This window comes from Serratia oryzae (assembly GCF_001976145.1).
GTDB lineage: Bacteria > Pseudomonadota > Gammaproteobacteria > Enterobacterales > Enterobacteriaceae > Chania > Chania oryzae.
The window spans coordinates 1-57,671 of record NZ_MOXD01000005.1; the positions used below are offsets into that span (position 1 = coordinate 1).

The 57,671-nt window shown below is 53.6% G+C and carries 52 protein-coding genes, 1 tRNA gene and 2 pseudogenes (1 of these 55 running past the window's edge); 19 read left to right on the forward strand and 36 right to left on the reverse strand.

Annotated elements, in window-relative coordinates:
* The 9 genes from tnpA to uvrY all read right to left on the reverse strand — a co-directional run.
* Window positions 1-150: IS66 family insertion sequence element accessory protein TnpA (gene tnpA, locus BMI79_RS24575; protein WP_425272352.1), on the reverse strand; the 150-nt coding region annotated here is incomplete at its 3' end.
* Window positions 151-517: 367 nt separating this feature from the next.
* Window positions 518-2,677, reverse strand: coding sequence for a helix-hairpin-helix domain-containing protein (locus tag BMI79_RS10415; protein WP_076942083.1), 2,160 nt, complete (start codon window positions 2,675-2,677; stop codon window positions 518-520).
* A gap of 2 nt (window positions 2,678-2,679) precedes the next feature.
* Complete coding sequence (locus tag BMI79_RS10420; RefSeq protein WP_076942084.1) at window positions 2,680-3,426, reverse strand: PP2C family serine/threonine-protein phosphatase; 747 nt, start codon at window positions 3,424-3,426, stop codon at window positions 2,680-2,682.
* A 6-nt stretch (window positions 3,427-3,432) separates the two neighbouring features.
* Complete coding sequence (locus BMI79_RS10425) at window positions 3,433-4,110, reverse strand: vWA domain-containing protein (protein WP_076942085.1); 678 nt, start codon at window positions 4,108-4,110, stop codon at window positions 3,433-3,435.
* A 465-nt stretch (window positions 4,111-4,575) separates the two neighbouring features.
* On the reverse strand, window positions 4,576-5,946 hold the full coding sequence (locus BMI79_RS10430; protein WP_076942086.1) for a tyrosine-type recombinase/integrase: 1,371 nt from the start codon (window positions 5,944-5,946) through the stop codon (window positions 4,576-4,578).
* Window positions 5,947-6,216: 270 nt separating this feature from the next.
* A tRNA-Gly gene (locus tag BMI79_RS10435) sits at window positions 6,217-6,292 on the reverse strand.
* A 144-nt stretch (window positions 6,293-6,436) separates the two neighbouring features.
* Window positions 6,437-6,985: a CDP-diacylglycerol--glycerol-3-phosphate 3-phosphatidyltransferase gene (gene pgsA / locus BMI79_RS10440; protein WP_076942087.1), complete on the reverse strand. Its 549-nt coding sequence runs from the start codon at window positions 6,983-6,985 to the stop codon at window positions 6,437-6,439.
* 58 nt (window positions 6,986-7,043) lie between these two features.
* Window positions 7,044-8,876, reverse strand: a complete 1,833-nt coding sequence (gene uvrC, locus BMI79_RS10445) for an excinuclease ABC subunit UvrC (RefSeq protein ID WP_076942088.1) — start codon at window positions 8,874-8,876, stop codon at window positions 7,044-7,046.
* Entirely contained in the window at window positions 8,869-9,525 is a 657-nt protein-coding gene (gene uvrY, locus BMI79_RS10450) for a UvrY/SirA/GacA family response regulator transcription factor (RefSeq protein WP_076942089.1), read from the reverse strand. Before uvrY ends, uvrC begins: the two co-directional genes overlap by 8 nt.
* 794 nt (window positions 9,526-10,319) lie before the next feature.
* Here uvrY and BMI79_RS10455 point away from each other — a divergent pair.
* Window positions 10,320-10,544, forward strand: a complete 225-nt coding sequence (locus BMI79_RS10455; RefSeq protein WP_076942090.1) for a DUF2594 family protein — start codon at window positions 10,320-10,322, stop codon at window positions 10,542-10,544.
* A 938-nt stretch (window positions 10,545-11,482) separates the two neighbouring features.
* Here BMI79_RS10455 and BMI79_RS10460 read toward each other — a convergent pair.
* Genes BMI79_RS10460 through BMI79_RS10475 form a run of 4 tightly spaced genes read right to left on the reverse strand, consistent with a single transcriptional unit; the run spans window position 11,483 to window position 15,045 of the window.
* On the reverse strand, window positions 11,483-12,745 hold the full coding sequence (locus BMI79_RS10460) for an NAD(P)/FAD-dependent oxidoreductase (protein WP_076942091.1): 1,263 nt from the start codon (window positions 12,743-12,745) through the stop codon (window positions 11,483-11,485).
* The gene (locus tag BMI79_RS10465; protein ID WP_083704419.1) at window positions 12,738-12,986 is read right to left on the reverse strand and encodes a (2Fe-2S)-binding protein; all 249 of its coding nucleotides are present in this window, start codon (window positions 12,984-12,986) and stop codon (window positions 12,738-12,740) included. The genes BMI79_RS10460 and BMI79_RS10465 overlap by 8 nt, the downstream gene beginning before the upstream one ends.
* A complete protein-coding gene (locus BMI79_RS10470) occupies window positions 12,983-14,098 on the reverse strand; it encodes an NAD(P)/FAD-dependent oxidoreductase (RefSeq protein ID WP_076942092.1) in 1,116 nt (371 codons plus the stop codon). Before BMI79_RS10470 ends, BMI79_RS10465 begins: the two co-directional genes overlap by 4 nt.
* Window positions 14,098-15,045 carry a 4-hydroxyproline epimerase gene (locus BMI79_RS10475; protein ID WP_076942093.1) on the reverse strand — a complete coding sequence of 316 codons (948 nt, stop codon included), beginning with the start codon at window positions 15,043-15,045 and terminating at the stop codon, window positions 14,098-14,100. The genes BMI79_RS10470 and BMI79_RS10475 overlap by 1 nt, the downstream gene beginning before the upstream one ends.
* Window positions 15,046-15,427: 382 nt before the next feature.
* Here BMI79_RS10475 and BMI79_RS10480 point away from each other — a divergent pair, with 382 nt between their 5' ends.
* From BMI79_RS10480 to BMI79_RS10500, 5 genes are all read left to right on the forward strand, one after another.
* Window positions 15,428-16,273 carry an AraC family transcriptional regulator gene (locus BMI79_RS10480; protein WP_076942364.1) on the forward strand — a complete coding sequence of 282 codons (846 nt, stop codon included), beginning with the start codon at window positions 15,428-15,430 and terminating at the stop codon, window positions 16,271-16,273.
* Between the two features lie 196 nt (window positions 16,274-16,469).
* Complete coding sequence (locus tag BMI79_RS10485; protein WP_076942094.1) at window positions 16,470-17,390, forward strand: dihydrodipicolinate synthase family protein; 921 nt, start codon at window positions 16,470-16,472, stop codon at window positions 17,388-17,390.
* A gap of 59 nt (window positions 17,391-17,449) precedes the next feature.
* Window positions 17,450-19,069, forward strand: coding sequence for an aldehyde dehydrogenase (NADP(+)) (locus BMI79_RS10490; protein WP_076942095.1), 1,620 nt, complete (start codon window positions 17,450-17,452; stop codon window positions 19,067-19,069).
* Entirely contained in the window at window positions 19,053-20,618 is a 1,566-nt protein-coding gene (locus tag BMI79_RS10495) for an APC family permease (RefSeq protein ID WP_076942096.1), read from the forward strand. Before BMI79_RS10490 ends, BMI79_RS10495 begins: the two co-directional genes overlap by 17 nt.
* Window positions 20,619-20,629: 11 nt before the next feature.
* Window positions 20,630-21,643: an Ldh family oxidoreductase gene (locus BMI79_RS10500; RefSeq protein WP_076942097.1), complete on the forward strand. Its 1,014-nt coding sequence runs from the start codon at window positions 20,630-20,632 to the stop codon at window positions 21,641-21,643.
* A 36-nt stretch (window positions 21,644-21,679) separates the two neighbouring features.
* On the opposite strand, the gene BMI79_RS10505 is transcribed toward BMI79_RS10500, so the two are convergent.
* Window positions 21,680-22,108: a universal stress protein gene (locus BMI79_RS10505; RefSeq protein WP_076942098.1), complete on the reverse strand. Its 429-nt coding sequence runs from the start codon at window positions 22,106-22,108 to the stop codon at window positions 21,680-21,682.
* 749 nt (window positions 22,109-22,857) lie between these two features.
* Between BMI79_RS10505 and cycA the strand changes: the two genes are divergently transcribed.
* Window positions 22,858-24,255 (forward strand): D-serine/D-alanine/glycine transporter, encoded by a 1,398-nt coding sequence (gene cycA, locus BMI79_RS10510; RefSeq protein WP_076942099.1) that lies wholly within the window; start codon window positions 22,858-22,860, stop codon window positions 24,253-24,255.
* A gap of 61 nt (window positions 24,256-24,316) precedes the next feature.
* Here the strand turns inward: cycA and BMI79_RS10515 are convergent, their stop codons facing one another.
* Window positions 24,317-25,240, reverse strand: coding sequence for a LysR family transcriptional regulator (locus tag BMI79_RS10515; protein ID WP_076942100.1), 924 nt, complete (start codon window positions 25,238-25,240; stop codon window positions 24,317-24,319).
* Window positions 25,241-25,307: 67 nt separating this feature from the next.
* On the opposite strand from BMI79_RS10515, the gene BMI79_RS10520 reads away from it, so the two are divergent.
* Entirely contained in the window at window positions 25,308-25,925 is a 618-nt protein-coding gene (locus BMI79_RS10520; protein WP_076942101.1) for a LysE family translocator, read from the forward strand.
* 238 nt (window positions 25,926-26,163) lie between these two features.
* The gene (locus tag BMI79_RS10525) at window positions 26,164-26,475 is read left to right on the forward strand and encodes a hypothetical protein (protein ID WP_083704420.1); all 312 of its coding nucleotides are present in this window, start codon (window positions 26,164-26,166) and stop codon (window positions 26,473-26,475) included.
* A gap of 78 nt (window positions 26,476-26,553) precedes the next feature.
* On the opposite strand, the gene BMI79_RS10530 is transcribed toward BMI79_RS10525, so the two are convergent.
* Window positions 26,554-26,790, reverse strand: coding sequence for a hypothetical protein (locus tag BMI79_RS10530; RefSeq protein WP_076942103.1), 237 nt, complete (start codon window positions 26,788-26,790; stop codon window positions 26,554-26,556).
* 325 nt (window positions 26,791-27,115) lie between these two features.
* Here BMI79_RS10530 and BMI79_RS10535 point away from each other — a divergent pair.
* Window positions 27,116-27,442, forward strand: a pseudogene (locus tag BMI79_RS10535) (cytosine permease); the annotation flags it as partial.
* A gap of 92 nt (window positions 27,443-27,534) precedes the next feature.
* Here BMI79_RS10535 and cobS read toward each other — a convergent pair.
* From cobS to hybO, 18 genes and pseudogenes are all read right to left on the reverse strand, one after another.
* On the reverse strand, window positions 27,535-28,281 hold the full coding sequence (gene cobS / locus BMI79_RS10540; RefSeq protein ID WP_076942104.1) for an adenosylcobinamide-GDP ribazoletransferase: 747 nt from the start codon (window positions 28,279-28,281) through the stop codon (window positions 27,535-27,537).
* A pseudogene (locus tag BMI79_RS10545) lies at window positions 28,278-28,454 on the reverse strand (bifunctional adenosylcobinamide kinase/adenosylcobinamide-phosphate guanylyltransferase); the annotation flags it as partial. The pseudogene BMI79_RS10545 and the gene cobS, both read right to left, overlap by 4 nt.
* A gap of 77 nt (window positions 28,455-28,531) precedes the next feature.
* Complete coding sequence (locus BMI79_RS23800) at window positions 28,532-28,678, reverse strand: hypothetical protein (protein ID WP_158069114.1); 147 nt, start codon at window positions 28,676-28,678, stop codon at window positions 28,532-28,534.
* Window positions 28,653-29,957 (reverse strand): beta propeller repeat protein, encoded by a 1,305-nt coding sequence (locus BMI79_RS10550; RefSeq protein ID WP_076942105.1) that lies wholly within the window; start codon window positions 29,955-29,957, stop codon window positions 28,653-28,655. Before BMI79_RS10550 ends, BMI79_RS23800 begins: the two co-directional genes overlap by 26 nt.
* Window positions 29,957-31,216: a hypothetical protein gene (locus BMI79_RS10555; protein ID WP_076942106.1), complete on the reverse strand. Its 1,260-nt coding sequence runs from the start codon at window positions 31,214-31,216 to the stop codon at window positions 29,957-29,959. The genes BMI79_RS10550 and BMI79_RS10555 overlap by 1 nt, the downstream gene beginning before the upstream one ends.
* A 225-nt stretch (window positions 31,217-31,441) precedes the next feature.
* A complete protein-coding gene (locus tag BMI79_RS10560) occupies window positions 31,442-32,032 on the reverse strand; it encodes a HupE/UreJ family protein (protein ID WP_076942107.1) in 591 nt (196 codons plus the stop codon).
* A 52-nt stretch (window positions 32,033-32,084) separates the two neighbouring features.
* Window positions 32,085-34,382: a carbamoyltransferase HypF gene (gene hypF / locus BMI79_RS10565; protein WP_076942108.1), complete on the reverse strand. Its 2,298-nt coding sequence runs from the start codon at window positions 34,380-34,382 to the stop codon at window positions 32,085-32,087.
* 220 nt (window positions 34,383-34,602) lie between these two features.
* Complete coding sequence (gene hypE, locus BMI79_RS10570) at window positions 34,603-35,631, reverse strand: hydrogenase expression/formation protein HypE (RefSeq protein ID WP_076942109.1); 1,029 nt, start codon at window positions 35,629-35,631, stop codon at window positions 34,603-34,605.
* Window positions 35,631-36,746, reverse strand: a complete 1,116-nt coding sequence (gene hypD / locus BMI79_RS10575; RefSeq protein WP_076942110.1) for a hydrogenase formation protein HypD — start codon at window positions 36,744-36,746, stop codon at window positions 35,631-35,633. The genes hypE and hypD overlap by 1 nt, the downstream gene beginning before the upstream one ends.
* Window positions 36,733-37,011, reverse strand: a complete 279-nt coding sequence (hybG, locus tag BMI79_RS10580; RefSeq protein WP_076942111.1) for a hydrogenase maturation factor HybG — start codon at window positions 37,009-37,011, stop codon at window positions 36,733-36,735. Before hybG ends, hypD begins: the two co-directional genes overlap by 14 nt.
* On the reverse strand, window positions 37,011-37,922 hold the full coding sequence (gene hypB, locus BMI79_RS10585; protein WP_076942112.1) for a hydrogenase nickel incorporation protein HypB: 912 nt from the start codon (window positions 37,920-37,922) through the stop codon (window positions 37,011-37,013). Before hypB ends, hybG begins: the two co-directional genes overlap by 1 nt.
* 19 nt (window positions 37,923-37,941) lie before the next feature.
* Window positions 37,942-38,283 (reverse strand): hydrogenase maturation nickel metallochaperone HypA, encoded by a 342-nt coding sequence (hypA, locus tag BMI79_RS10590; RefSeq protein ID WP_076942113.1) that lies wholly within the window; start codon window positions 38,281-38,283, stop codon window positions 37,942-37,944.
* Window positions 38,276-38,770 carry a hydrogenase-2 assembly chaperone gene (gene hybE, locus BMI79_RS10595; RefSeq protein ID WP_076942114.1) on the reverse strand — a complete coding sequence of 165 codons (495 nt, stop codon included), beginning with the start codon at window positions 38,768-38,770 and terminating at the stop codon, window positions 38,276-38,278. Before hybE ends, hypA begins: the two co-directional genes overlap by 8 nt.
* Window positions 38,754-39,254 carry a HyaD/HybD family hydrogenase maturation endopeptidase gene (locus tag BMI79_RS10600; protein WP_076942115.1) on the reverse strand — a complete coding sequence of 167 codons (501 nt, stop codon included), beginning with the start codon at window positions 39,252-39,254 and terminating at the stop codon, window positions 38,754-38,756. The genes hybE and BMI79_RS10600 overlap by 17 nt, the downstream gene beginning before the upstream one ends.
* A complete protein-coding gene (gene hybC / locus BMI79_RS10605) occupies window positions 39,254-40,948 on the reverse strand; it encodes a hydrogenase 2 large subunit (RefSeq protein ID WP_076942116.1) in 1,695 nt (564 codons plus the stop codon). Before hybC ends, BMI79_RS10600 begins: the two co-directional genes overlap by 1 nt.
* Window positions 40,926-42,125, reverse strand: a complete 1,200-nt coding sequence (gene hybB, locus BMI79_RS10610) for a Ni/Fe-hydrogenase cytochrome b subunit (protein WP_076942117.1) — start codon at window positions 42,123-42,125, stop codon at window positions 40,926-40,928. The genes hybC and hybB overlap by 23 nt, the downstream gene beginning before the upstream one ends.
* The gene (hybA, locus tag BMI79_RS10615) at window positions 42,112-43,125 is read right to left on the reverse strand and encodes a hydrogenase 2 operon protein HybA (RefSeq protein ID WP_076942118.1); all 1,014 of its coding nucleotides are present in this window, start codon (window positions 43,123-43,125) and stop codon (window positions 42,112-42,114) included. Before hybA ends, hybB begins: the two co-directional genes overlap by 14 nt.
* Window positions 43,126-43,128: 3 nt before the next feature.
* The gene (hybO, locus tag BMI79_RS10620) at window positions 43,129-44,262 is read right to left on the reverse strand and encodes a hydrogenase 2 small subunit (RefSeq protein ID WP_076942119.1); all 1,134 of its coding nucleotides are present in this window, start codon (window positions 44,260-44,262) and stop codon (window positions 43,129-43,131) included.
* A gap of 693 nt (window positions 44,263-44,955) precedes the next feature.
* Between hybO and ynfF the strand changes: the two genes are divergently transcribed.
* Window positions 44,956-47,394 carry a selenate/tellurate reductase subunit YnfF gene (ynfF, locus tag BMI79_RS10625; RefSeq protein WP_076942120.1) on the forward strand — a complete coding sequence of 813 codons (2,439 nt, stop codon included), beginning with the start codon at window positions 44,956-44,958 and terminating at the stop codon, window positions 47,392-47,394.
* A gap of 43 nt (window positions 47,395-47,437) precedes the next feature.
* Here the strand turns inward: ynfF and BMI79_RS10630 are convergent, their stop codons facing one another.
* Entirely contained in the window at window positions 47,438-48,253 is an 816-nt protein-coding gene (locus BMI79_RS10630; protein WP_076942121.1) for an FkbM family methyltransferase, read from the reverse strand.
* Window positions 48,254-49,074: 821 nt separating this feature from the next.
* On the opposite strand from BMI79_RS10630, the gene BMI79_RS10635 reads away from it, so the two are divergent.
* The 8 genes from BMI79_RS10635 (at window position 49,075) to BMI79_RS10670 (ending at window position 57,367) form a co-directional block, all read left to right on the forward strand.
* Entirely contained in the window at window positions 49,075-49,629 is a 555-nt protein-coding gene (locus tag BMI79_RS10635) for a fimbrial protein (protein WP_076942122.1), read from the forward strand.
* Window positions 49,630-49,683: 54 nt separating this feature from the next.
* Complete coding sequence (locus tag BMI79_RS10640) at window positions 49,684-50,400, forward strand: fimbrial biogenesis chaperone (RefSeq protein WP_076942123.1); 717 nt, start codon at window positions 49,684-49,686, stop codon at window positions 50,398-50,400.
* Entirely contained in the window at window positions 50,375-50,941 is a 567-nt protein-coding gene (locus BMI79_RS10645) for a fimbrial protein (protein ID WP_076942124.1), read from the forward strand. The genes BMI79_RS10640 and BMI79_RS10645 overlap by 26 nt, the downstream gene beginning before the upstream one ends.
* Window positions 50,942-50,948: 7 nt before the next feature.
* Complete coding sequence (locus BMI79_RS10650) at window positions 50,949-51,668, forward strand: fimbrial biogenesis chaperone (RefSeq protein ID WP_076942125.1); 720 nt, start codon at window positions 50,949-50,951, stop codon at window positions 51,666-51,668.
* Window positions 51,669-51,679: 11 nt separating this feature from the next.
* The gene (locus BMI79_RS10655; protein ID WP_076942126.1) at window positions 51,680-52,441 is read left to right on the forward strand and encodes a fimbrial biogenesis chaperone; all 762 of its coding nucleotides are present in this window, start codon (window positions 51,680-51,682) and stop codon (window positions 52,439-52,441) included.
* Window positions 52,442-52,555: 114 nt separating this feature from the next.
* Window positions 52,556-55,090 carry a fimbria/pilus outer membrane usher protein gene (locus BMI79_RS10660; RefSeq protein WP_244157329.1) on the forward strand — a complete coding sequence of 845 codons (2,535 nt, stop codon included), beginning with the start codon at window positions 52,556-52,558 and terminating at the stop codon, window positions 55,088-55,090.
* A gap of 618 nt (window positions 55,091-55,708) precedes the next feature.
* On the forward strand, window positions 55,709-56,290 hold the full coding sequence (locus tag BMI79_RS24220; protein WP_241680037.1) for an adhesin: 582 nt from the start codon (window positions 55,709-55,711) through the stop codon (window positions 56,288-56,290).
* Between the two features lie 168 nt (window positions 56,291-56,458).
* Window positions 56,459-57,367, forward strand: a complete 909-nt coding sequence (locus tag BMI79_RS10670) for a DMT family transporter (RefSeq protein ID WP_076942129.1) — start codon at window positions 56,459-56,461, stop codon at window positions 57,365-57,367.
* Window positions 57,368-57,505: 138 nt separating this feature from the next.
* On the opposite strand, the gene BMI79_RS24030 is transcribed toward BMI79_RS10670, so the two are convergent.
* Window positions 57,506-57,671, reverse strand: partial view of a hypothetical protein gene (locus BMI79_RS24030; RefSeq protein ID WP_167370520.1) — the 3' portion only. 5 nt of this gene lie beyond the right edge of the window; the window shows 166 of its 171 coding nt (coding positions 6-171); its start codon lies off the right edge, out of view; the stop codon is at window positions 57,506-57,508.

The window sequence follows — 57,671 nt, forward strand, 5'->3', positions numbered from 1 at the left end:
GGTGGCCGGGTTCAGGTCATGCAGTCGGCAATAATGCTTTTTAGACAATCCACTCTGTTGCCAGGCGTCGAGATGTTGTTGCCGTTCACTGTGAGAATACTGTTTTGTCATATTTTGCCTCAGGTTCATTGTATTGAATGAAGGCAGCATGTGGCAGCAGAGTTTTGTTAACAATATGAGTTCGCCGGACGCTTACGGTGAAGGCGTTGGCGGCGGGGAGGTTCCTTTCAGAGGGGTGCTCTGAAACGCGCACTTGCGGGAACCGGTGCGCTTGGGTGTGTGCTCTGCGAGCACATTTAGCAAGATGATTATAGGACAACGAAAGACCGTTGCAAGAAGGTTCTGGTGGTGTGGTTATTGGTGGAATGCTGTGGCAAAAATATTTTTTATACTGTTCTAATTTGTACCCAGTCTGGCATCCCCACTCCCCTGAAACCAATCAATTCTGATAGTCAGCTGAGTGTCAAGCTGTATCATGCAATGTAATATCGTGAATATTTATTATATATCTAACCTGCTAATTACGAGTCCCTTTGCATCTGGGGTAGTTCTGGCACCCCCAAAACGGCCCGTGCTTACCCGAACGACGACGCATTAAAGAACCACAGCGTGGACAATTTGGCACAACAGTTGTCGATCTAACATGGTTCGAAGTTCTATTAGGTAATGCACTACCTGATAGCTTAGAAGGAGGAATTATTGGTTGTGGTAATGGTTTAATGGGTAGTATTACAGAAGAGACTGGTACAGATAAGCCTAATTCTTTTAAATCATGCTCCGCCTGAGCGCGAATATTGATTGCCTTACATAGGGCACTATCAGATCGTGTTTTACTAGGTAAATCTTTCAGAGACACTTTGGCATTTTTAAGCATTACCAAGCCATTACGGATGATGTTTTCTAGTTTTACTTTCTCAACAGAATACTGTCCATATAATATTTTTTCGTCTGTAGCATCTTGAACATTCGATTTTTGATTATATGTGAATTTTGACTCCTTCCCTTTCCGCCAATCTAACAGCTTTTCCGTCATAACCTTACCAAACCCTGGCACACGCAGCACATCTGTGCGATTAATATCTGCTGCAGTTTCAATCCCGAATGATATTAGCGTTGCAGTTTTTGCAGGTCCTATTCCGGATATTTTAGCTTTTCGAATAGAAAAGCTGTCCAAATAAAATTTTAACTGACGCTCTTTTCGACTAGACTTTAATATAGCTAGATCACGGACTAATGCAATATCTTGTCCTTTATATCTGGCAATTGAGACATCAAGGCTTTCACGAATTTTAATAAACTCTATCAATCCATTACGCTGTAAAAATGCATCTAATTCATGCTGTACTAGATTGTCAGCTTCTTTAAAATGATTAATAAATTTAAATTTATCTAATTTACGATTAGAAAAAAAAGAATATCCCCATATCGCAATACCTATCCATATATAAAAAACTGAAGGTAAATATGTAAAACCCAAAAGAGCTCCACCTATCATTAGGAGCCCTAATAAAGCACGACTAAATCCGCCACTTTTGGCTGCTATAAGCGCGTCACTTCGACTTTTTACAGGTGAAGGAGAGGGTAACAAATCCTCTAGAGTGGGAAAATAGAACATTTGTATTTCCCTGATGGCTTGTTCTGTTCCGCTTGCATCAGTTGCAATATTAGAAAATATTGCAGATCTGTCAGGAAACATGTCAAACTGACTGCTGGCAGACAACTTGCACCAAACACATCCTTTCGCCTTACTGGGATAGTAATGTGTCTTAATTGTATTACAGCTACTTAATGAGGATTCAAGCGTCGTTAGGATTTGAATCCATGCTTTTGCATTTGGACGAGCGCCAGGTGCTAGGCCAAATGCTTGTTCGAAAGCATGGGCTAAGACATCTGGGAAAAGATCAAGTGTTAAAGATCCTGGTGGTGATATTGTTTGTGTTTCATTTTGTCGAATCAGAGAAAATGCAAAACGATTTTGAGCGATAGCTTCGCTCATTGATATATCAGGCCCACTATAGCGCCCTGCGTATGGATGACGACCCATGAATAAAAGATGAAAGATCGCGACAGCAAGACCAAAATTATCATGTTCAATCGTTCTTTCAACTAATGCGAGATTTTTACCGTGAAGTTCAGGCGGCGTGAACTCAGGAACACCAACAACACAGTGATAAGTTATACCTTTTAGATAGAACTGGAAACTATCTGCATCAATCAGAGCGATGGTTGCATCCTGAGCGACCAATATACCTGAATGGTTCAAATCACCTATTACGCCCCCATCTTGGTGCACTTTACCCACTGCTCGAGCTACATTTAATGCTGCCCGAACAAGGAATCGATAGTCAGATTTAGGGAAATGACGCAAACGTGATTTAGGGCTATATAGCTCATGCAATGGATGATAGCCTGAAACAAATCGCATGACGAAACCAAGAAACTTACCCGTTTTATCGGTGACAATCTCTCTGGGATACGCTATCAGATTAGTTTTACTGTAAAGGGCTGTATCAACCATAGCGCGAACTTTACCTTCGCGCTCCGAGCGTTTATTAACGTTATAGATTTTGACTACTATTTCAGGACGGTTGTTTATCTTGTAAACTTCACCCTCACCACCCTTTCCAATCAACTCAGCAACAGAAACTTGCTCACTTCCTATAACAATTTCCTGCATGCTTACTTTCCTGAAATAAGGATCAAAGTCTTATCGTCATCTGTGCGCTCGCAAACTGATGGACTGCCAAGAAACGTAGCCAATTGATTTGACAACTTCACAAGTCGTCCCTCACCTGATGCATTATCTATGGGACGCATCATTGGTTCAAAAAAAGGGGAATGTGCCGTCTTCTCATGATGTGATAATGCGAGATCACCCACACCATCAGAAAACAAGGCATAAGCATCATAAATATGCTGCCAACGTTGTATGTTGAGACGGGGAGCTGGGCTATCTGTTATGAAATAAGTAGTGGACGCGTATTCTCCATTTTCTGGCCAACACATTGTCTCCCATTCTGTTCCTTTTCTAGCGACAATAGCGCTATCACCAATGTGTAAAGTCAACACTTCATCAGTTGATATAAGCACAGCCGCCAAGGTGGCAGCAAACTGTCTAGGCACGCTATTTCTACGATCAGCTAGCGTAAAAATAAGGTCGCGCAAATCGTCAATCCAGTCCATTAACTCTTCGTCAGAAGGTAGATCAGGATTAGTACGTAACCGTTCCCTGAAACGAACGGTTAAGAAACGGCATGTAAGCCACGCTCCGTATGCGCCAAATTCTGCACTTCCCGCACCATCTGATACCACAGCAAAAAGCGCTGAGTATCCAATACGTGATACTGCGCAAGCATCTTGCAATTTATGACCAGATCGAATGTGCGAGGTGCCTATTACTGAAGCTGACGCCCATTTCCAAACCACTTACCATTACCCCGCGGTGGCCCATCCATCCGGAGCGGTTGGGTTCTCAAGAGGAACAACATCGCCCGGGTTAGACTGTGAAACTGCACTTAGAGAACTGGATAGCCATTGAAATAACTCTTTGAACGCCAATCCCCTGAGTTTGAGAGGTTGCCGTGTTGCGATGTGTTTAAGAACGTTCATGTCCGCTTGTTCCACACCAACAGCGTAAAACATAAACTCCTTGCGTTCTTCACCTTCATGGACACGGCGCCTAGCCTCATCCCAATTATCAGTGGGGGCTCCATCTGTAATCAAGAATACCCATGGACGATAGTATTTCACGCCATTTTCACGATATCTCTGCTTACGTTGCTGCAGCATGTTTAACCCAGTCACAATGGCCTCCCCCATTGGGGTTGCATTATTTGCTTCAAGCGCCTCGGGGTAGAAAGTGTCAACAGTAACAAAATCAGACTTCACCTCAACAGGGCCAAAAGTGACAACTGCTAGCTCAACTCGTTTTGCTGCCATGGGGTCATTGGAAAGTTCTGTTCGAAGCGTCACAAGCCCTTCATTCAGTTGTGCGATAGGCGCTCCGCTCATTGAATACGATGTATCCAGAAGAAGAATTACTGGACATCTTTGTTCAGGATTCACTGCAAACTCTGCATCGCCAAAAGGCTGTTGTTCAAAATTATCCATTTCTTTTCCTTGGAGTAAGAACGTTAAGGAATATTGATACCGATCACTGGTGTTCTTATCAACGAAGTCAGACACAACTGACCATTATCGCACCTAGTCAAAATGATTAAACAAACTCAGTGACTAAATGGTGTTTGGCCTTGATGCAGTGCAGATCCCAAACTTGCCCAGTCAGCATACATTTAGATGCTACTATACAGGCTAAAATAGGTGTAAGCACCCACCTTTTAATACCACAATTTTTTTGAAAATTCTGCATTTTAAATCCCATTCCAATATCAGTTCATGCACACGGTGCAATCTCCTTTTCTCGCTACTCGTTAACAATCGAATTCAAAAATAGAAATTAGTCGCTTTACTGGCTCTATAAGAGCCGATATCAAGCAAAAGCTGCGTTTTCCAGGCTGTCAGCCCGGCTATGCCGTTCTGACAGCCATGTTTAAGCGTGTTTCTTGTTAGGCAGCGTCAAGGGTACGCTACGCCGGGATGAATCCCGCCCTTGACCCCGCGCTGTGACAGTTCTTCTGTTTTGGGCGGGTTTTGGGGTTCGGTGGCCTGTTCCCGCCACTGGTCGAGTCTGTCAGCCCATTCCTGCATCATGGTTCTGCGTTGTTCAACGTATTCCGCATGGTTGTAGGTGGCTCTGATCTGGTCTTTGTCGCTGTGGGAGAGTTGGGCTTCGATCCATTCTTTAGGGTAGCCGAGTTCGTTTAAGGCAGTTGAGAGGGTGGCGCGAATGCCGTGCCCGGTGAGTTTGTCTTTGTAGCCCATTCTGCGTAACCCTGAGTTGAGGGTGTTTTCACTGATAGGGAATTTAGGTTCGCTGCGATGTGTGAGGAGGTAGGTCTGGGAGGCAAAGCGCATGTCGAGCAGTTCCCGAATGACTTGAACGGCCTGACGTGAGAGCGGGACAAGGTAGGGCGGTATTTCTGTGCTGCTGGTGCGGACTCTTTTCTGGAGTTGTTTGACGGTTTCGGCGGGAACTTTCCACAGGGCATGTTCCAGGTCGAAATGTTCGGGTCTGGCCTGGCGCAGTTCACCCGTGCGAACGCCGGTCAACAGTAGAAGCCTTAGGCCGAGTTGGGTCTGGCGGGAGCCTTGATAGTGGTGAAGCTGGTGGAGGAAGGCGGGAAGTTCCTGGATGCGCAGGAAGGGGTTATGCAGGGTGGGTTTTTGCGGTAAGGCGATGATGTCGAGGTCGGCGGCGGGGTTGGTGTCAATGTGGCCTTCTGCGATGGCGTGGCGGAAGAGTTCGTTGAGCCAGCTTCGGACTTTTTCCGCAATGGAGAGGGCGCCGCGTTTTTCAATTTTGCGCTGAACGGCAAGAACATGCTGGCGGGTGATGGTGTTAAGGGGAAGCGTACCCAATAGAGGCAGCATGTCGATTCGCAGGTAGCGTTCGATCTGGATGGCGGTACTCTGGCGGCGGTTGGCAATACCCAGTCGTTTGAGTTTGAACGCTTTCCAGTGTTGGGCGTAGTCGGCAAAGCGGATGCCTACGGTTTCGGGCTGATGCGGTTGTGGGGTGGCGTGAGGGTGAGTAGCTCTGTTCGGTTGTGCGGGTGTGGGTTGGGGGGTGCGGCAGGTGCGCGGGTCGATGCCGTTGGCTAACAGGTCGTGGGCCTGCTGGCGCAGGGATCGGGCTTTTTTGAGGTCGATGGTGGGATAGGTGCCAAAGGAGATGCGTTTCTGGCGGCCTTGCCAGTAGAAGCGGAAGAGCCAGTTTTTGGTGCCGTTGCTGTTGATGTTGAGATACAGCCCTCCTCCATCTTTGAAGGTGTAGGGTTTACGGGCAGCTTTGGCACGGCGAATGGTCAGGTCGGTCAGGTGAGCCATGGCGGGTTCCTCGTTGTCTGTTTGTTCCGGTTGTGGGTCGTGGTGACGGGGAACAGGTAACAGACAGACACCGAGCGAAAGGCCCGTACTCTCTGCTGATGAGGAAAGGTGTCCGATGGACTTGTTGGGTCCGTGCGATGGACTTGTCAGTGGACTTATTTGTACTGGTTTTGAGTACTTTCCAGTGCTGCTGGATGGAACTCACTGATCAGGTTTACGCTTTTATTTCAGTGAGTTGTGGTGCTCAAAGGCACGCACTGGAAGGAGAAATGGAGCGGGAAACGAGACTCGAACTCGCGACCCCGACCTTGGCAAGGTCGTGCTCTACCAACTGAGCTATTCCCGCATTAATCAGAATTTGCTGATTTTTTTGAATCTTACGGCAAGTTCTCATTGCCGTTCGATGCGCTGCATTCTACTTGCCTGACATAATGAGTCAATAACATTGTTCATGCACTGCGTTCGTTTGCCGTTTTTTATAGCGTATTGATCACGGTTCCTGCAAATCCTTGCGCGCTGCATGCAAGTATTGAAACATCGACCAGAAAGTCAGTACCGCAGCAATATACAGCAGCACAAATGCCACATACTCAACAGTGCGATCGGGCCGCCACAGCAGCCCCACAAGCGACACCATCTGAGCCGTTGTTTTTACTTTACCAATCCACGAAACTGCAACGCTGCTACGCTTGCCTATTTCTGCCATCCATTCGCGCAACGACGAGATAATAATCTCACGGGCGATCATGGTAGCTGCAGGTAACGTTATCCACCAAGTATGGTAATACTCAGCCACCAGCACTAGCGCCATCGCAACCATCACTTTATCCGCAACGGGATCGAGGAAAGCGCCAAAGCGTGTTGTTTGCTTCCAGCGGCGCGCTAAAAAGCCGTCAAACCAATCGGTTATCGCCGCAAACACAAAGATCACAGCGCAAACTACCGGAGCCCAAGTGAACGGCAGATAAAACGCCAGCACGAAAAATGGGATCAGAATCACGCGGAACAGGGTAAGCCAAGTCGGTATATTCAATTGCATAATGCTACGGTAACTGTCTGGCTGGAGTGGAAATTAAGAGTATGTTGCTACATTGCCCTCAGTGTTTCAATGCATTGTAGATCTTTTCTGCCAATGCTTGTGAAATACCCGGCACTTTTGCAATTTCCTCAACGCTGGCGTTCAATAATGGTTGAAGTCCACCCATATACTTCAACAGCACCTGACGCCGTTTTGGCCCAACGCCTTCGATCAACTCCAAGGCACTGGTGTTTTTAACTTTTGCCCGCTTCTGACGATGGCCAGCGATCGCATGGTTGTGTGAATCATCACGAATATGCTGGATCACATGCAATGCGGGTGAATCTGGCGGCAGTGAAATCCCCTCACCTTCCGGCACAAAGAACAGGGTTTCTAACCCGGGTTTACGATCGCTACCTTTGGCTATGCCGATCAGCAACGGCCGGCTTTTGTCCCAGGTGACATTCAGCGAATTGAATACCTCGATCGCCATGCCCAGTTGCCCCTTGCCACCATCAATAAAGATCACATCAGGGATCTTTTGCTCTTCTAACGCTTTACCATAGCGGCGTTTCAATACTTGCGTCATCGCCGCATAGTCATCGCCCGGCGTAATGCCCGTGATATTGTAACGACGATATTCTGAACGCAGCGGCCCATTGCCATCGAACACGACACAGGATGCTACCGTCTGCTCACCCATGGTGTGGCTGATATCAAAACACTCCATCCGGTTAATCTCGGAAAGGTTGAGCAATTTTGCCAGTTCCACCAAGCGCTGATGAATTGTCGATTGCTGGGAAAGCTTGGTGGTCAGCGCCACCGAGGCGTTAGTCCGTGCCAGTTTTAGGTAACGGGCACGATCGCCGCGCGGCTTGCTCTGAATCTGGATCTTGCGCCCAGCCACTTCACTCAGTGAGTCCGCTAATAGGTCTTTATCCGGCAGGTTGAAGTCCAACAAAATTTCAGCCGGTAAAGTGCGCGCCTGGCTACCCTGCAAATAAAACTGCCCCACAAAAGTCTGCACCACTTCACTCAAATCTGTGCCACCCGGCACCTTCGGGAAATAGCTGCGGCTGCCCAGCACTTTGCCCTGGCGTATGAACAACACGTGCAAACAGGCTATTCCTGCATCAAAGGACACGCCAATGACATCCAGATCGTCGCTATTGCCTGAAACAAACTGTTTCTCGGTAACACGGCGTACCGCCTGGATCTGATCGCGAATGCGTGCCGCTTCTTCAAAATTGAGTTCTCGACTGGCATTTTCCATCCGTTCAATCAGCTGATGCAAGACCTGCTGATCTTTACCGGACAGGAATAAACGCACGTAATCTACCTGCTGCTGATACTCTTCTTTACTGACCAACCCAGAGACACATGGCCCCAGGCAGCGGCCAATCTGGTACTGCAAGCATGGGCGGGAACGGTTGCGATAGACACTATTTTCACACTGGCGGATCGGGAACAACTTTTGCAAAAGTGCCAATGTTTCACGTACGGCATAAGAATTAGGGAACGGGCCAAAGTATTCGCCTTTGGCATGTTTAGCTCCGCGGTGCACGGCAAGCCGCGGATGAACATCGGCACTCAGGAATATTAGCGGGTAAGACTTATCATCACGCAGAAGAACATTATATCGTGGTTGATATAACTTAATGTAATTATGCTCTAGAATTAACGCTTCCTTTTCCGTATGCGTAACGGTAACGTCTATTTGTACGATATTTTTGACTAACGTCTCCGTTTTACGGCTGCTGACTTGAGCACGGAAGTAACTGGCGAGACGCTTCTTCAGATCTTTGGCTTTACCAACGTAGATCACCGTACCCGTAGCGTCATACATACGATAGACGCCTGGCTGGCTGGTTACGGTTTTAAGAAATGCCTGAGCATCGAAAGGGTCACTCACTGCTTAACAACGTCTCCGCATTGAACAACCCGTGACGTATCGCCAGGTGAGTCAACTCAACATCGCCGCTAATGTTCAGCTTGCTGAACATACGGTAACGATAACTATTCACCGTTTTCGGGCTGAGATTCAATTGCTCAGAGATCTCGTTCACTTTTTTCCCTTTGGTGATCATCAGCATAATTTGCAGTTCACGTTCAGAGAGCATACTGAACGGGTTCTCCGCCTGTGGTTCCAATTGGCTCAAGGCCATCTGTTGCGCAATATCGGAAGCAATATAACGCTGGCCAGCATGTACTGAACGGATAGCGTTAACCACCTCCTGCGGCGCAGCACCTTTGCTCAAATAACCAGCAGCACCAGCCTGCATCACCTTGGCAGGTAACGGATTCTCAGTATGAATAGTCAGCATGATGACCTTGATATCGGGCGCGTAACGAACAATCTTGCGGGTGGCTTCCAGCCCCCCTATACCCGGCATATTCATATCCATCAAAACGATATCAGCGGAGTTACTTCGGCACCATTTAACGGCATCTTCACCGCATTGGGCCTCACCAACAACTTTTATGCCTTTGATATCTTCTAGAATGCGTCGTATCCCTGCGCGCACCAGTTCGTGGTCATCAACAAGAAGAACGCTAATCAAGGAAAATTCTCCAAAATAAGGGAGTAACGCAATCAATCAGCCTCTGACATCTAAACAGATATTACTTGGTTTTCAGCAAAGAATGAATACAGATTAATACTTACTCACGATTAACTCTGCGGAACAGGCCAAACTTTTCAAACTTTAGTCTGCTGCGACACCATTAATCTGCTCAGACACGGATGAAAATCTGTCGTATCAATTAGCAGCAACTCTGAACAGTATCTTCCTATGATACGCCATTTTACTCTCTTTGGCGGCAAATTTATTGTAAGTTATCGCTATCCACAATAATATTGACACCGTCAATCATCACACATAACCATATGAATTACAAAAAGATAACAAAGTATTGCCATTTTTTTTCCACGTAGAAATCGCTGTGGCAAAACCATTATTCAGAACACAAAGCCGCCACGAACGCCGAAACCGAGCTCATTTCAATTAAAATACCCGGCTTCACTCTTCCATCTCACACGGGCCAAATACTTGGTCAAGCTTCCGAATTACACCAACGATATACTTCAGTGAGCCGTAGCGATAAAGACATATCTATTCGCTAACCTTGGGTAATCAGGAGCAGTAATTACAGCACAAGCCTTACACAGTAGCCATACCTTCCCAACGGCAAACCCGCGCTGTACCGCTCCTTCACTAGACGTCATCCTCCCTTGCTATGCTATACTTCGCGCCCACCTGAGTGCACTGCGGTTAGCCAGAGTGACTCGGCAACCGGCAAATGTGCATCAACCTGCATTTAGCTTCGGGCTTCAGCCTTGAACTAAGGAGAAAAAATGAGCAACGTTGACTTCACTACTTCTGCAGATCCGCAAGCGCTAGCAACAGAAGTCGCCTGCCTTAAAGCCACTCTGACACTGATCCTGAAAGCGATTGGCCAGGCAGATGCGGGTAAGGTTATCATCAATCTGGAGCGCTTAGCTGCTCAGGTTGATGATCCTGCCCAAGCTGAAATTTTTAAAAATAGCATTCAGCAGATCAAGCACGCCTATCGCCAGTAATCCCAAGTCGTGTTATCAGGCTGCCTTTGCGTGAGCCTGATACTGCGCGAAACGCCCTGCCTCGACTTTGCTTTACCACCACATTACCCGATAGCGCACGCTCGGGAAAAACGTTGAGGATGCTACACATGCAGGATCCCGGCAGCAATAGCTGGGCCTGCACGCCAACCGCCCCACAGACTCTCCCCCTTTCTTATTGATAAAGCAATGCTATATCCCTTAGACAATAGCAATCTTATGACAAAAACAAGATCACTACCCTGTAAAAATCAAATAAACGAGATAAACTGGGGAAAATCTCCTTTCAAATCCATTCATCACAATAGGACTACTCTTAATTAATCAATAAACATTTAATGAGATTATTATTACTCTTTTATTTCTATCATTTAATTATTAATATCAAGTTGAAACATCCCCTGTACCTTTAGCGATCGCATCGGTCTGCTGCTTATCAAAAGCCAATACTGAATTTTAGCATTTCCGCTATCAATACCTCGAGATGATCCATAGAGTCTCGCCTCTGTCGAGCAATGACAGCATGATATCACTCTACAGGCCTATCTAAACAATTTACAAAATTGATGAATGAATATTATCAATACCATTTTTTAATGAAAAAGAAATTGATAAATAGCAATGGAAAACGGCCACATATGCAATAAATGGCCGTTAGAACGCTAATATTTGTTGGCCATGACAAATCGCAATCGGCATCATCGGGGCCTGCCTGGCTTATTCATCACCGCCACGCGGCATGCCGGTTCTTGACCGGTGTTTGTCTACCGCAGGCTTTTTATGATGGGCTTTTAACAACGCACGCTGAATTAACCTCAGTAGCAGAGGCATTAGTAGTAGACACAGACCTAATGTAATCAGAGCCTTTATCATTGTTCATCTGCCTGTACTTTTTACCACTGGCTTTAAGTATAGCAGTTTTATTGCTCCATCTTTGAGGGAGCCAGCAACGCCAAGGCTTCGACCCTTGCAGGGGTCAGCGGCACTCGAGGGGTGGACAACGGCCAGTCAAACAAATGACGCGCCGCAGCACCGCAAATCTTCCCTTGGCAAGCCCCCATACCACAGCGGCTCCCAAGTTTAGCGCTAGCCCAATCCGTATACTCACTCACTTGGCCCAGTTGCACGTCCTCACAGCGGCACAACAGCGTATCGGGTAGCGCCAACGCTTTCAGTGCCGGATGCAGGGAAAAAGCCTGCGCTACCGCCATGGCAAAACGTTGCCACCGAGCACGCAACGCCATCTGTTGCAACGCCTTTTCATTATTCTCTGTCGCGGCATAACCTGCGATAGCGCCTTCCACCAAGGCCAATTCGCTGCCGCCAACCCCGGTGCATTCACCGGCAGCAAATATCTGCTTTACGCTGGTTTGCTGCCAGCGATCAACCGCCACCGCCTCATCAACGATGCGGCACCCTAATAACAGGGCCAGCTCGATATTGGCCACCAGGCCAAAACCGCAGGCTAGCCGATCGCAGCCTAAGGTATATATCCGCTTTCCCTGCCGGACCTGTACGGACTCAATGCGTTCCACGCCCTCTGCCGCTATAACTTGGCTACTGGTCCGATAATGGCGGTTAGCCAGCGTGAAAGCCTGACGCAGCTTCGTTGGCCAGCGCCACAGCTCACAGCTGAATGCCAACATACGCCGAAGGCTAGCCTGTTCGGCCAGCAACACGACTTCCCCACCGGCCTTAACCACGCTGTTGGCTACCGCCAGCAACAACGGCCCGCTGCCAGCAATCGCCACGCGTAACCCTTTAACAGATAAACCATTTTTTATTTGTGCTTGTAACCCCCCTGCACCACTGACGCCAGGCAGCGTCCAGCCGGGGAAAGGCAGCAGCAGTTCACGCGCACCGCAGCATAAAATCAGCCGTTGATAGCTAATCAGCCCATACTCTTGCGCACTTTCATACAGAATCTGCCGCCCGCCATATTGGGCAACCACCCGCGAAGCGTTAAGCAACTTCACATGGTTCAAACCCTGCAATGCCTGCCGATATTCTGTGGCAACGGCAGGTAGCTGCACTGCTGGGCCATCGCGCCAGATTTGCCCTCCTGGGCGTGGATTATCGTCAAGTACCACGATACTTTTCCCACTCTCGGCTGCGGCACGGGCGGCGGCCATCCCTGCAGGCCCCGCCCCGATAATCAGCACCTCACAGTCAAAATCACGCATTTTTACTCCTTTCGATATGCATGCCTGATTGACACAAAGTCTGGCATGCTAAGCGGCGCTGGCCGTTGATCGTAACCCGACACTCCTGGCAGATACCCATACCGCAGAATGCCGCACGTGGCTGCTGCGTGATCGAGTATCGGCAAACATCCAGACCGCTCAGGCTGAGTGCAACAGCCACGCTGCAGCCATCGGAAACAAGAATGCTCTGTCCATCAACGGTTAAACGAATCTGACTCATATCGCGGGCTCCTCGGCAATGAACATACGTGCGGCCCTGTATGGGCTATCATCGATTTCCGGGCGGTGATTGTGGATCTGTGCACCGATCAACGCCGCGCTGCCCAGCGCCGTGGTGACACCCAGCCCTTCATGACCCAGCGCCAGCCATAGCCAGGCATGGTGCGGATGTGGCCCCAACAAGGGCAAGCCATCAGCAGTGGCGGCACGAAAACCACTCCAGCAGCGGATAATATTCATTTGGGCCAGCGCGGGTAAAAAATGCTTGGCCCGTGCCAGCATTGCGGCCAGTAGCGGCATATCGATAGCGGGTTCGAGAGAGCCAAACTGACGTGAAGAGCCTATCAGCAACTGGCCGGTTGGCCGCGGTTGTACATTAAATGCGACCGAAGTGCCGCTGCCAGCATGGGCGCTGGCACCATAACCGAGCTCCACCAGTTGATGTTTGACCTGCGGTGGATAGCGATCGGTAATCGCCAAATGCCCTTTCTTGGCACGCAACAGCGGCTGCGCTAAAAGTTGGTTAGCCTGTAAACCACAGGCCAGTATCACTACCGGCGCGGTCAGTTTCTTCCCGCCCGTCAGCACTACCGTTTCCTGATCTAATGCTTCCACCTGGCCGTAAAGAGTCGTTATCTGCTCTGCGGCGCTGGCAACCAGCCAGCGGGCAACGTTCGGGGCGTAGACGATCCCATCACTCGCCACCCGCAATCCCCCGGCCAGACCACCGCGCAGCATCGGTTCCCCGGCGGCTACCTGTGCTGCTGTCAGGATTTCACTGGCAACGCCGCTTTCCGCCAAGCGCCGCTGCTTCAGTTCGGCAATCGCCATCTCATCCTGATGCTCCGCCAACCACAGCGTGCCACAACCGCGCCAGGCACAATTCTGCGGCAGGCGCTCCACCACATTCCGCCACAAATGCAGCGAATAAGCACTGAGCGCCAGTTCTGCCGGATTATCATCCATACATACCAGGTGCCCCATGCCTGCGGCAGTTGCACCAGGCCGCCGATTATCCACTACCAGAACCCGATATCCCTGCTGTGCCAACTGCCAGGCGCAGGCTGCCCCGATAATCCCAGCACCGACGACGATAACATCCGCTACCGCCATTAGCGGATCCCCCAGACAAAGGGATCGCGTTCATCCAGCAGCAGTTGGCTGTCGGCACAGACAAACGCCTGTCCACGAATGAAAGGGATAATTTCGTCACCTTTGGGTTGATAGAAGGCGCTGAATTCACTGCCAATCACGCTGGCCTGTCGCCAGAGGGTATCCGGCAACAGCTTACCGTCTGCAGCCAGGCAGGCCAGCTTGGCACTGGTGCCGGTGCCACAGGGTGAACGATCGTAGACTTTGCCAGGGCACAGCACAAAGTTACGGCTATCGGCATGGTCATCAGGCCCAAAAAGCTCAATATGATCAATAACTCCCCCCTGCTCACCATGAATACCGGCCAGTTCGAGTGCCTGACGCACGGCCCAACAGAACGCCGTCAGCTTGTCGATATTATGGTGGGCAATCTCCAGTGAATGATCGGCGATCAGGAAGAACCAGTTGCCTCCCCAGGCGATATCGCCCACGACGCAGCCATATCCCGCCACCTCAACGGTCACCCGTTGACGGAAACGATAAGCGGGCACATTCTCCACCGTAACGCTGCCGTCGGTATGCAGCGTGGCGTTAACCGTACCCACCGGTGTTTCAATCAGATGTTTGCCGGCACCAATCTGCCCCAAATAGGCCAGCGAGGCGATCAGGCCGATAGTGCCATGGCCGCACATGCCCAGATAGCCAGCGTTATTGAAGAAGATCACACCCGCGATAGCCTGTGGCGAACAAGGCTGGCACAGCAATGCCCCCACCAGCACGTCATTACCCCGTGGTTCCAGAATGATCGCACTGCGCCAGTCATCGTAATGTTGCGCAAAGCGTGCCTTGCGTTCTGCCATCGTGCCCGTGCCCAGATCGGGAAAGCCGTCAATGATCAAGCGGGTCGGTTCACCACCGGTATGGGAATCAATCGCCCGCAGCGCGGTCAGGTGCGAAGGTCGGTTCATCAAGCTCTCCAGGTTAAGGAAATGTTATCAACACGCCCCAGCCTGCCTGAACGTCCCACTGACAGCTTGATGTCTTTCAGCGTAAGCCATGCCGAAATCAGCACAATCATTCACCTGTACCCTTCGTGATAACGCATTGAAAAAACTCACGCAGTGTAAAAAATAATATTATTTATCAATAGACTAAAAACCCACCCTCCAATATGGAAACCTCTTCGCACCACCGCGCGAACCCATAACATTGCCGCAAGCAAAAGTATGCGGCGTTTCGCATATTTCATTTCTCACTGCTCATTGCGCTTGCCAAGTTACTTAAAAGTTAATATTGATCCGAATGCGTTAAAAAAGAACAATTTGTCAGTTCACTGGAATAGGTATGACTATGCAATTAGCTCCTGAATACCCCGTGAACCCGCTTTCCTCGCGGCATGCGGAGGAAAGCGAGGATGAAGTTTTCGCCGTTGAACAACTCTCGCAGCTGTGTACTGGTCTGGCGCAGCAACGCCCGAATAACCTCAACAGCTTGCTCAACTCCCTGGCGTTGATCGCCCCCCTGCTGAATGCCATTCCCAACGTGGTATTTTTCATCAAAGATGCGCAAGCGCGTTATCTGCTGGCTAACCTGACGCTGGCCAAACGCTGCGGCTTCAAGACCGTCACACCGCTGCTGGGTAAGACCTCGGCCGACGTTTTCCCCACTCAACTGGGTTCTGGTTACACTGAACAGGATCTGCGGGTGCTGCATAATGGCGTGCAGATTCAGGATCGGTTAGAAATGCACCTCTACAGCGGGCGTGAGACGGGGTGGTGCCTGACACAAAAGCTGGCGTTGCATGATACACAAGGTAAAATTATCGGTATGGCGGGTATCTCGCACGATCTGCAGGAAGCCAAAGCCAACCATCCGGCTTACCAACGGCTGGCAGCGATCGATGTTTATATTCGCGAGCACTTTGCCCGGCCAATCGCCTCAGAGGAACTGACGGCGCTCACGGGCCTTTCCGTGGCGCAGATCGAGCGCTACTGCAAACGGATTTTCCATCTCACCCCGCGCCAGATGATCCATAAAGTCCGGCTTGAAAAAGCCACCGAGTTGTTGGCCAGCGACCTGCCCATTACCGACATCGCCTTGCAGTGCGGCTATACCGATCACAGCGCTTTCAGCCGCCAGTTTAAAGCGATGACCGGCTCAACACCGCGCGATTTCCGCATCACGCTGAGCAACTAACTTATTGAAATAAAACTACCGATGGCGTTAACGCACCAGGCTTATTGCTACGCGTCATTCTCTGCCATTGTGCCAACTTCGTCATAACAATCGGCGAAAGACGTCAAGCCGCCCCGATCAATAGCGGTCAATCTGTTATCGAATTTCACCAATAATTCACCATTAATTAACAAACCCAGATAACAGGATAAAAGCGATGAACTCTAAAACGATTAGCTGGAGCGGCGTGTTCCCCGCGGTGACAACTCAGTTCCGCAGCGATTTCTCTCTGGATCTCGATGCTACCCATGCAGTCATCAAAAACCTGGTTAAAGACGGTGTTTCCGGCCTGGTCGTTTGCGGTACCGTGGGAGAAAACACCTCACTCACCGTGCAAGAGAAACTGGCTGTCATCGAAGTGGCAAAAGATGCCGCTCAGGGCAAAGTGCCGGTGATTGCCGGTATCGCCGAATTCACCACCGCTTTTGCGCAAAACATGGCACGTGAAGCCCAAAAGGTGGGCGTCGACGGTATTATGGTGATGCCAGCCTTAGTCTATTCCGCCAAACCGCATGAAACGGCCGCCCACTTCCGCAGCGTGGCAGGTGCTACCGATCTGCCGATCATGGTTTACAACAACCCGCCAATCTACAAAAACGATGTCACGCCCGACATCCTCACCACCCTGGTGGATTGCGACAACATCGTCTGCTTCAAAGACTCTTCCGGCGACACCCGGCGCTTTATCGATCTGCGCAATGCCGTGGGCGATCGCTTCGTGCTGTTTGCCGGCCTGGATGACGTGGTGCTGGAGAGTGTCGCGGTCGGGGCTGAGGGCTGGATCTCCGGCATGTCTAACGCATTCCCGCGTGAAGGAGAAACCCTGTTCAGACTGGCAAAACAGAAACGCTTTGAAGAAGCACTGGCGCTGTATCGCTGGTTTATGCCACTGCTGCATCTGGATGCCCGCCCGGATCTGGTGCAATGCATCAAACTTTGCGAAGAACTGGCTGGCCGAGGCAGCGCCGTCACCCGCCCACCGCGCCTGGCCCTGCAAGGGGAAACGTTACGAGAAGTCACCACCATTGTGGAAACCGCGTTGGCAAACCGCCCTACGCTGCCTGAAGTCGGGTTGTAAGCCTCGTTCACGCCCGGCGCGAAACCGGGCGTATTTCTCTTAACCCACAGGGGAACCCCATGCCGAATACCTTCACCCTCAGCGGTAAACAGTTTATCGCTGGCCAGCGCCTTGCCAGCGGCGAGGCGGAGCTTATCAGTCGGCGAGCCGATAATGACCAGCCCACCGGTTATCGCTTTTATCAAGCCAGCAGCGCAGAAACTGCCGCGGCCGCACAGGCCGCCGCACAGGCCCTCCCTGCCTATTCACAAACCAGCGCTGAACAACGGGCCGCTTTTCTCTGTGCCATCGCCAATGAAATCGACGCGCTGGCCGAACCTTTCTTCACCTTCGCCATGCAGGAAACCGCCCTGCCGTTAGCCCGCCTGCAAGGTGAACGCGCGCGCACCAGTGGCCAACTGCGCCTGTTTGCCGAACTGCTGCGCCGCGGCGATGTCCACGGCGTGCGCATCGATTGTGCCCTACCGGAGCGTACGCCGCTGCCGCGCCCCGATCTGCGCCAGTATCGCACTGCGCTTGGCCCGGTCGCCGTGTTTGGTGCCAGCAATTTCCCTCTGGCATTTTCTACCGCCGGAGGCGATACCGCCGCCGCGTTGGCCGCAGGCTGCCCGGTGGTTTTCAAGGCACACAGCGGCCATATGATCACCGCAGAACTCACCGCGCAAGCAATCGAACGGGCGGTGCAACAACAGCAGATGCCGGCGGGCGTCTTCAATATGGTTTTCGGCGCCCGCATCGGTGCCGAACTGGTGCAGCACCCGGCCATTCAGGCTGTGGGTTTCACCGGTTCATTGCCAGGTGGGCGCGCCCTGTTTGATTTGGCAATGCGCCGCCCACAGCCTATTCCGGTGTTTGCCGAGATGTCGAGCATCAATCCGGTGGTAGTGATGCCGCAGGCGCTGGTTCAACGTGGGCAGAGCATCGCGCAGGAACTGGTGGCCTCCTTCACGCTGGGCTGCGGCCAATTTTGCACCAAGCCAGGGTTGATCATCGGTATTCGTAGCCCGGCATTCAGCCAGTTAATTGATGATTTAAAAACCCGGGTCCATGCCGCCACGCCGCAGCACATGCTGAATGCAGGCACGCTGGCGCACTATCGCCACGGGCTGCAAGCGCTGGAACAGCATCCAGGGTTAGAACACTTGGCGGGTAACCTGGCCCCACAACCCCATCTGGCTGCAGCGCAGCTCTATCAGGCGGACGCTCAACTCTTGCTCAACGGCGACGAGCTGCTGCAGGCAGAAGTGTTTGGCCCGGTGGCGATCGTGGTAGCAGTAGACGATCGGCAGCAATTGCAGGCGGCGCTAGAACAGTTGCAGGGCCAACTGACCGCGACGTTACTCGTCGAGCCTGGCGATATGGCTGCGGCAGCAGAACTGCTGCCCCTACTGGCGCGCAAGGCCGGGCGAGTGCTGTTCAACGGTTACCCGACCGGTGTAGAAGTCTGCGATGCCATGGTGCACGGCGGCCCTTACCCGGCCACCAGCGATGCACGCGGCACCTCGGTCGGCACGCTGGCGATTGAGCGTTTCCTACGCCCTGTTTGCCTGCAAAACCCCCCTGCAGCGCTACTGCCAGCCGCTTTACAGGACAGCAACCCACTCAACCTGTTGCGCTTGGTTAATGGCACCTACACCCGCTCCTCATTGGAAGGAACCGCTTATGGCGATCCAAGGTAAGTTTAAAAAGCAGCTTACGCTCACCGATCTGACGTTTATCGGCCTGGGCGCAATTTTTGGCTCCGGCTGGCTATTTGCTGCCAGCCACGTTTCCTCCATCGCCGGGCCTGCGGGGATCTACTCATGGCTGATTGGTGGATTGGCAGTGTTGCTACTCGGCATCGTTTACTGTGAACTGGGCGCGGCATTACCCCGCGCTGGTGGCATTATCCGTTATCCGGTGTTTTCTCACGGCGAACTGATGGGCTATTTATTGGGTTTTATCACCCTTATCGCCTTCTCCAGCCTGATTTCGATCGAAATCGTCGCCGCTCGCCAATATGCCGCCGCCTGGTTCCCGTTCCTTACTCAGCCAGGTTCTGGTGACCCAACGCTGATCGGCTGGCTGGTGCAATTGTTATTGCTGTGCTTTTTCTTTGCCCTTAACTATTACAGCGTGAAAACCTTCGCCAAATCCAACAACCTGATCAGCGTGATCAAGTTCCTAGTGCCGTTACTGGTGATCGTGGTGCTGTTCACCTTTTTCAAACCGGAGAATTTGCACAGCCAGGGTTTCGCCCCTTTCGGCGCAGCCGGAGTTGAAGCGGCTATCTCGGCAGGCGGGATTATCTTCGCCTATCTTGGCCTGACGCCGATCATTTCGGTGGCCAGCGAGGTGCAAAAACCGCAGCGCACCATTCCGATCGCCTTGATTCTGTCGGTGGTGCTTTCCACCATTATTTACGTCCTGCTGCAACTGGCGTTCCTCGGCAGTATCCCGAGCGAAATGCTCGCCGATGGCTGGGCCGGTATCAGCAAACAATTCTCTCTGCCTTATCGTGATATTGCCGTCACCTTGGGTATGGGGTGGCTGGCCTTTATGGTGGTCAGCGATGCCATCATTTCACCCAGCGGAACCGGCAACATTTATATGAATGCCACACCGCGGGTTATTTATGGCTGGGCACGCACCGGCACCTTTTTCAAAATATTCACCCGGGTTGACGGTGAGTCTGGTATCCCGCGTTACGCCTTATGGTTGACCTTCGGCTTATCCATTTTCTGGACGCTGCCGTTCCCGTCGTGGGAACGGTTGATCGGCGTGGTGTCCGCCGCGCTGGTGTTAAGCTATGCCATTGCCCCTGTTACCGCCGCAGGCTTACGCCGCAATGCAGCGGATCTGCCCCGGCCATTCCGGGTTCGTGGCTTTTGCGTGCTTGGGCCGCTGTCATTTATCATCTCGGCACTGATCGTCTACTGGTCCGGCTGGAATACCGTTTCCTGGCTGCTCGGCCTGCAGATCCTGATGTTCTTCATCTATATCCTGTTCAAGAATAAAGTCCCGACACACGCCGTTAGCCTGAAACAGCAGATCTACTCCTCTTTGTGGCTGATCGCATTCTACGCGCTGATTATCGTCGCCTCTTATCTCGGCAGTTTTGGCGGCATTGGTGCCATCAGCCACCCTTGGGACACCCTATTAGTCGCCGCCATTGCGCTAATCATCTACTACTGGGGAGCCTATACCTGTCTGCCTAAGGCAAACTTTGCCGGGGACGAAGAAGAATAAAGGAAGAGAAAATGACTCAAACCGTAAATCTATCGCTGGACGAGGCTTATCAGTTAGCACACCGCGCATTACGCAGTAATGGCTTCAGCCAGGCACAGGCTCACGCTGTGGCGCAGAATGTCACCGCCGGGGAGCGAGACGGTTGCGCCTCCCATGGTTTGTACCGCGTCCTAGGCTGTGTGCGTTCGCTGCATGCGGGCAAGGTTTCCGCCGATGCCGAGCCGCGGTTGATCGATACCGCCCCCGCCATTCTGCAGGTGGATGCCGGAGCGGCCTTCTCTTTGCTGGCTTATCAAGCCGCTTTGCCTGCATTCATCGCTAAAGTACGCCACTGCGGCATCGCCGCACTTGCCATCAACCACTGTGTACACTTTTCTGCACTGTGGGCCGATATCGAGCCGCTGGTTGAACAAGGGCTGGTAGCGCTAGCCTGTACGCCAAGCCATGCCTGGGTGACGCCAGCAGGGGGAACCCAGCCGCTGTTTGGCACCAACCCGATCGCCTTTGGCTGGCCACGCCCGCAGCAGCCGCACTTTATCTTTGATATGGCCACCAGCGCCGCCGCACGCGGTGAGATTGAGCTGCATCGCCGGGCAGGCAAACCCCTGCCGGAAGGCTGGGGGATCGACCAGCAAGGCCGCCCCTCAACCGATGCAGCCAGCGTACTGCAAGGGGCGATGCTGACCTTCGGCGGCCATAAAGGCTCTGCGCTGGCGGCCATGGTGGAACTGCTTGCCGGGCCACTGATTGGTGATATGACCAGCCAGGAGTCGCTGGCTTACGACGCCCAAACCGGCTCATCCCCTTACGGCGGTGAACTGATTATTGCCATGGATCCCGTTCGTTTTCTCGGTGCCGAACAGCCAGCACATTTCGCCCGTGCGGAAACTCTGTTCGCCAACATGCAGGCACAGGGTGCGCGTATCCCGGGAGAGCGGCGTTTTCAGGCTCGACAACGCAGCATGCAGTACGGCGTTACGCTGCCACAAACGTTATACGATGAAATTGTGGCGCTATGCCGCTGAGAGGCAACAGGCCCGCGCTGACGGCGGGCCGATGAGTTATCTGATCACCATCACCGACGTTTTGGCATGGCGCACAATGGCTGCGGCGTTGGAGCCCAGGAGATAGGTCTTCACACTTGGGCGACGGGAACCAATCACGATCAGATCGGCTTCAATCTCTTCGGCGAGCAGTAACACTTCGTCACGCGGTGAACCAAAGCTGATGGTATACGCCAAGCGCTCCAACGGCAGATCAATTTCCGCCATGATTTTCTTCAGCCCTTCAACCGCTTTCACTTCGGCCTGATTTTCAAACTCTTTGATACCAAAGGAATAAGCAGTGACAAACGCTGAAGCATCCGGTAACGCATGGAAGAAATGTACCTTGGCCCCGGACATTTTTGCCAGATACTCGACATGCTTAAGGGCATGTTCGGTCAATACATCTTCTGAAATATCTACCGGTACTAAAATGGTCTTGTACATGTTCAATCCCTTCTTTATTTACCGTGATGAACCCAAGTTTACTGCCAGGCAATACGATGGTGAATCGGCTTATATCGCTTTTGTGAGGCAAGGCAGGAGAAGAGCCCATCGCCATGATCTGCATCTGTTAGCCTGTTATGCTTAAAAAGGCTTTGGCGCTAGTCAGATGTTTTGCAGACCCAGGCTCTCGTTCGACGTACTCTCATTTCACCTCGCCCCAAATAGCCTAGATGCAAAATCCCCTCCCACCGTTTATTAAATCAATGATTTTTATTTTTGTGAGCGAGAGCGCAAAACCAAAGAAAGATGCGCGGCGAAGCAGCGAATCTGCCGCTCAGGCACGCCAGCCGCCGCCATAAACTGATTAAAACTCAACTGCCCTTGCAGAAATCAATCCCAATCACACTCCCTGCTGCTTCACGCGGCACCCAGTGTTTAGCGGTTAACTTGCATTAGTTTTTTTCATGCGAATTTTGCAACATGCTGTTTAATCAATAAGATAAGACTTTACCGCCCTGTTCATTTGCTATGGCAAAGAGTAATCTTCCGCCCCTTGGTCGTCCGATTTGCTGCCAAAGTGTAAAGAATAATCGACTTTTACCTCGCGCATAAATGTTGTAAATATGTTGCATAAAGATGGCGATATTGAGTTACCTTACTAACACCGGAGCGCCCGGATAAACACATAAAAAAGAGCCACTTCAGAGCTCACAATTTCACTCATGACAGGTAAAACAGGACATCATCAGATGGTAGATCATTCTAAAATAACCACAGATGCCACCACGGGATCAGAAGATCATCTAAGACGAAACCTTACCAACCGACATATCCAACTGATTGCCATCGGTGGTGCCATTGGTACCGGTTTGTTTATGGGCTCCGGTAAAACCATCAGTCTGGCTGGCCCCTCGATTATTTTTGTGTACATGATCATCGGCTTTATGCTGTTTTTCGTGATGCGCGCGATGGGTGAATTGCTGCTTTCCAATCTGCAATATAAGTCCTTCAGCGACTTTGCTGCCGATCTGCTCGGGCCTTGGGCCGGTTTTTTCACCGGCTGGACCTATTGGTTCTGTTGGGTGGTCACCGGGATTGCCGACGTGGTTGCCATCACCGCCTACGCCCAGTTCTGGTTCCCCGATCTGTCGCAATGGATCGCTTCGTTACTGTGCGTGTTGCTGCTGCTCAGCCTTAATCTGGCAACGGTAAAAATGTTCGGTGAAATGGAGTTCTGGTTCGCGATGATCAAAATCGTCGCGATTGTCGGCCTGATCGTTGCCGGTTTGGTGATGGTAGCCATGCAATTCGAGTCACCTAACGGCAGCGTCGCTTCATTTTCTCATCTGTGGAATGACGGCGGTATGTTCCCAAAAGGCATCAGCGGCTTCTTTGCTGGCTTCCAGATTGCGGTATTCGCCTTCGTCGGGATCGAGCTAGTGGGCACCACGGCGGCGGAAACTAAAGATCCGGAAAAAGTGCTGCCGCGGGCGATCAACTCCATTCCAATCCGTATCATCATGTTCTATGTGTTTGCACTGATCGTCATTATGTCGGTAACGCCATGGAGCTCCGTGGTTGCCGACAAGAGCCCGTTTGTTGAGCTGTTTGTGCTGATTGGCCTGCCTGCAGCGGCCAGCGTCATTAACTTTGTGGTACTGACCTCTGCAGCCTCTTCCGCCAACAGTGGTGTATTCTCCACCAGCCGTATGCTGTTTGGCCTGGCGCAGGAAGGCGATGCGCCAAAATCGTTCGCCACGCTTTCCAAGCGCGCGGTACCGGCCAACGGCCTGACCTTCTCCTGCATCTGTCTGTTGGGCGGCGTGGTGCTGATTTACCTGATCCCGAACGTGATGACGGTATTCACCCTGGTTACCACCGTGTCAGCGATCCTGTTCATGTTCGTCTGGACCATTATTTTGTGCTCATATCTGGTTTACCGTAAACAGCGCCCGGCGTTGCACCAGAAATCGATCTACAAAATGCCTGCCGGTAAGCTGATGTGCTGGGTATGTATGGCATTCTTCGTATTCGTGTTGGTGCTGCTATCACTGCGCGATGATACCCGCCAGGCACTGGTGGTGACGCCGCTGTGGTTTATCATTCTGGGGATCGGTTATCAGTTTGTCCGCCGCAAAAGGGCCTGAGTGATGTGATAACTGCAACGCCGCGTTCTAACGCGGCGTTGTTATTTTTGGCTTGGGGTATTCAAGAATCTGAGTTCGATTGCAGCCAGGCGATCACTTTAGCTACCGGGCTACCAGGCATTACTTTCTGTGGCGTCAACACACAGTAACCACTGCCATCTTGTTGAAAACCAAAGGGGGCGGTTAATAAACCCGCCTTGATGTCATCACGCACATGTTGCCAAGGGCCAATGGCAATACCAACTCCCGCCACTGCGGCTTGCAGGCTAAAATAGAAATGATCGAAATGCTGTTGTGGCTGATTGGCCAGTGCGATCCCCTGCGACTCAGCCCAATCGTGCCAGGCTTGCGGGCGGGTGGAAGTATGCAACAGCAGTGCGTCATCGCGTAAACGCTTTTCCACACCATTATCTACGACAAACTGATCGAGCATCTCAGGTTTGCATACCGGCCCTACCTTTTCGATAAATAAAGGCTCGCTGTGCACACTACTGCCCCAGTCAAAATCATTACGGCGTATTGCTACCGTCGTTCCATCGCGAAAAGAAAATGCTCCTCCCCCCGCAACCAGTTGCAGATTGATATCAGGGAATGCCTCTTGAAAAGCAGGTAAGCGCGGAATCAGCCAGCGCATCAGCAAGGTGGGTTCGCAAGACAACACTATCGGCGCATCCTGCGCCTGTTGGTACAACTCCTGAATGGTATCTTCCAGTATGCCGAACGCCTGTTGCGTTGCTTGATATAACTTGCGGCCTGCCGACGTCAGAAATACCCGCCGATGACGACGTTCAAACAGTGCTACCCCGAGCTCATCCTCAAGTGCACGTACCGCTCTGCTCACCGCACCATGCGTCAGGCTCAAACGGTGTGCCGCCAGCGTAAAACTCTCCTGACATGCAGCAGCCTCAAAGCAGCGTAATCCGCCTAATGACAGTTGCCGCCCGACCTTGCGTGAGTATTTCTCACCAGTCCGGTCAGTTTTCATCGTTTGTCTCCACGTGCAGTTTTCTTTATAAATCAATTACCAATTTCAATCACTGTACAAAATAACCATGACCGAACTCTTAGCCGTCTTCATTATTACCTTATTCGCGGTGATCAGCCCTGGGCCAGATTTTGCCATGGTATCGCGCAATAGCCTGTTGCTCTCACGCCGTGCCGGGTTGCTGAATGCCTGCGGTATTGGCGCCAGTGTATTAATTCATGTCTCTTATACCCTTATCGGCGTCGGAATGCTGATACTACAATCTTTATGGCTGTTTTCTGTATTCAAGATAGTCAGTGCAATCTGGTTGGTCTACCTGGGCGTCAGCCTGCTGCGCCAGGCAAACCACCCCTTGAGGCCACAAACCTCGGCCCCATCCGATGATTTAAGCGCACTAAAAACCGGCTTTCTGACTAACCTACTGAATCCAAAAGCCACTCTGTTTATTGTCAGCCTGTTTGTGCAAGTGGTGAATCCTCAAACGCCACTCGCGGTACAAATCGGCTACGGGCTGTTTATTTCATTAGCTCATGTTGCCTGGTTCAGCCTCGTGGCACTGTTCTTTTCGTCACCGGGTATCAACGCTCAATTCCTGCGCATACGTAAAACTATCGACCGATTATTCGGTGGAGTTCTGATCGTCTTCGGCACCTTACTGCTCGCCAGTAACCTTAAGCCGCAGTGAACTGGCCGCTAAAGCCGCCATGACGCTGAAAAAGCCATCAATCATCATCTAGAGTGATTCTTCAGGGTCGAACATCCATCGGCCCCATCTTGTTGCTGAACTAGCGCAAGGTTAAAATACCCTTTAGCCTGAACGTCAGTGTTCTGCCTGCCCAGAGTCAAGGTCAGGCGTTTTGTTTTTGCGTATTGCAAAAGGAAATAAGTCAGTGTCTAAAGATTTTGATGAACTAATAAGAGACATGGATCTTATTATTGAGAATGTAGACAGTTTCAAGGCTATGGCCCCCCGCGCACCTCAGCCAACGGCGGAACCGCCAGCAATTCATTATTACGATTCGTTCTGCGAAAACATTGCGCTGAAAGTGGTACTGAAAGTGCTGCTCTCATCAGTGGACAAAATCGTGAAGGTACAGATCGCCAACAAAGTTGAACAGGAAATTGCCCAAATTGAACAACAAGTCGTGCGTGCCGGTGGCGGCCCGGTCGCTGCGGAAGATCTGGCGCAAATGACCCACTATGTGCGCCGTACCGTCAGTGATTTACTGGACTAGGGTGGCAATAGATCAGCCTTGCAGGTACTGCACTTTTGCCTTCAAACAGCTTAGCCTTCGCGGGTTATTGTTGAAGATTTAAGAGGCATAAGAAAAACGTTTTGGCGGTAAATCCAACGCTTTGTTCTTGGTAACCTTAACCGCTTTAGCGGGATCGCCTGCAATAAACTCCAGTGTGGGTGAATAGTAAAAGGGTAACCAAGCCTCGTAACTGCTCTCCCACTCCCATTTTACCGGGCATGGCCACAGAATATCCTCATACAGAATGTAATAGATCCACCGCCCATGTGGGCGGCGCGGTTTGACTTTTTTCATAGTGCCATCAGTAACTCTCTTACCCAGCGCATATAGTTTTCTGCCCAATGATCCAATCAATCAAATAGCTATACTAACTCAGCAAAGCCATCTGAGGCGAGAAACACCAGTTTCTGCTTGATTGCCATTAATTATAAAACAAGGACGGCGAGCTGGCTAAAACCTATGAAGGCGATCACGCAAATGGGATGGGAGGTATCAAGCTATGCGGGCCATGACCATAGAAAACTGTAACACCGCGATTTCACACGGTGGTAACAGTGTTTCCCTGTTGAGGAGCAACACAAGCTTTTGGGTGCTGTTTGGAGGTTAAATGTACAGCGACCTCCTCGGCATTTTAGATCGATTTGTGGATTTTCTCACCGTGTTGGGCGTCGTTTTCCCACGAATCATTGGCGTTATGCTGGTGGACTATTACCTTTTGCGCACCCACAGAAATGCTTTGGATGCTAGCCGCCTAGCAGGGAAACTGCCACAAGAAACGCCGCTTATTGGTTGGGTTGCCATTATAGCCAGCATAGGCGGCAGCGTGATTGGGCTAGTAACTGAATGGGGTGTACCCACCCTCAACTCATTGCTGGCAGCCAGCCTGATTTACTGGTTGCTGAAACTGCTGCTTGGGCAAGCCACCAGCTTGCAAACTGCGCAATAGCCAAACGATTTTTACCAGTACCCTCCATCCTTTGTGAGGGTACTATTGGCCAACGTTTGCCCATGCTGCACCAGAAATAATCGCATCATCACTCACAGTAGCGCTATTAAAAACACCAGTTCGGCCACTTCCACCGCCGCCCCCAGCGTATCACCGGTTTGCCCGCCCAAACGGCGGTGCAAATAGGCTCGTAATAACAACACGGCGATCAGCGTATACCCCAGCGCGATCATGCCGTTACCCTGCCCTAACAGCATCACCATCACGGCAGCACAGGCCAGCGTGGTTGCCGTTTGCACGCCGTTGATCCGGCCAATATACAGGTTCCCCAAGCCATCGCCCTCGCGGGCATAACGCTGGCGATACATCAGCAGTACCATTAACGAGCGCCCAACCACGCTTGCCGCGATCAGCGTAGCCAGCATCGGCAGCCCACGCAGCGCCAGTTCGCTAACCACCAGCACTTTTGCCAACACAATAAACACCAGTGCCAATCCGCCGCTGGTTCCCAGGCGGCTGTCACGCATAATCTCCAGCATGTGTTCCCTGCTGCGGGCAGAAAACACCCCGTCACAGGTATCGGCCAGCCCATCGAGATGAAATGCCCCGGTGACTAGCGCCAAAGCCAGCACGTAAGCCAATGCCGCCAGCGGGAACCCGCACCAGGGAGCCAGCAAGATAAACACCCCGCCGCCAATGGCACCGACGATCGCACCAATCAGCGGAAACCCCACGATGCCACGCTTGTAGTCATCCAGTTCAAGCCCCTGTATCCAGCGAGCAGGTACCGGAATACGCGTCATAGACTGCAAGGTGGCTAAAAACAGACGTAGCCTCATTTGATTTTTACCTCGAAACCAGAGAACACCCAAAATACCGTTTCGGCGGCAGCGGCCAAGCGTTGATTGAATCGGCCAGCAGTATCACGAAAATGCCGCGCCAAACGGTTTTCCGGCACAATACCCATGCGCAACGCGTTAGTGACCAGATCAATCGTCGCCGAGCTACGAGCATCGCTAGTCATTAGAATCACAAAGCACTCTCTTCTTGACGGCTGCTCATGATAAAATTTAAATTAATATCAATAAATTAGTTAACTTTATCAGCCAGGATGTAAAACTGCTGTTGTTTATATTGGGTATAGTCTAGTGCCGCCTCCTCATCAACCGGCAACCCTTTACTGCGGCGTAACGCATTCAGTAAGGCATGGTTAATGCGGCAACGTTGCCGTTTCATACACCAAACCTTCACGATTACCTAACCTCGGGTAGCTGTAGGCATGGGCTGGGAAACGGAACAGGCGGTTTCGCCAGCGATCGAACAACACCGTCTCATCATAACTGCTTGGGAACTTTTCCATTCTAAACCAGTGTTGACCACCATCGGTGGACACTGTCATATGCAGTGGGTCATTGAACTGTTTTTCCATCATCAGCAGATTGTTGCCCGCATACAGAGCCGCTAAGGTTTTCTTGCCGGTTTCCAAGACCGGATAAAAGGTTCCATCAGCCTGTAACTTGTGCAGGCTGTAACGAACCCGCGGCTGGCTTTCCAGAATAAAGTAGAAATCCCCTTGCGTGGTGCTTTCGCCGTCAATAACGGTTCCCTGCATCCACCAGTTTGATTCGATGCGTAAGGTGTTGAGATTGAAATTGAGCAATAGATGGCCCGATTCATCGTCGCCACTTTCACTCGCGCCACTCCAGACGGTAACGTACTGGTCATCGTTATAACGCCAGTAGGTTGGGTTAAGCGCGGTATTAACGCCCTGCTGCGCTAGATCGAGCAGCATTTGCCAATGCTGGCCAAGATCGCTGGATTGATAAAGCTTACCGCTCTGCGCAACCAGAACCTGCCCGGAGCCAGAAATACCCAATAGCTGATAGGGAGAGTCCTTTTCCGGCGCTTGCCACTGCGGCTGCCACTGCCAACGACGTCCACCATCGGCGGAATAAAACACCACATCAGCCCGATCCAGATAGCTGTTGAAAAGAATCAGGCACTGCCCTTGAGCACTGCATTCCTGATCCATCACGGTGCCGAGAAAACGGGCGCTGATACGCAGATCGCCCTCCTGCTCAGTGATGATTTGAGTCACTGGCACAATGGCATCATCCAGATACAGCGTGCGGCTGTTTTCATTGCCCGTATGGCGTTCTAGTGCGGAACGAACCGCCTCTTGGTCTGGTGATATTTGCAGGTTTAACAGCGAAGGGGCATCACTAGCCAGTAAATCGATCTGTATGGTTTTTTGGTAGCTGTGTACCCAAGTTGCCCGATCAATATGAAGCAATTTCATATCAATTGCGTCGCTGACCCCGGTTAATAATACGCCTTGTTGAAAGCTGCTCAGGCGTTGCTTACTCATCACCACGGCTGGCTGCTCGGCCTGATAGCTCCGCTGCCATGACCAGCCGGTAGCAAATCCGGCAAAACCTTCGATATAGAACAGTATTCCGGCAACAATTCCCCCCAAGGCTAACAACGCCATGCGTGTTTGGCTTTGGCTGAACATTAACTCACTTCCTGAATATAGTTTTTTGCCCCACGGCAGCGTTTGAACAACGTCAACATCTGGCGGGCAAAGGCGCAACGCGCCGCGCTTAATGAGTGCTTGCGCACCAGCCAACTCGTCAACTCCACCAGCAGCATAAAAATACAGAACATCATGAGGCTCATCAAACCGAAGGCATAGAGCATCTCTGCGGCGTCCAACCAGTCCCATTTATCCGGCATACCGCCCTGTTCCCACCACTCCTCAGCGGTGAAAAACGCCACCATCACTATTAAAAACAGGCAGATACCGGCCATCAGTTTATACATCAGTTTCATTTGCTGGAATGATACCGCTATGCCGCCCACTTTCAGATAAGCGCAACCATCCCTTTCATTGCAAACCCCAAGAACCCTATTGTCCTGTTGATTCACCACTAACGTCAGCGGATCGTTCTCTGTCAGAAAGAACGGATGTTGGCGAAAGAACAGCGGATTAAGATCTTCCGTCAGGGTATTAAAACCGCTACGAAAAGAGAACTCTGAGCCATTGCAGGTAAATTGATAGTCAATAAAATCCCGCCGGCTTTTGCCACTGCCGGTGAAATCGCGGCGAGCGCTAACCTCGGTAGCCACACCACTCACGCTGGCGAGCATTACCCGATCAGAAAGCAACAGATCGGCGGCCTGAAGCGCATCCAGATCGTTATCCTGTTCATCACTGGTTTGCTGCGTTGGCCGGCTGTTTAACGGCCCCGGCAACCGCAAAGCGGGCGAGTGACAAATTGAAACATCGCCGGTTTTGACCTGCTCCAACCCTTGCAACAAACGGCGCATCTTGCTGCTGGTACCCACTAGCAGCGCCTGAAAAGAAGAGGCAAACAACCAGCAGCCAAAGCAGAAAACAAACAGAAGCAATACCATCAACCAGACGCTCACCCATTGAAAAGCCGCATAGATCGACGCCCCTATCACGCCTAATCCGCCCATCAGCTTCAGCGTCGCCCTCAGCTTACTGATGTCCGCTACCTTCGGCTGCAACACCCCCTTTTCCTCACTGGCCAGCCAATGCAGCCAGTAGCTGCCATCGGCCAGTTGATGTGCGCCGATATAAACGCGATCCCCCTCGACCAACCGATTCAACACGTTGGCCTCAAGAAACTGTCTGCTGTAGGTATAAAAAACCTTATCCCCGGCCAGAATGCGCCGAAACTGACTTTCACTGGGTGCATTGAGATCGTGCCGGACAAACGGCAAATCGAAAAAGAAGATTTTTTTCATGGAAGATGACACATCAGCCTTGGCTGCGGCGATTAAAAACGATGATCCAACAGCTTATCCTGGCGTAACGTTGGTCTGCGTCTTAACAGATTTTTGGCTATTTATCAGTAATCTAACGAAAAACGGTTTATCAATCCAGCCGCTTGCCGTCGTTAATCGACAATATTTTGCCGGCACCCCTCGCAAAGCGGATGCCAGCAACAGGTGGTTATGCCACCGAAGCTATCAGAACAGGCCGCTGAGCAAGCCAACCCCCAATAATGATGAGCCGCCGCCAATCACCCCCGCCCACCAGCGGTTAGTGCTGGAAAGAGTCAGCAGATAACCGATCCCCAAGCCAACCAGATGCAGCCCTGCTGTGGCGATCACCATACCTGAAAGTGCCGCTGCCGAATGAGAAAGTTCAGCGCCGTGTGCCAAACCGTGGAAAATGGCAAAAGCGCCAATGATCAACGCACCGGTTACCGCACGCAACTTCAGCCGCAGCGCCACCATCACGCCCACCACCAGCAGCGAGGCGGCGACAAGGTATTCGGTAGCCGCCACCGTCACGCCCGCCATGCCGATCAGCGCACCCGCCAACAGCAACCCGGCAAACGCCAGCGGCGCAAGCCACCATTTTCGGGTGTTCATGGCACTCCAGACGCCCACCAGAATCATCGCCACCAGGTGATCCATCCCGGTCAACGGATGGATAAAGCCTTCAGTGAAGCTTAAAACGTGATGAGTACCGCCATCATTCCCTACGTGGGCGTAAACCAGCATCGGGAACAGCGCCAGTACGGATACAGCCACAGCTTTGACATTAATACGCATAGTAATCACCTGTTGTTCATCCTATAAGAAACCATAAAAAACGGACACGCCCCTAACGCGCTGCGGCGATCAACGCCTGCCCCAGCGCCAAACCGCCATCACCGGCAGGCCACTGCGACGGCAGCAACACCTGCAAACCTTCTAGCTGTTGCACCAGCAGTTGGCGCAACAGTTGGTTATGGAAGACCCCGCCCGACAACGCGACGGTGTGAATATCGTGCTGCTGTGCCGCCTGCCAGGCCAAGGCGGCAAAACCCTGCGCCAGCGCCCAATGGAAAGCATAAGCCCGCCGGGCTGGTGTAGACCGATAGCTCAGCCACTGTGGCCAAAAAGAGGCTAAATCCAGTTGTTGGCCGCACAGCGGCAGAGAAACCGGCGGCTGATGGTGCGGGCTTTGCTGCGCCAGCGCTTCCAACAGGCACGCAGCCTCCCCCTCCCAGGAGATTTGCGGCGGAACGATTTGCAGCGCGGCAGCCACCGCATCAAACAGGCGCCCGGTAGAAGACGCCAAAGGTGCATTGATCTGGCGCTCAATCGCCTTTGCCAGAATGCTGGCCTGTGGCTGCGGGATACTTGCTGCTTCCGGCAGAGCTTGCCAGCCAGGGACAAAGCGCAACAGATGCGCCAGCAGGTTGCGCCACGGCTGCTGCGCTGCCAAATCGCCACCCGGCAGCGCCACCGCCGGTAACCCGCCCAAATGTTCACAATGCTGATAGTCCACCAGCAGGCATTCTCCGCCCCACAGTTGCCCGTTAATACCGTAACCCAAACCGTCCAGCGCCAGCCCGATCACCCTGCCACCGTCACGCGGCCAGGCATGCTCCGCCAAGCAACTGACCAGGTGGGCATGGTGGTGAAGCGTCTCCACGCAGGGAAGCGCTAAACGTTCGGCCAGCGCGTGCCCCTGCTGATGGCTGAGGTAACCGGGGTGGGCATCAACGGCGATCGCCTGCGGCGCTACGCCGTAGATCTCACCAAACAGCGTAATCAGTTGCTGTTGCTGCTGGCGGGTAGCGTCATCGGCCAGCGAGCCAAGGTGTTGGCTGACCACGGCGCGATCGCCCCACAGCAGGCAAAAGGTGTTCTTGGTATCGGCACCCAGCGCCAGCACCGGTGGCTGCGCGCTAAAACCGGGCGGCAATGGCAAAGCATCCGGCACATAGCCGCGCGCACGCCGCAGCATTTCAGTGCCCCGTTGGTTTAGGCGCAGCACCGTATCGTCGGCACGCTGGACGATCTCGCGGTTATGCAGCAGCCAAGCGTCAGCAATGCCTGCCAGCTCCTCAAGCGCCTGTTGATTAGTTAGCGCAGGGGGAAGGCCAGAAAGATTGCCGGAGGTCATCACCAGCGGGCGGGCAACCTGCTGGAGCAACAGATGTTGCAGCGGATTGGCAGGCAGCATCACGCCCACCTCGCTCAGCCCAGGGGCAATTTCCCGGCACAGCGGGCCGTCGGGGTGCGCTGGCACCAGCACCACCGGTGCCGCCGGGCTGCGCAACAGTTTGAGCAACGGCGCAGTATCTGCTACCTGAACACAGGCCGCTAACCAATTGGCATCCGGCATCATTACCGCCAGCGGCTTGGCTGGGCGACGCTTACGCAAGCGCAGGCGCTGCACCGCCGCTGAATTAGTGGCATCGCAGGCCAGATGAAAACCGCCGATGCCCTTGATCGCCAGGATCTCCCCCGCCATCAGCGCCCGCGTGGCCCGTTGCAGCGCGTCATCCGCGCTGGCCGTCACGTTGCCGCTGGCATCGCTCAGCCACAGCTGCGGGCCGCAGATCGGGCAGGCATTGGGTTGCGCGTGGAATCGGCGGTCGGCCGGATCGTCATACTCCGCCTGGCACGCCGGGCACAGCGGGAAAGGCTGCATGGAGGTATTGGGCCGATCGTAAGGCATCTGGCGAATGATGGTAAAACGCGGGCCGCAGTGGGTGCAGTTGATAAACGGGTAGCGATAGCGCCGGTTGTGCGGCGAATTCAGTTCTGCCAGGCAAGCGTCACAGGTGGCCGCATCGGCGACAATATGGGTATCAATCTGCCCTGCGCCACTGCTGGCAATGGTGAAGTGCTGTGGTTCCTGTGGCCAATGCAGAGGCTGCTGGCTGACGCTGTCGATCCGCGCCAGCGGCGGGCATTGCAGCGGCAAGGCGCGCAGGAAATCCGCCACCTTGGGCGAGCGCCACAGACGGACGATCACCCCAGCGCCGTCGTTGCTGACGTCACCGCGCAGATCGAACCGCCGCGCCAGCTGCCAGACGTAGGGGCGAAACCCCACCCCTTGTACCTTGCCTTTCACCCGCAGGCTGAGGCCATTGCTGTTGGCGACTGTAGTATCAATATGCGCCATGATATCTAACTACCACTACAACAGGTGGGCACCGGTGTTGACGCCATTGAAGGCGCTTTCACGGTGCTACCTGATAAACGCCAAATCTTGAGCGTCCGAAAAACATGCTTATTCAAACCAACAAACAAAATAGAGCCCTTTATCAAAGAGAACGGGTTAAGCATTAAGCGATATTCCCCTCACCCTAGCCCTCTCCCTACAGGGAGAGGGAACTGGTTAGCTAACAAATCCGCGGTAGCGGCTCGTCCAATGGCAGATCCAAGCGGCGCGAAACGCCAAACAACCCCACCACACTCACCTGCTGGCGCTCCAGCGTGTGGCCAATCACCGCCGCATCGCGCCCCAGCGGGTGCTGACGCAGTGCGGCCAACACCTCGGCTTCGGCTGCAGGTGCCACCACCAGCACCAACTTGCCCTCATTGGCAAAGTTCAGCGCATCCAGCCCCAATAACTCACATATCCCGCGCACTGCGGGTTTCAACGGCAACGCCGCTTCCACGATCTCCATGCCGCAGCCGCTGGCGGCGGCAAACTCATGCAGCACCGCCGTCACGCCGCCGCGCGTGGCATCCCGCAGCGCCCGCACACCGGCGATGTGTAACAACGGCGCAATCAGCGGTGCCAGCAGGGCGCAATCGCTGGCCAGTTCGCTTTCCAACCCCAGCCCTTCACGCAGGTTGAGAATGGTCGCGCCGTGATCGCCGAGCGTGCCGCTGACGATAATGCTGTCGCCCTGGCGGATCTGATGAACACCCCAATCAACGCGGGCCGGAATCGCGCCAAAGCCGGTGGTATTGATAAAAATTTTGTCTGCTGCGCCACGGGGAACCACTTTGGTATCACCGGTGACGATCTGCATCCCGGCCTGCTGCGCCGTAGCGGCCATCGACTGCACGACACGCACCAGCATGGCAAACGGTAACCCTTCCTCCAGGATCAGGCCGCAGCTCAGGTAACGCGGCTGCGCACCGCTGACCGCCACGTCGTTAGCGGTGCCGCACACCGCCAGCTTGCCGATGTCGCCACCGGGAAAGAAAATCGGGTCGATCACATAGCTGTCGGTGGATACCGCCAGCCGATCCCCGGCGCTACAAAGCTCGCTCAGCGCAATGCGCGCCTGGTCTTCACGCGCGTTCAGGGCTGGATTGGCAAAGGCTTGCAAGAACAGCTCTTCGATCAGGCTTTGCATCGCCCGCCCGCCGCTGCCGTGTGCCAGCGTGATTTCACGCTCATCGTTCGGTTGAAGCATCAGGCCGTCTCCCTGCGATATTGATAGTAAGCCGCACAGGCCCCTTCCGATGACACCATCAAGGCACCAAAGGCGTTGCTTGGCGTACACTCTTTGCCAAACAGCGGGCAGGCGTCCGGCTTGCAGCGCCCGGTCAGCACCTCGCCACAGCGCGAACGCGGATCGTCCGCCACCCGCTGTGGCTGGGGCTGAAAGCGCCGCTCGGCGTCAAACTCGGCATAGTCCGGCGTCAGTTGTACGCCGGAGTGGGCAATCTCCCCCAAGCCGCGCCATTCGCTGCTCGCTTTCAGGCAAAACACTTCCGCCAGCGCCTGCTGTGCCAAACGGTTACCCTGCTCTGGCACAATGCGCCGGTACTGATTTTCCACCGCGCTGCGGCCAGCGCGCAGTTGTTCCAGCAGCATCACCAGCCCTTGCAGAATATCCAGCGGTTCAAACCCGGTGACCACCAGCGGTTTACGGTATTGCTCGGCGATAAAACCGTAAGGCGCATTGCCGATCACCATGCTGACGTGGCCGGGGGCCAGAAAACCGTCAATCCGCACATCGGGCTGCTGCAACAGGCTGCGCAAGGTGGGGATCAGGGTAATGTGCTGGCAGAACAGGCTGAAGTTGGTTAGCTTACGCTGCCGCGCCTGTTGCAGGGTCAAGGCGCTGGCGGGCATGGTGGTTTCAAAACCCAGCCCGAAAAACACCACTTCGCGCTGTGGATAGTCTACCGCCAGCTGCAGGGCATCCAGCGGTGAATAGACAACGCGGATATCGGCGCCGTGCCGCCGGGCATCCAGCAGCGATCCGTTGCGCCCGCGCACGCGCATGGCATCGCCATAGGTGCAGAAAATCACTTCCGGGTGCGCGGCAATCTCCAGGCAGCTATCGATGCGCCCCATCGGCAAGACGCAGACCGGGCAACCCGGCCCGTGGACAAACTCCAGGTTATCCGGCAGCAGCCGATCGATGCCAAACTTGAAAATCGCATGGGTATGGCCGCCGCACACCTCCATAATTTGCAGCGGCAAGCGTTGCTGGGCGGGCATTGAGAGCATCAACTGCGCGATGCGCTGCAACAAAACCTGGGTCAGCGCCGGATCGCGGAATTCATCAACGTAGCGCATCGCTGCCCCCCGGCATCGGTGATTCAAGCCCAACGGCGCGCATATGCTCCAGCGCCGCCAGCGTGTCCAGCGCCTCCTGTTCGTCGAGCAGGCTCATGGCAAACCCAACGTGCACCAGCACCCACTGGCCGAGCAGCGCCTGCGGCGAATCCTCACACACCAGCGCGATATTGACCCCGAGCGACACGCCACACACATCGACCGTTGCCAGTTGATGCAAATCTTCGCCAACCGCGATCACTTTACCGGGTACGCCAAGGCACATTATTGCGCCTCCAGCCAGTCGAGCCAGAGATCCATCCCCTCGCCGCCGGTGGCCGAAAGGGCAATCACCTGAATGGTGGGGTTAACCTGACGGGCATAGGCAATGCACCGTTCAACCGAGAAATCGACATAGGGCAGCAGGTCGATCTTATTGATCACCATCAGCGTGGCGGCGGCAAACATATGCGGATATTTGAGCGGTTTGTCCTCCCCTTCGGTGACCGACAGCACCGCCACTTTATGCCGTTCCCCCAGATCAAAACTGGCAGGGCATACCAGGTTGCCGACGTTTTCAATAAACAGCAGGCTGTTGTCCTGCAGCGGCAGGCGATGGGCCGCATCGTGCACCATCTGCGCATCCAAGTGGCAGCCTTTACCGGTGTTCACCTGAATCGCCGGAACCCCCGTCGCGCGGATGCGTTCCGCGTCGTTGCTGGTTTGCTGATCGCCCTCGATCACCGCGCACGGCACTTTGCCCGCCAGAGATTGCAGGGTGGCCGTCAGCAGGGAGGTTTTGCCGGAGCCGGGGCTGGAAACCAGGTTCAGCACCAGGATATTCTGCGCGGCAAAGTGTTCACGGTTATGCGCCGCCAGATGGTTATTTTTGCTCAATACGTCCTGTTCAATCTGCAATAACCGGCGCTGCCCCATGCCGGGTGCATGGCTGCCTGCCTCGCCATGGCCATAATGCAGGTCTTGCGAATGTGGTTGTACCTGGGGGGCAAACGGCACCGCTTCAGCGCTGGCGTAATGATGATGAACGTCACCTTGATGGTGATAATGGTGGTGGTGATGGATCGTGACTGTCTGATGGGCATGCCCATGATGATGGTGATCGTCATCATGGTGGTGATGGTGCTCATCCCCTTCGATCGATGTTTCTCCGTGGCCGCAACCGCAAGTCGTACACATAAGGCTTAACTCCTTAAAATCATTCCACTTCTAATTGTTTTAATCGCAGGCTTTCGCCGCTCTCGATGCGCAAAGCGTGGCCGCCGCAGTGCGGGCAGCCGGCGTCATGCCGCTCAACCGCTACGCTGGTGCTGCAATCCCAGCACCAGGCACGCGCCGGTTGATAGTTCAGATGCAACTGGCAACCCTCTGCCAGCGTCTGGCGGCTAGCGCTGGCGAAGCTGAAGCGCAGGGCCTGTTCTTCAATGCAAGACAGCGCACCGATCTCCAGCCACACCGCCGTGACTCGCCGGGCACCGTGCTGCCTGGCCTGCTGCTCAATAAGCTCCATGGTGCTCAGGCACAGGCTGATTTCATGCATCGGCTCCGTTCCCCCGTTGCAGGCGGAACAGCGCACGCCGCCGCGGATTGCTCGGGAGGCTACCGTCTACCACCGGCAGCGATAGCGCCATGCGCGCGCTGTTTTCCGCCAGTGCCAGCGCCTGATCGGCCCGCAGTGAACTTTCCAGCGGTGACATCAGCGAGCAGGCCAGATATTGCCCGCAGCCATCGATCTCGCCCAAGGTAAAGCTGACGTTGCCACAGGGCAGCGCCAGCGCCAGCTTTTCGCCGACCTGGCGCGGTTGCCACTGCTGCTGCGGGCCGGGGAGCACCAACAGGCTGAGCATCCAGGGCGTGAGCATGCAGCCGATCCACTGCTGTTCAAACAGCTGAAACCCACAGGCACGTATCGGGATTTGCGAATGGAAAAAAGGCAAATCGCGCATGCCGTCGGCGGCGACGGCCTGAAAGGCCGCTTCCAGCAGCGGAGCAGGGGTAGTTGGAAAACCGTTAACAGCATCGCGCATCGGCGGCCTCCTTGAGCGTGACCGGCACACCGCTGGATTGCAGCGCCACCAGCACCTGCGCCAAAGCCGGTTCAATCGCCTGAGTGACCCGCGGGCTGAGGCCAATGCCCGGCTCCAGCGAGGCGGGCACCACGCCCACCAGCGTTAAGCGCCGTGGGAACTCCTCGGTCAGGCGCAGCGCCATCAGCACGTCCGACAGCCCCAACTGATGCGGCGACACCTTACGAGTAAACAGCGCGGGGATCTGTTCATCGTGCAGCACTACCACGCTGCCCGCTGCATCGCCGGTCAGCACCGCATCGGCCACGATCAGATGATCGCGATCGGCCATCACTTCCATCAGTTCCATACCGGAGGTGCCGCCGTCCAGCACCTCCACATAGGCAGGTAACACAAAGCGCTGTTCCAGCGCTTCAATGATGCGCACGCCGACCGCTTCATCGCTCAATAACAGATTACCGATACCGAGTACTAGAATACGCATCACAGCACCTTGACCCTGGTCACTTCATTGCCGGTGGTGTCGACGATGTGCACAGCACAGGACATGCAAGGGTCGAAGGAGTGAATGGTTCTTACCACCTCCAGCGGTTTGGCCGGATCGGCCACCGGCGTCCCCACCAGCGAACGCTCGTAAGGACCTGGCTCGTCGTTATGGTTGCGTGGCCCGGCATTCCAGGTGGAGGGCACCACCGCCTGATAATTGGCGATCTTGCCGTCTTTGATCACCACCCAGTGGGACAACGAACCGCGCGGTGCCTCGATAAACCCGACGCCGCGAATTTCCCCAGTCAGCGGGATATTGGGGCGGATAAAGGTTTCGTGATCGCCTTTGCCGATGTTTTCTACCAGTGCCTGCCACTGTTGGCCGAGAGTTTCATGCAGCACGCAGGCATGCACCGTGCGCCCGACGATCCGCCCCAGGGTGGATGGCAGCTGTTCTGCGGTTAACGCCTGGCCGGTCAAGGTTTGGTAGGCGCCGTTGACGCGGCCGAAGTATTTCTGCGTCGGCTGATGTTCGGCCTGCAGGCTGCACATCAGCCAGCCCAACGGCCCCATCTCCACCGCTTTGCCGTAGAATGTCGGTGATTTTACCCAGGAATATTTACCGTCTTCCTGCCAGCCGGTGTAATTCGGGCGCGTCAGCCCTTCCCAAGGTGCTAGCGGCTGGTCGTCCTGATACCAGGCATGTTTGCCGCTTTCCTGAATGCCGTTCACCAGATAAGCATCGCGCTGGTTGGCGATCGGGCGGAACTTGCCGTTATCCAAGAAGCCCCCCGGCAGCAGGTAAGTGTCGCCTTTGCGATCGGTCGGCAACTCCGGCAGGCACAGATAGCAATCCGCGCCTTTACCCAGCGCCAGCCAGCCCGGATAGTGCGCGGCGATCACCGCGCTATCCACCAGATAAACCTGCTCGATAAAGTCGCCGAGGCGATCGATAAAGGTTTTCAGGTACATCAGGCGTTCAAGGTTCAGCACGCTAGGGGCGTCCAGGTTGATCGGGTTAGCCACCCCACCCACCGCCAGGTTCTGGATATGCGGCGTTTTGCCCCCCAGAATAGCAACCACCCGGTTGGCATCACGCTGGCACTCCAGCGCTTGCAGGTAGTGTGCAACGGCGATCAGGTTCACCTCCGGCGGCAGCGCCATGGCCGGGTGCCCCCAGTAGCCGTTGGCAAAAATGCCAAGCTGGCCGCTGGCCACCAGATCTTTTATCTTCTGCTGCACGCGACTGAATTCGGCGGCGCTGTTGAGCGGCCAGCTCGACAGGCCACTCAGCAGGTCGGCCGCTTTTTGCGGATCGGCCTGCAAGGCAGAGGTGACATCGACCCAATCCAGCGCCGAAAGCTGATAGAAATGTACGATGTGATCGTGAATGCTGTGGGCGGCCAGAATGATGTTGCGGATATACTGCGCATTGACCGGCACTTCCATGCCCAGCGCATTTTCCACTGCTCGCACCGACGCCAGGGCATGGGTGGTGGTACAGACGCCACAGATACGCTGGACGATCATCCAGGCATCGCGCGGATCGTTACCTTGCACAATCTCTTCCATGCCGCGCCACATGGTGCCAGAAGACCAGGCTTTCACCACCTTGCCGTCTTCAATTTCGCAGTCAATCCGTAAATGCCCTTCAATTCGGGTCACGGGATCAATGGTGATGCGTTGGCTCATGCTCTACCTCTATCTGGTTGTTTTCATGCTTGTGTTGCTGCGCAGGCAGCACCGGTAACAACCTGATCAACAGGATGTACGCACACACTTCTATCGCCACGAAGCCGATGGAGATCAGCAGTTCGCTAGCAGTCGGGAAATAGCCGTAACCGTTACCGGGATCATAGGCCAGCAGTGAGTAGTTCAGCCGCCACAGGGCCGCACCACAGATCATGCTCAGCGCACCGATAAACAGCAGGCGTGAATCTCTGCGATTCCGTTGCCAGCGGAACAGCAGCAGCGGCAACAGCATCAGGCCGATTTCCAGCCAGAAAAACAGGGCAAAACGATCGAACTGCCACAGGTAGCCGGTCTTATGGCGATAAATCAGCTCGCCAAAGCGCAGCACGATAAACAGCAGCAAAATGACATCGATGATGTAGCTCATGCGGGTAAACAGCGGCGTTTCCCGCGCGCCCTTGCCCAATAACCCCGCCTGCACCAGCGAGCCTTCGAAGATGACAATCGAGAACCCCAGAATGCCCGCGGTCAGCAGCGAGAACAGCGGCAGCATTTCATAGCTCTGCCACAGCGGATGCACCTTGATACCTGCGGCAATCATCAACGATCCCATCGACGACTGGTGCATCGCGGGCAGCAGTGCGCCCAGTGCGATAATCAGGAACATGGCCTTATTCAGCCACTTCAGCGATACCTTCCAGCCCAGGCGTTCAAACAGCGCCGGCGCAAACTCCAGCGCCACCACGCCGATGTAGATCGTCATACAGACCGCGGTTTCAAACAGCACGGAAGAGGTGTTGAAATGGCCGGGAATGTAGAAGTAAGGCAGGTTCCAGTAGCGACCGACGTCAATGGTGATCGACAGCCCACCCAGCGTATAGCCGAACAGGCTGGCCAATAGCGCCGGGCGCACCAGCGGATGGTATTCGCCACGGTTAAACACATACACCGCCCAGGCCAGCGCCCAGCCGCCACAGGCCAGACCGGTGCCCACCAACAGATCGAAGGCAATCCAGATCCCCCACGGGTAACCGCCGTTCAGATCGGTCACCGATCCCAGCCCCAGCACCAAACGCTTCAGGATCAGCAAGGCGCAGAGCACCACAAACGGGGCCAACAGCATTACCGGCCAACTCACCAGCCGCCCGCCAAGGGGCTGCGTTTTATGCGTCGTCATGTTCGTCTTCCTTCTCATCCTGACGCGCTTTACGCGTGTTGCGGTGCGCCAGAAAGGTGATGCCGGTCAGTGCGGCCAGCGGCAGCACCATGCCGCTGTACAGCGAGTGCTGCACATGTTCGGAGCGCGCACCGGTCGACAGAGGCTCCAGCGGCGGCAGGCCCAGCTTCTCGAATGGCACCCCGGTCAGCACCAGCACCTGCGTCCCGCCCCCCTCTTCTTCGCCATACAGGTGCGGTTGGTAGTGCGGGATCGTATGCTCATAGCGATCATCCCCTTGCAGCGTCTGCCGTGGGAAGCGGTAGCTTGCGCCGGGCTTGAGCGACAGGCGCCGTTTCGCCTCGGCCAGCAGTTGCTCGCGGGTGCCGAAGATCACCGCTCCGGTCGGGCACACCTCCACACAGCCGGGCAATCCGCCCTGATCCAGGCGTTCAACGCCTTTCTGGTTGCACAGTTCGCACTTGTGGATTTTGCCGAACGGGTTGTCGTAGTCGTATTTCGGCACGTTGAACGGGCAGCCAACCATGCAATAGCGGCAGCCGGTGCAGACATTGGGGTTGTAATGCACGATGCCGGTTTTCGGGTGCTTGGTCAGCGCCTGCACCGGGCATACCGAAACGCAGTTGGGATCGACGCAGTGCATGCACTGCTTTTTGATATAGGCATAGCCATCTTCCAACTGGTCTTTATGCTGGCCGTTACCGCTGCTCCATACCTGAATGATGTTGTTGGTGTAGGGGCTGAGCTTGTCGTTGTTCGACCAGGTGGCTTCAGTGCCCGCGTAGGCATAGGTTTCGCCGTGCGCTTGGTAATCGGTATGGTTGATCTGCTGGCATTTGCTCACGCAGGCCTGGCAGCCGACGCACAGGGTCGAGTCATACAGCATACCCAGCGAATCGGGGATCGGGGCTTTGTTCTCGGCACCCGCCGCCGCCGGGGGCACCCCGCCCACAATGAACGCGCTGCAGGAGGCCAGTTTTAGAAAATTACGTCGGTTCACGGCTTACTCCTTGCGCGGCGGTTGATCGTCATCTTTGCGCTGCTGTTTCTGCTGCCGCCCCAGTTCTCTTACCGTCATCAGGCTGACACCGGCCACCAGCCCAACTACGCCCCCCAATAGACCAACCGCCGAGGCGCTGACGTGCCCGCCTTCGGCATTCTGTACCGCCGGTTTGGCGTAGCGCGGGGTGGGGTTTTCAACGTTTGCCAACTGCGCAATGCCCTTGGTAAAGCCGATCCCCTGCTCATTGCAGCCGTAGCAAGGGTGACCGATGCCCACTGGCCAGATACCGCCGCCGACGTCGCAAAATTCCAACGTCGAGCAGTTGCCGTAGGTTTCCGGCCCTTTACAACCAAGATGGTAAAGACACCAGCCTTGGCGGTGCCCGTCGTCACCGAACTCTTTGGCAAAACGCCCGGCGTCAAAGTGCGGGCGACGTTCGCAGTTCTCGTGAATCAGGCGGCCATAGGCAAAGTCGGGGCGGTTTTTCGCATCCAGCTTCGGTGGCCGTTGGTAGGTGATGATGTGTGCCACCGTGGCCAGGAAGTTATGCGGGTTGGGTGGGCAACCGGGAATATTGATCACCGTTTTGCCCGGCAGCACCTCCTGCAGGCTGACCGCGCCGGTCGGGTTAGCGCCGCTGGCGGCAACGCCGCCCCAGGCCGCGCAGGAACCGATGGCGATCACCGCCGCAGCATGCTCCGCCGCGTTGCGGATGTGCTCGACGATCGGCTGGCCCGCCACCATACAGTAGATACCACCGTCCTTCATCGGGATCGAGCCATCAACCACCAACACATATTGGCCCTTGTATTGCTCAATCGCGCGGTGCTTGTTCTCTTCCGCCTGTTCGCCAAAAGCGGCGGAGAGCACTTCGTGGTACTCCATGGAGATCACGCTGAGCAACAGGTTTTCGATCGTGGGGTGGGTCGCACGCAATAATGATTCCGTACAGCCGGTACATTCCTGGGCACCGATCCAGATGACCGGTGGCCGCTGTGGTGCCCCTACCGACTGAGCTATTTCGGCAGCGGCCTTGCTATTGAGCCCCATGGTGGCGGCCAGAGCCGCACAAAGTTTCATAAAATCACGGCGATTAACGCCATCTTGGAAAAATGACTGACTCTCCCTTAGCATTATTATTTGTCCCCTGTATAAAACGCCGATAAATGAACGGGCGGTTAATTTTTTGTTATATGTAGGGTGGACTGTGTTGATCTCTATCAACCTTTAATGGGTTAATTATTAATATTTTCATAACATGAGAAAAATCGCTTCAGCAAAAAATATTTAGCTTGCATCTCTTCATCGTTACCAGTAATAACTTCAATCAAACAAGAATAACTCTCATTATTAATTAAAAGCGCCCCCCAACAGGGAATTATTATAGAAGTTTAATTATCACTCATCGTAATAAAATCAATAAATTTATCAAATTATACCACTCGCCGTCATTAGGAATTTCGTTATTTATTTTTATAAAGCACAAGAAATTAAACTCATTAAAAACAATAAATTAAAACAAATCACAGAATATAAAATAGCGCTAAAAATTGACTTCAGACAAATATTAGCCACGATAGCAAGGTATAGTAATGGTGTTTATGCAAGCAGCATGGCCCCATAAAACACCCTAAGAGCGGATTAATAATATTCATTGGCAAAGCCACTACTCCCCCCTGACTCGCCAGTTAACGCTATTATCCCGTAGAAATATTCACCTTGCTCACGTAAATGACATTAATGCATCAGTCCAGAATTGCCCTAAGCCCAATACCAATGGGTAAATAAAACAGCTTGATTGAAACAGGCTTTAAGAGGGAAGCATTTATGAACAACATCCAGAACGAGGATCTTCTTAATCACCCAATCAGCCGGCGAAAATTACTTGAAACCAGCACGGCTGCCGGTTGCCTGCTGGCGGCGACGTCAGGATTGGTTTTACCGTTCCGTAAAACCACCGCCGCCGAAAACCAGCCTACCAGCGCACCACCGGCAGACAAAGTGGTCTGGAGCTCCTGTACCGTCAACTGCGGCAGCCGCTGCGCCTTGCGCCTGCACGTGCGTGATGATGAAGTGTATTGGGTTGAAACCGACAATACCGGTAACGATGAATATGGTAACCATCAACTGCGTGCCTGCCTGCGTGGGCGCTCGATCCGCCGCCGTATGAATCACCCGGATCGCCTGAAATACCCGATGAAACGCGTCGGGAAGCGCGGCGAGGGCAAGTTTGTCCGTATCAGTTGGGATGAAGCGCTGGATACCATCAGCAGTAAGTTGAAACACACCCTGGATGAATACGGCAATGAAGCAGTACACGTGCTGTATGGCACTGGGGTGGACGGCGGCAATATCACCAACTCCAACGTGCCTTACCGGCTGATGAACTCCTGCGGCGGCTTCCTCAGCCGCTATGGCAGCTACAGCACCGCACAAATCACCGCCGCCATGCCCTATCTTTACGGCGCACAACAGGGCAATAGCCCGGATGATATCGCCAACAGCAAACTGGTGGTGCTGTTCGGCAACAATCCGGCGGAAACCCGCATGAGTGGCGCAGGCGTAACCTACTATCTGGAACAGGCCAGAGAACGCTCCAACGCGCGCATGATTGTGATCGATCCGCGCTACACCGACACCGCCGCGGGCCGGGAAGATGAATGGATCCCGATCCGCCCGGGCACCGACGCCGCTTTAGTCGCTGGCATCGCCTATGTGCTGATTAACGAAAACCTGGTAGACCAGGCGTTTCTCGATAAATACTGCATTGGTTATGATGAGAAAACCCTGCCCAGCAGCGCGCCGAAAAATGGCCACTACAAAGCCTATATTCTGGGCCAAGGCGAAGACGGCGTGGCAAAAACCCCCGCCTGGGCGGCACGCATTACCGGCATCCCGGCTGCGCGCATTATCCAACTGGCACGTGAAATCGGCATGACCAAACCGGCGTATATCTGCCAGGGGTGGGGGCCGCAGCGCCACGCTAACGGTGAGCAAACCGCGCGCGCCATCGCCATGTTACCGATCCTGACCGGCAACGTCGGGATTAACGGCGGCAACACCGGCTGCCGCGAAGGATCCTTTGATCTTGGCGTGGAGTGGTTTGACATGCTGACCAACCCGGTGCAGACCAAGATTTCTGTTTACACCTGGACCGATGCCATCGAACGCGGCCCGCAGATGACTGCCAAACGCGACGGCATTCGCGGAAAAGACAAGCTGGATGTGCCGATCAAGTTCATCTGGTGCTACGCCAGCAATACGCTGATCAACCAGCATGGCGATATCAGCCGCACGCACCAAATCCTGCAAGATGACGCTAAGTGCGAAATGATCGTCGGCATTGAGCACTTTATGACCTCTTCCGCCAAGTATTGCGATATTCTGCTGCCCGATCTGATGCCAACCGAGCAGGAAGACCTGATCCCCCATGAGTCGGCCGGGAATATGGGCTATGTGATCCTCGGCCAGCCAGCCACCTCACGCAAATTTGAACGCCGCCCGATTTACGAGATCCTGTCCGAAGTGGCCAAGCGCTTAGGTAAAGAAGCTGAACAGACCTTCACCGAAGGCCGTAATCAGCAGGAGTGGATCCAATACCTTTGCGAGAAAACCCGTGAACGCAATCCGGATATGCCGAGTTACGAGCAGTTGAAAACGGTGGGGATCTACAAGCGCAAATGCCCACAGGAACACGTGGTGGCGTTCCGCGAGTTTCGCGAAGATCCGCAGGCCAATCCGTTGAAAACGCCGTCGGGCAAGATTGAAATCTACTCCGAACGGCTGGCGGAAATTGCCGCTACCTGGGAACTGGCGGCCGAAGACGTGATCCACCCGCTGCCGGTATATGCCGCCGGTTTTGAAAGCTGGGAAGATCCAGCCCGCAGCCAGTTCCCGCTGCAGCTGTTCGGCTACCATTACAAAGCCAGAACCCACTCCAGCTACGGTAATATTGACGTGCTGCAGCAGGCCTGCCCGCAGGAGGTGTGGATCAACCCGCTGGATGCGCAAGCGCGCGGCATCCAGCATGGCGATCGGGTCCGGGTATTTAACAACCGGGGCGAAACCAGGATCCAGGCCAAGGTCACCCCGCGGATTATGCCCGGCGTCACCGCCATGGGCCAAGGAGCCTGGCTGGTGGCCGACATGTTTGGCGACAGGATCGACCACGGCGGCAGCGTGAATATTCTCACCAATCAACGGCCTTCGCCACTGGCCAAAGGCAACCCGCAACACACTAATCTGGTCGAAATTGTTAAATTGTAGGAGGATTTGGGGCCGAACTGGGTGGTTCGGCCCCTGTTTTAACCTATAGCCGACGTAATTGCAGGCCTTCTTTTGTGTGGCTAATCTCAAGGCGTTTATTGCTGGGGTGTTGCGCAATACACAGTTCGCCAAATAATACCACCTCGTAACCTAACGCTTTTTTTACTAGGTTCATCAGCCGGTTACGCTTCCCTATCATTCCTTTCATATAGTCACCCCAAACCTCAAACAGAATTGCTGGATGACCAGAATGCTCTAACCATCGACGCCCGCCTTTTAAAACTTCAAGTTCTAATCCTTCAACATCAATTTTAACGAGATGTGCTTTGGGTAGCGATAGCGTGTCAAGAGTCGATATTTTTACTCGTTCAATTTCTTTAATGGTTGAGCTGAGAAGGTTTTGCTGTGCACGAATATCTGGATCCAGCGATAAAGCCCCCAAATTTTGCTCTGTTAAAATATCAAGAACCGGAACATCAATCTCGCCGTCGACATCTCCTATTGCCATATGATAAGCATAACAATTACTAAGATTGTTACTGAGCAAACTGGCGCAGAGCTGATAGAACACCTGACGCTGTGGCTCAAAGGCATATAACTTACCGTTTTGAGGCAGGATTTTCTTTCCCATAGGGACAGCATACGCACCGATATTTGCACCAATATCAACAATGACAGGTTCTTCAATACCCTCAATTAACACCTGTGAAATTTGTAATGTAGCGGGTTCCCACACCTCTCCTTTACGAAGCTGCGAATTGATCATATCAGGCCCAGAGGTCAGCAGAAAATTCACATCGCCTACTCGGTATAATGAAATCGTTGAGTCTGATGTTTCTTGACTTTGGGTTGTATTCATGGGCAATTACCTCTATGCCATTATGTTGTGAGCTCGTAGTAAAAGAGCAGTAGCTTTAAATATACCACTTTATAAAGAAAATAGTGGGGCCTCTGAGCCAGCCGATGACAAGTACTCGACTCAAAGTCCCACTTGGGGAACTATATTGACGCCATTTACCCTGAAAAGTTCGGCATTGCTTTGTTGTTGCCAATATCACTACTCTGAGCCTCCAAAACTCGTATCGGGGCTGAGTTAATGGTTTTTTAATGGTGGTTTATGTCCGTTTACCCGTATTCTCTCACTGCGACAGGCTTTGTCATGAGCGAGTTTAATATCTACTTCATTTATTAAAAAAATACCCATTTAGAGGTAAAATATGATGCCTATGTCATGCTTTCCCCCTTAATTTTATTGAAAAATACAAATCAAGGCATCACACAAAACAAAATATCATCTCCCAATATCCCAAAGCTCACTCTACAATCCGCCCCATTAAGAAAGCAGAAAATTTCTTAATCAGCGGTGTTTTTATCATTCACCTCAAGAGTAAGCCAGGATATATTTTCGCCAGGAATCACTCTCAGGATTTTTAGAGTCTGATTTAAGAGTGGTGAAATTAAAAGATACGTAGCAAGGTAGTGACCTTAATATCCGCAATATACCCTGCGCAAGATAGAACAATCACTTATTGCTTAATGTTTTCACTCGATTCTTCTATATATCCACATTAACTGTAAATATTTATTATTTACATAACCCTATGTTACCTACGGCATAACTATGCCGCGTAATCGCTCCGAATAATCGGAATATTATTATCTCTCTATAAGGAAATTATGATGCGTAAGATTTTATCAACCGTGACCCCAGTTGCTTTGCTGCTTTTGGCTACCGCTGGCGGTGCTCAGGCAGCATCTAACGCCCAAATCACCATCACTGGTACCGTTGTTGCTGCAACCTGTGACGTCAGCCTGTCCACCAACAACCTGGATCTGGGCAACCATACGCCAGCTGATTTTACTGCGGTAGCAACGCCAATCCCAGCCAGCCAGAAGGCATTCACCGTAGGTGTCAACAACTGCCAGACTCCTCTGTCCGCTGGCGATACCGCTAACCTGGTGGTAAGCGGCCAAACTCTGGGGGGTAACCCGAATATGTTTAACAGCACGGGCACCAACACCGGTGTGATGCTGCGCCTGGCTTCTGCTCCGGCAGGCACCTATATCACCAACGGTGAAAAACTGCTGGTAGCTACCGCTGGCGCAACTCCAGCGCAGAGCGACTTCAATGGCAAAACGCTGAGCCTGCAGGCGGGCCTGGCATCTACCACCACTACCGGGGTGAATATCGGTGCTATCAACGCGCCGATCCTGTTCAGCTTTGCCTACAACTGATTTATCCCAGGGGGCGATTCATGCCCCCTCATCCTCGCACTTAGGAATTGTTATATGTCCCGTATCTTCCCGTTGTTCTCAATATTGTTTGCGTGGTTTCCCCTGCTTGCCGTGGCCCAAACGGGTGGCTTTGGTATCAACGCAACCCGCCTGATTTATCCTCAGGGCGCTGACAGTATCAGTGTAACAGTGCGTAATACCATGGCCACACAACCGTACCTGGTGCAGGCCAGAATCAGCGGTTCGCAGGACGGGGCTCAGCCCGCTCCGTTTCAGACCAGGCCACCTCTGTTCCGCCTGGAGCCCAACAGCGTCAACCAGGTTCGCATTGTAGCGCAAGGGGCAACTTTGCCGACCGATCGTGAGTCAGTGTTCTATTTCCATGCCAGCGCGATTCCCGCCAGCACGGCTCCCCAAGCGAATAACCAGCAGGCTGGGGTACATGGCGCGGCACAATTTGGCGTCGGGAACATCATAAAAATGTTCTACCGCCCAAACAATCTGCCTTCTTCGTCCCTGGCAGCACAGCAGAATCTGCAGTTTTCCCGCGCTAAAGGGGGAATTCAGGTCAGTAATAACTCACCGTATTTTGTCAGCTTTGCCGAGATCAGCATCGGTGGGCAGGTACTCAAACTGGATACGCCTGCGGCCTTGATGCTGGCACCGTTCAGTAGCCATACCTACCCGACCAGCAAGACACAGGGCGCTGTGCAGTGGAAAACCATTAACGATGAAGGGGGAATCAGTGCGTTCAATCATAACCTGCAATAAAAGAACTCTTCTGCTGACAATCTGGGCGCTGTCGGCCCTGATCGGCCAGCCTGCTCAGGCAGTAACGCTCAATTTTTCCGCTATACTCAATCCAGGAACATGCACTTTCAGCCTGGATAAAAGTACGCTGGCGCTGGACTCTGTTCATCTGTCACAGTTTGCACCTGCAACCTTGCAGGCCGCCCAGCCTTTTACCCTCACCGTGCAGGATTGCAGCGGAACCGATGCCAGCCTGGCTCCGGTTGTTAACGTCAGCGGTGACGGCATCACACGCGATAGTAAATGGTTATTCCGTAGCAGCGACTCCAGCGCGGCCGGTGTTGGCGTCATGCTGGTGAAAACGGATGTCCCACCGGCTTATGGCAGTACAGAAGTCAAAAATGGAGACAATATCCCGCTGGCACCAGCAGGGGTAAATCCCCCCGATCAGAACATCAGGTTTTATGCCGGGATCACCTGCGGCAGCCTGGCATGCACCAGCGACCCTATAACGCCGGGCACCTTGACGGCACGCATTCTGTTTAACCTGGCCTATCGCTGAGGCTGATATGTTCCTGATTGACCTCTATCGTCCGGTCGCGATTACCGGCTTATGTCTGCTGATCTCAGCCCCCACCCTGGCAGCACAGAATCCTGCCGGGGGGATCAGCCTGAACCAGACGCGGGTGATCTTTTTATCCACCGATAAAGCGCAGACCTTGGCGGTGAAGAACACCTCCAAGCAAAACTATCTGATCCAAAGCCGGGTACAACAGGCACCCGACGATAGCACTGCCGCGCCTTTTATCGTGACGCCGCCGATGTTTTCACTGCAACCCGACAACCAGCAATTGCTGCGGATTATCCCGCAGGGCGCTGCCCTGCCTGCCGATCGCGAGTCGCTGTTTTACCTTGCCGTGATCGCCATACCCGCTTCCGGCAAAGAGCTCCCCTCGGCACGGGTGTCCATGGGGGTGCGTTTTGTTATCAAGCTGTTTTATCGTCCGGCCGATCTCAAAATGACACCAGCCAACACCACTTGCAGCCTGCGGTTCAGCCCCGGTGTTAACGGCGTGCGTATCGAGAACCCGACGCCCTACTTCCAGACGTTGGGTCACCTGAAATTCAACGGCAAGCCGGTCAATCTCGATATTCAACCATCGATGCTGGCCCCGATGAGTACACAGAATTACACGGCTCAAGGGCAAGTCACACAGGCCGAATGGCAGACCGTGACTGATTACGGTGGCTTATCCACCCCGTGCCAACAGACCCTCTCTTCGCTATAGGAAACATCATAATGAACGCTTTACTTCGTTGGCATTTTATCGGCTGGGCCTTGTGCTTGTTCTCGATCGCTGCTGGCACGGCACACGCCCAGGCAGCTTCTGCGACACCTCAAGGGATCTCCTTTCAAGTGCTGCGCGTGATTTATCTTGAGAGCGATAAGAAAGGGGTCACCCTGACGGCCAGCAACAGCAACCCTTACCCCTATCTGATGCAGTCCTGGATCCAGCCTGTCGACACCGCCACCGGCAATGTGGCCGAGGGAAAGCATCCGGCTATGCCATTTATTGTCACCCCACCGCTTGCGCGCCTCGAAGCCAATAGCGATCTGACGCTGCGTATTCGCCGTAATGCCGTGGTGCTACCGGCCGATCGTGAATCCGTCTTCTTTATCTCGATGAAGGCGATCCCCGCCCAGGCGGCACCGGAACAACGCACGGAAGATAAGCAGATGGTCTTGACGGTCACCAACAATATGAAGGTGTTTTACCGCCCGGAAGGGCTGGTTAAGCGCGCCGTGGCCGATATGGCCCCCAAGCTGAAGTTCCGCCGTGACGGCAACCAGTTGATTGCTGAAAACCCTACCCCGTATTGGCTGACATTCTCACACCTGAGGGTAGGAACAGCGGCACTGGATAAAGCGCAATTACGCCTGATGGTTCCCCCTAAGGGCCAACAGCATTACACCCTGCCAAACACGGCCTCTGGCAACGTGACATGGCAACTGATTGATGAAGACGGTTGGAGTACCCCAGTCGAACAGCGCCCTCTATAAGTTTTTTGCAGTGACGTACGGACAATACCCTGACTTTCGTTATGGACGCGATAATTAATGACAACACGACATACTGATCTCACCTTGTTGCCAGTGCTGGCAGGAGCAACTCTCTTGGTAAGTGGTAGCCCCGCCGTGGCCCAAGACTATTTTGACCCAGGGCTACTTTCCTTAGGGGGGACTAACGCAGCGGCTGTGGATCTGAGCGCTTTTGGCACATCGGGGAAAACACCGCCAGGCACCTATACCGTCTCTTTGTTTATCAACCAGATAGATCAGGGGCAGCACACCCTGGTCTTCGAAGCGAATGCCCATGGTGATATTCAGCCACAACTCACGTCAGACTTCCTGCACAAACTGGGGGTGAACACGCAGGTTTTGCCGACCTTTGCCGGGCTAGCACCGGAAAACCCCGTCGACGACCTTGCGGCATTGATTCCTGAGGCAAAAATCCAGTTCGACTTAGCCCAACTCCGCCTGGATATCAGCATCCCGCAGGTGGCAATGCAGCCCAACGCGCAAGGGTCGGTTGATCCTGCCTTATGGGAGCATGGCGTGCCTGCGTTGTTATTCAACTATAACCTGAATGGCGGGCGCAACTGGCAGAGTGAACAGCAAGGTATGGGAAGCAACACCCAGACCAACCTGTTTGCCAACGTGCAAGGTGGTGCTAACTGGCAAGCCTGGCGCCTGCGCAGCAACATGACCTATTCACGCAATACCAATAGCCAGAGCAACGTGGCGGGGCAGACGACTCAGAGCACGCAATTTAGCAGCACTTACCTGCAGCGCGATATCCAGCCCTGGCGTTCGGAAATTCTGCTGGGGGAAAACAACACCGAAAGCGACGTGTTTGACAGCATCCCGTTTCGTGGGGTCAAGCTTAATTCCAGTGACGACATGCTGCCCACCAGCCTGCGCGGCTTTGCGCCGATCATCAGCGGCATTGCGCAAACCAACGCACGCGTCACGGTAAGCCAGAACGGTAACATCGTCTATCAGACCTATGTGGCGCCAGGGCCATTCCGTATCAATGACCTGTTCCAGACCGGCCAAGCGGGTGACTTGCTCCTCACCATTCACGAGGCCGATGGCACCGTCCGCACCCAGACGCTGGCCTTCTCATCGCTCCCGGTGATGCGGCGGCAAGGCAGCCTGAAGTATGAAGTGACGGCAGGCCGTTACAACGGTGGCATTACGGTCGACTCGCAGCAGGCAGAGTTTGTGCTCGGCACCGCCATCTACGGCCTGCCACATGATATCACCCTGTATGGTGGCACACTGTTAGCCAAAGATTACACCTCCGTTGTGGCAGGTAGCGGCTTCTCCCTGGGCAACTTTGGCGCACTGTCGGCAGATATCACCGCCTCTAACACCAAACTGCATGGACAGGACGATCATCAGCAAGGGTATTCGTACCGCCTGCGTTATGCCAAAAGTATGCTGAGCACCGGTACGGCCGTGGATCTCACCGCCTACCGCTATTCAACGCGCAACTATTACAGTTTCTCTGACTTCAACAATCAGGGCTTCCAGCTCAGTGACGGCCAGGTGCCGTGGGCCTTGGAACGTCAGCGCTCCAATCTCCAGGTGCGGCTCAGCCAGCAACTGGATTCATGGGGCTCACTGTATCTGTCCGCTTCTCGTAACGATTTTTGGGGCAATGACAAGGTGCTGAACACGGTGTCGGCGGGTTACAACGGCAGCTACCGCGGTGTGAGTTACGGCCTGGCCTACAGCATTGACCGGCTGAACGGGGATGGCAGTTGGCCAGAGAACCGCCAGCTATCGCTGAACATGCAGGTGCCACTGAATCTGTTTGGTTCGTCACCGGCTCTACGTAACACCTATGCCAGTTACCAGATGACACACGACAATCATGGGCAGGTGCAGCAGCAGGCCGGGATTAATGGCAGTGCGCTCGACAACCGCCTCTCCTACAGCGTGATGCAGGGTTGGTCCAACGGGCAAGGCAACAATAGCAGCACGCTGAATACCGGCTATCAAGGCAGCAAAGGCTCAGCCAGCATGGGCTATAGCTACGACAACCAGAATCGCTCGCTGAACATGAGCGGTAACGGGGGCATCGTCGTGCATCCAGAAGGGGTGACATTCAGCCAGATGCTGGGCAACTCCGTTGCTGTCGTCAGCGCACCGGGCGCCAAAGGCACCAGCGTGATGAATGGCGACATCCGTACCGACAGTCGCGGCTATGCGGTAGTGCCCTATCTGTCGAGTTATCAGCTCAACAGCGTCGGCCTGAACCCGGCCACCTTGCCGGACGATGTGGATGTGACGCAATCGAGCCTGAACGTGTACCCAACCAAGGGCGCAGTAGTAATGGCCAACTTTGCCACACAGGTGGGTTATCAGGTGCTGATGACGCTGCAGTTGGCTGGCAACACCCCGGTGCCGTTCGGGGCGCTGGTGGCCGTAGAAAACACGGCGGCCAACAAACCCAATACCGGCATTGTCGGCGAAGCGGGCCAGGTATACCTGAGCGGCCTGCCGGAACAAGGGAAACTCAAGGTGACATGGGGCAAAGAGGCAAACCAACAGTGCCAGGCCTCTTTCAACCTGAAAAACGCTTCAGCGCCATCAGCCAATAACCCGATACATATGCTGACCGTAGCCTGCCAGGGGCAATAACCCCGAAGGCCGCCAGAATCACTATAAAAAAGGAATATGACAAAGATGAAAAACCTGCAAACACTGCCATCAATTCAGAAGAGCAATCACCACCGGAGTACTCTGCGCCTATTGACGGCGTTGACGTTATTATTGGTGTCTGTCCCCTCGTCCAGAGCCATCGATATCATCACTATCGGCAAAGGAAGCGGCATTGTTTGGGAGGGATACCCCTTTAGTGCAAATATGTCAGGTACTATCGGTAATGCCAGGTTGAACAATATCTATGGCATAGCCGCAATATCCAACAGCCCAAACGTCTGCATGGATGCTGCGAAACTTGAAGAAATTGGGGGTTATATGGCATTACCGATCGCTCCAGGGGTAGGGCTGATCCCCAGGGCGAGCGTAAGCGCGAGCTACCTTGTTGCCCCTTCCAGCACTCGGGAAACGCTAACCGGTATGATAGGGTTACCCCGCACAGAGGGGAGCACCAGTTCAGGGGCTTTCATCACGAATCCAACGATAAATCCTACCTCTGGATCCAGGCAGTGGTGTTTACCTCCACGGCCGAACAATGTGACTAATTTTTATCCCGTCAACTCTCTACGAACTGTGCAAATCACAGGCTCTTGGGCAATGGTGGCTAATGGCAGCCAAACCAGCCAGCAAGTCACCATTCCAGCCATGTACGCCGCAAGCTTGCAGGCAGGCTCTGCTGCCGCAGATCGTTCTCAACAGATTTTACCCAGCGCGATCACTCTGCGTATCTCTACTCTGATCTGCACCGTGGCGACCACCACCAATATCAACTTTGGTGGCGTACAGCGTAATAGCCAGGCGGGCAGTGAGCTGGCACGCCTGACTTATCCAATGATGGTCTCCTGTTCACAGGATTCGGACCGCATTGACGCCAATATCAACGTCCAGTTCCGTGCTGGCAGCGGCCTGTATTCAGCCATCCCAACCCGGTTGGCGCTGACACAGGGTGGCGGCTATATCACTGGGGAAATCAACAATGGCGTTACTGGCAGCGGTGATTGCAACGGCACCACCGGCATTCCGTTTGATAATACCCAGCTTAAAGTGGGCAATATCGCCAGCAGTGAATCGACAAAAGTGATTAATAATCAGGTTACCTGGCGTTTGTGCTCAGGGGGTGCCAGCCTGCCGCTGGGGCCTGTTGATGCCTCAACGGATATGCTGGTCACGTTTAACTAAGCACCTGCTTATTCTGCTACTAGCAGCGTAACGGAAATATCTCGATATCAATTAGCCTGGAAAATACGGTATTGTTTCTCCGTTTTTTCCAGGTTTTTTCTGGTAGAAATAAGGAGCATCTGCATATTAAAACCATTAACAATATAAAAAGAATGGAGTCGTATCAAAATGAGTGAGAATACGGAAAATACCATCGCAACACTCAGTACCCATAATATCAATAACCCGGCTCAGGGTTGGATCAACGGCTTTTTAGGTATGTTGATTTTCAGCGGGTCTTTGCCCGCAACGCGCGTAGCGGTGCTTGAGTTTGACCCGACTTTCCTGACGGCAATCAGAGCAGCCCTTGCGGGCATACTGGCCGTTGCTGCACTGTTGATAATCAAGCAGAAACTACCGCAAAGGCATGAAATCCTGCCACTGGCGTTTGTCGCGCTCGGCGTGGTGATCGGTTTTCCTTTACTGACGGCACTCGCGCTGCAACATACTACATCGGCACATTCCCTGGTCTATATCGGCCTTCTTCCGTTGGCAACCGCCTGTTTTGGCGTGATACGCGGCGGAGAACGACCAAAACCTGCTTTCTGGCTATTTTCCATACTTGGCAGTGTGCTGGTGGCTGGTTTTGCCTTGAGCCAAGGTTCCGGCAGTTCATGGCTTGGTGACGTGCTAATGGTTGCCGCCGTTCTCCTTTGTGGCATGGGCTATGCCGAAGGTGCAGTACTTACGCGTAAACTGGGTGGATGGCAGGTGATTTCTTGGGCCCTGGTAATCTCTTTACCGCTAACGGCGGTAGTTACCGTACTTTCAGCCCCCAGCGCTTGGCCAGTGGTCAGTCACGCAGCCTGGATATCTTTAGCTTATGTCTCGCTGTTCAGCATGTGGATCGGTTTTATTTTCTGGTACCGCGGCCTGGCACAAGGCGGCATTGCTACAGTTGGTCAGTTGCAGTTGCTGCAACCCTTTTTTGGCCTCGCGCTGGCAGGGTTGGTATTACATGAAGCCATCCAGCTTTCGATGATTACCGTCATGGCCGGTGTATTGGTGTGCGTCTTTGGGGCGAAAAAGTTTTCCTGATTGTCATAATTGAGCACCAGCGCGGAATACGGTGCTGGCGTTGTTTATTGCGGTGAGCTGATGCCAGAATGAGGCGGTTTAATGTTTGGACAACGCATTTTATTTTTCGCTTACCGTAAGCAAAGCGCTAGTCAACGATTAAACTGCCAGACGGAGGTGTGCAAACTTCTCACGAAGGGCTTTGGGAGAAACTTCGATTTTATCCGATGATTGACCCGTTTCAATCGCAGTAGAAGTCACTACAGAACGAACAATCTGCTCACGGGAAGGTTTGGTATAAGATGACACCGCTTTTTTAGTACTA

Excerpts from the sequence above, each read along its gene's own strand:
- BMI79_RS10415 (WP_076942083.1), bottom strand. The coding sequence starts at position 2,677 with ATGCAGGAAATTGTTATAGGAAGTGAGCAAGTTTCTGTTGCTGAGTTG.
- BMI79_RS10425 (WP_076942085.1), bottom strand. The coding sequence starts at position 4,110 with ATGGATAATTTTGAACAACAGCCTTTTGGCGATGCAGAGTTTGCAGTG.
- BMI79_RS10430 (WP_076942086.1), bottom strand. The coding sequence starts at position 5,946 with ATGGCTCACCTGACCGACCTGACCATTCGCCGTGCCAAAGCTGCCCGT.
- pgsA (WP_076942087.1), bottom strand. The coding sequence starts at position 6,985 with ATGCAATTGAATATACCGACTTGGCTTACCCTGTTCCGCGTGATTCTG.
- BMI79_RS10455 (WP_076942090.1), top strand. The coding sequence starts at position 10,320 with ATGAGCAACGTTGACTTCACTACTTCTGCAGATCCGCAAGCGCTAGCA.
- BMI79_RS10460 (WP_076942091.1), bottom strand. The coding sequence starts at position 12,745 with ATGCGTGATTTTGACTGTGAGGTGCTGATTATCGGGGCGGGGCCTGCA.
- BMI79_RS10465 (WP_083704419.1), bottom strand. The coding sequence starts at position 12,986 with ATGAGTCAGATTCGTTTAACCGTTGATGGACAGAGCATTCTTGTTTCC.
- BMI79_RS10470 (WP_076942092.1), bottom strand. The coding sequence starts at position 14,098 with ATGGCGGTAGCGGATGTTATCGTCGTCGGTGCTGGGATTATCGGGGCA.
- BMI79_RS10475 (WP_076942093.1), bottom strand. The coding sequence starts at position 15,045 with ATGAACCGACCTTCGCACCTGACCGCGCTGCGGGCGATTGATTCCCAT.
- BMI79_RS10480 (WP_076942364.1), top strand. The coding sequence starts at position 15,428 with ATGCAATTAGCTCCTGAATACCCCGTGAACCCGCTTTCCTCGCGGCAT.
- BMI79_RS10485 (WP_076942094.1), top strand. The coding sequence starts at position 16,470 with ATGAACTCTAAAACGATTAGCTGGAGCGGCGTGTTCCCCGCGGTGACA.
- BMI79_RS10490 (WP_076942095.1), top strand. The coding sequence starts at position 17,450 with ATGCCGAATACCTTCACCCTCAGCGGTAAACAGTTTATCGCTGGCCAG.
- BMI79_RS10495 (WP_076942096.1), top strand. The coding sequence starts at position 19,053 with ATGGCGATCCAAGGTAAGTTTAAAAAGCAGCTTACGCTCACCGATCTG.
- BMI79_RS10500 (WP_076942097.1), top strand. The coding sequence starts at position 20,630 with ATGACTCAAACCGTAAATCTATCGCTGGACGAGGCTTATCAGTTAGCA.
- BMI79_RS10505 (WP_076942098.1), bottom strand. The coding sequence starts at position 22,108 with ATGTACAAGACCATTTTAGTACCGGTAGATATTTCAGAAGATGTATTG.
- cycA (WP_076942099.1), top strand. The coding sequence starts at position 22,858 with ATGGTAGATCATTCTAAAATAACCACAGATGCCACCACGGGATCAGAA.
- BMI79_RS10515 (WP_076942100.1), bottom strand. The coding sequence starts at position 25,240 with ATGAAAACTGACCGGACTGGTGAGAAATACTCACGCAAGGTCGGGCGG.
- BMI79_RS10520 (WP_076942101.1), top strand. The coding sequence starts at position 25,308 with ATGACCGAACTCTTAGCCGTCTTCATTATTACCTTATTCGCGGTGATC.
- BMI79_RS10525 (WP_083704420.1), top strand. The coding sequence starts at position 26,164 with ATGGATCTTATTATTGAGAATGTAGACAGTTTCAAGGCTATGGCCCCC.
- BMI79_RS10530 (WP_076942103.1), bottom strand. The coding sequence starts at position 26,790 with ATGAAAAAAGTCAAACCGCGCCGCCCACATGGGCGGTGGATCTATTAC.
- cobS (WP_076942104.1), bottom strand. The coding sequence starts at position 28,281 with ATGAGGCTACGTCTGTTTTTAGCCACCTTGCAGTCTATGACGCGTATT.
- BMI79_RS23800 (WP_158069114.1), bottom strand. The coding sequence starts at position 28,678 with ATGAAACGGCAACGTTGCCGCATTAACCATGCCTTACTGAATGCGTTA.
- BMI79_RS10550 (WP_076942105.1), bottom strand. The coding sequence starts at position 29,957 with ATGTTCAGCCAAAGCCAAACACGCATGGCGTTGTTAGCCTTGGGGGGA.
- BMI79_RS10555 (WP_076942106.1), bottom strand. The coding sequence starts at position 31,216 with ATGAAAAAAATCTTCTTTTTCGATTTGCCGTTTGTCCGGCACGATCTC.
- BMI79_RS10560 (WP_076942107.1), bottom strand. The coding sequence starts at position 32,032 with ATGCGTATTAATGTCAAAGCTGTGGCTGTATCCGTACTGGCGCTGTTC.
- hypF (WP_076942108.1), bottom strand. The coding sequence starts at position 34,382 with ATGGCGCATATTGATACTACAGTCGCCAACAGCAATGGCCTCAGCCTG.
- hypE (WP_076942109.1), bottom strand. The coding sequence starts at position 35,631 with ATGCTTCAACCGAACGATGAGCGTGAAATCACGCTGGCACACGGCAGC.
- hypD (WP_076942110.1), bottom strand. The coding sequence starts at position 36,746 with ATGCGCTACGTTGATGAATTCCGCGATCCGGCGCTGACCCAGGTTTTG.
- hybG (WP_076942111.1), bottom strand. The coding sequence starts at position 37,011 with ATGTGCCTTGGCGTACCCGGTAAAGTGATCGCGGTTGGCGAAGATTTG.
- hypB (WP_076942112.1), bottom strand. The coding sequence starts at position 37,922 with ATGTGTACGACTTGCGGTTGCGGCCACGGAGAAACATCGATCGAAGGG.
- hypA (WP_076942113.1), bottom strand. The coding sequence starts at position 38,283 with ATGCATGAAATCAGCCTGTGCCTGAGCACCATGGAGCTTATTGAGCAG.
- hybE (WP_076942114.1), bottom strand. The coding sequence starts at position 38,770 with ATGCGCGATGCTGTTAACGGTTTTCCAACTACCCCTGCTCCGCTGCTG.
- BMI79_RS10600 (WP_076942115.1), bottom strand. The coding sequence starts at position 39,254 with ATGCGTATTCTAGTACTCGGTATCGGTAATCTGTTATTGAGCGATGAA.
- hybC (WP_076942116.1), bottom strand. The coding sequence starts at position 40,948 with ATGAGCCAACGCATCACCATTGATCCCGTGACCCGAATTGAAGGGCAT.
- hybB (WP_076942117.1), bottom strand. The coding sequence starts at position 42,125 with ATGACGACGCATAAAACGCAGCCCCTTGGCGGGCGGCTGGTGAGTTGG.
- hybO (WP_076942119.1), bottom strand. The coding sequence starts at position 44,262 with ATGCTAAGGGAGAGTCAGTCATTTTTCCAAGATGGCGTTAATCGCCGT.
- ynfF (WP_076942120.1), top strand. The coding sequence starts at position 44,956 with ATGAACAACATCCAGAACGAGGATCTTCTTAATCACCCAATCAGCCGG.
- BMI79_RS10630 (WP_076942121.1), bottom strand. The coding sequence starts at position 48,253 with ATGAATACAACCCAAAGTCAAGAAACATCAGACTCAACGATTTCATTA.
- BMI79_RS10635 (WP_076942122.1), top strand. The coding sequence starts at position 49,075 with ATGCGTAAGATTTTATCAACCGTGACCCCAGTTGCTTTGCTGCTTTTG.
- BMI79_RS10640 (WP_076942123.1), top strand. The coding sequence starts at position 49,684 with ATGTCCCGTATCTTCCCGTTGTTCTCAATATTGTTTGCGTGGTTTCCC.
- BMI79_RS10650 (WP_076942125.1), top strand. The coding sequence starts at position 50,949 with ATGTTCCTGATTGACCTCTATCGTCCGGTCGCGATTACCGGCTTATGT.
- BMI79_RS10655 (WP_076942126.1), top strand. The coding sequence starts at position 51,680 with ATGAACGCTTTACTTCGTTGGCATTTTATCGGCTGGGCCTTGTGCTTG.
- BMI79_RS24220 (WP_241680037.1), top strand. The coding sequence starts at position 55,709 with ATGGTGGCTAATGGCAGCCAAACCAGCCAGCAAGTCACCATTCCAGCC.
- BMI79_RS10670 (WP_076942129.1), top strand. The coding sequence starts at position 56,459 with ATGAGTGAGAATACGGAAAATACCATCGCAACACTCAGTACCCATAAT.